The organism is Pseudomonas oleovorans subsp. oleovorans, from assembly GCF_002197815.1.
GTDB classification, from domain to species: Bacteria; Pseudomonadota; Gammaproteobacteria; order Pseudomonadales; family Pseudomonadaceae; genus Aquipseudomonas; species Aquipseudomonas oleovorans.
Window position 1 is genome coordinate 1 of sequence record NZ_NIUB01000020.1, and the last position, 55,822, is coordinate 55,822.

General features: G+C 58.4%; 51 protein-coding genes and 3 pseudogenes (1 of these 54 cut by a window edge). 16 read left to right on the top strand and 38 right to left on the bottom strand.

Features of this window, described 5'->3' with window-relative positions:
• The first annotated feature begins 318 nt into the window (after nucleotides 1-318).
• Complete coding sequence (gene hutC, locus PSOLE_RS13205) at nucleotides 319-1,032, top strand: histidine utilization repressor (RefSeq protein WP_083393716.1); 714 nt, start codon at nucleotides 319-321, stop codon at nucleotides 1,030-1,032.
• Between the two features lie 87 nt (nucleotides 1,033-1,119).
• Here hutC and PSOLE_RS13210 read toward each other — a convergent pair whose 3' ends face one another.
• The 5 genes from PSOLE_RS13210 to PSOLE_RS13230 form a co-directional block, all read right to left on the bottom strand.
• Nucleotides 1,120-1,779 (bottom strand): endonuclease, encoded by a 660-nt coding sequence (locus tag PSOLE_RS13210; RefSeq protein ID WP_074856521.1) that lies wholly within the window; start codon nucleotides 1,777-1,779, stop codon nucleotides 1,120-1,122.
• Between the two features lie 383 nt (nucleotides 1,780-2,162).
• Nucleotides 2,163-3,041: an alpha/beta hydrolase family protein gene (locus PSOLE_RS13215; protein WP_074856518.1), complete on the bottom strand. Its 879-nt coding sequence runs from the start codon at nucleotides 3,039-3,041 to the stop codon at nucleotides 2,163-2,165.
• Nucleotides 3,038-3,619 carry a TetR/AcrR family transcriptional regulator gene (locus PSOLE_RS13220; protein ID WP_074856516.1) on the bottom strand — a complete coding sequence of 194 codons (582 nt, stop codon included), beginning with the start codon at nucleotides 3,617-3,619 and terminating at the stop codon, nucleotides 3,038-3,040. Before PSOLE_RS13220 ends, PSOLE_RS13215 begins: the two co-directional genes overlap by 4 nt.
• 105 nt (nucleotides 3,620-3,724) lie before the next feature.
• Nucleotides 3,725-4,279: an NADPH-dependent FMN reductase gene (locus tag PSOLE_RS13225; protein WP_017675752.1), complete on the bottom strand. Its 555-nt coding sequence runs from the start codon at nucleotides 4,277-4,279 to the stop codon at nucleotides 3,725-3,727.
• 81 nt (nucleotides 4,280-4,360) lie between these two features.
• The gene (locus PSOLE_RS13230; RefSeq protein WP_244597224.1) at nucleotides 4,361-5,062 is read right to left on the bottom strand and encodes a substrate-binding domain-containing protein; all 702 of its coding nucleotides are present in this window, start codon (nucleotides 5,060-5,062) and stop codon (nucleotides 4,361-4,363) included.
• Here PSOLE_RS13230 and PSOLE_RS13235 point away from each other — a divergent pair.
• A pseudogene (locus PSOLE_RS13235) lies at nucleotides 5,039-5,521 on the top strand (extracellular solute-binding protein); the annotation flags it as partial. The gene PSOLE_RS13230 and the pseudogene PSOLE_RS13235 overlap by 24 nt on opposite strands.
• Before the next feature lie 145 nt (nucleotides 5,522-5,666).
• Nucleotides 5,667-6,538 (top strand): annotated as a pseudogene (gene speB, locus PSOLE_RS13240) (agmatinase).
• Between the two features lie 246 nt (nucleotides 6,539-6,784).
• Here the strand turns inward: speB and PSOLE_RS13245 are convergent.
• Nucleotides 6,785-8,260: a sigma-54 interaction domain-containing protein gene (locus tag PSOLE_RS13245; RefSeq protein WP_074856513.1), complete on the bottom strand. Its 1,476-nt coding sequence runs from the start codon at nucleotides 8,258-8,260 to the stop codon at nucleotides 6,785-6,787.
• A gap of 298 nt (nucleotides 8,261-8,558) precedes the next feature.
• Between PSOLE_RS13245 and PSOLE_RS13250 the strand changes: the two genes are divergently transcribed.
• The 4 genes from PSOLE_RS13250 (at nucleotide 8,559) to PSOLE_RS13265 (ending at nucleotide 12,635) form a co-directional block, all read left to right on the top strand.
• Complete coding sequence (locus tag PSOLE_RS13250; protein WP_074856510.1) at nucleotides 8,559-9,560, top strand: DctP family TRAP transporter solute-binding subunit; 1,002 nt, start codon at nucleotides 8,559-8,561, stop codon at nucleotides 9,558-9,560.
• 129 nt (nucleotides 9,561-9,689) lie between these two features.
• A complete protein-coding gene (locus tag PSOLE_RS13255) occupies nucleotides 9,690-10,166 on the top strand; it encodes a TRAP transporter small permease (protein ID WP_074856507.1) in 477 nt (158 codons plus the stop codon).
• Nucleotides 10,156-11,451, top strand: a complete 1,296-nt coding sequence (locus tag PSOLE_RS13260; protein ID WP_074856504.1) for a TRAP transporter large permease — start codon at nucleotides 10,156-10,158, stop codon at nucleotides 11,449-11,451. The genes PSOLE_RS13255 and PSOLE_RS13260 overlap by 11 nt, the downstream gene beginning before the upstream one ends.
• An 83-nt stretch (nucleotides 11,452-11,534) precedes the next feature.
• Nucleotides 11,535-12,635, top strand: coding sequence for a GGDEF domain-containing protein (locus PSOLE_RS13265; protein WP_074856501.1), 1,101 nt, complete (start codon nucleotides 11,535-11,537; stop codon nucleotides 12,633-12,635).
• A gap of 380 nt (nucleotides 12,636-13,015) precedes the next feature.
• On the opposite strand, the gene PSOLE_RS13270 is transcribed toward PSOLE_RS13265, so the two are convergent.
• Both PSOLE_RS13270 and PSOLE_RS13275 read right to left on the bottom strand, forming a co-directional pair.
• Complete coding sequence (locus tag PSOLE_RS13270) at nucleotides 13,016-13,315, bottom strand: lysozyme inhibitor LprI family protein (RefSeq protein ID WP_083393715.1); 300 nt, start codon at nucleotides 13,313-13,315, stop codon at nucleotides 13,016-13,018.
• Between the two features lie 122 nt (nucleotides 13,316-13,437).
• Nucleotides 13,438-14,208: a nuclease-related domain-containing protein gene (locus tag PSOLE_RS13275; protein ID WP_074856495.1), complete on the bottom strand. Its 771-nt coding sequence runs from the start codon at nucleotides 14,206-14,208 to the stop codon at nucleotides 13,438-13,440.
• Nucleotides 14,209-14,397: 189 nt separating this feature from the next.
• Between PSOLE_RS13275 and PSOLE_RS13280 the strand changes: the two genes are divergently transcribed.
• Nucleotides 14,398-15,222 carry a hypothetical protein gene (locus PSOLE_RS13280; protein WP_039965259.1) on the top strand — a complete coding sequence of 275 codons (825 nt, stop codon included), beginning with the start codon at nucleotides 14,398-14,400 and terminating at the stop codon, nucleotides 15,220-15,222.
• Between the two features lie 168 nt (nucleotides 15,223-15,390).
• On the opposite strand, the gene PSOLE_RS13285 is transcribed toward PSOLE_RS13280, so the two are convergent.
• Nucleotides 15,391-16,611, bottom strand: a complete 1,221-nt coding sequence (locus PSOLE_RS13285; RefSeq protein ID WP_003463741.1) for an ATP-binding protein — start codon at nucleotides 16,609-16,611, stop codon at nucleotides 15,391-15,393.
• Between the two features lie 632 nt (nucleotides 16,612-17,243).
• Between PSOLE_RS13285 and PSOLE_RS25155 the strand changes: the two genes are divergently transcribed.
• Nucleotides 17,244-17,522, top strand: a complete 279-nt coding sequence (locus PSOLE_RS25155) for a LexA family protein (RefSeq protein ID WP_221740023.1) — start codon at nucleotides 17,244-17,246, stop codon at nucleotides 17,520-17,522.
• A 151-nt stretch (nucleotides 17,523-17,673) separates the two neighbouring features.
• A pseudogene (locus tag PSOLE_RS13300) lies at nucleotides 17,674-18,564 on the top strand (ISAs1-like element ISPa60 family transposase); the annotation flags it as partial.
• A gap of 517 nt (nucleotides 18,565-19,081) precedes the next feature.
• On the opposite strand, the gene PSOLE_RS13305 reads toward PSOLE_RS13300, so the two are convergent.
• The 3 genes from PSOLE_RS13305 to PSOLE_RS13315 all read right to left on the bottom strand — a co-directional run bounded on the left by PSOLE_RS13305 (nucleotide 19,082) and on the right by PSOLE_RS13315 (nucleotide 23,346).
• Nucleotides 19,082-21,520: a hypothetical protein gene (locus PSOLE_RS13305; RefSeq protein ID WP_074856540.1), complete on the bottom strand. Its 2,439-nt coding sequence runs from the start codon at nucleotides 21,518-21,520 to the stop codon at nucleotides 19,082-19,084.
• A gap of 96 nt (nucleotides 21,521-21,616) precedes the next feature.
• A complete protein-coding gene (locus PSOLE_RS13310; protein WP_074856489.1) occupies nucleotides 21,617-22,537 on the bottom strand; it encodes a restriction endonuclease in 921 nt (306 codons plus the stop codon).
• Nucleotides 22,538-22,575: 38 nt separating this feature from the next.
• The gene (locus PSOLE_RS13315; protein ID WP_074856486.1) at nucleotides 22,576-23,346 is read right to left on the bottom strand and encodes a nuclease-related domain-containing protein; all 771 of its coding nucleotides are present in this window, start codon (nucleotides 23,344-23,346) and stop codon (nucleotides 22,576-22,578) included.
• Nucleotides 23,347-23,573: 227 nt separating this feature from the next.
• On the opposite strand from PSOLE_RS13315, the gene PSOLE_RS13320 reads away from it, so the two are divergent.
• Complete coding sequence (locus PSOLE_RS13320) at nucleotides 23,574-23,825, top strand: helix-turn-helix domain-containing protein (protein WP_074856484.1); 252 nt, start codon at nucleotides 23,574-23,576, stop codon at nucleotides 23,823-23,825.
• Between the two features lie 160 nt (nucleotides 23,826-23,985).
• Here the strand turns inward: PSOLE_RS13320 and PSOLE_RS13325 are convergent, their stop codons facing one another.
• Nucleotides 23,986-24,201: a helix-turn-helix domain-containing protein gene (locus PSOLE_RS13325; protein ID WP_074856481.1), complete on the bottom strand. Its 216-nt coding sequence runs from the start codon at nucleotides 24,199-24,201 to the stop codon at nucleotides 23,986-23,988.
• Between the two features lie 371 nt (nucleotides 24,202-24,572).
• On the opposite strand from PSOLE_RS13325, the gene PSOLE_RS13330 reads away from it, so the two are divergent.
• Nucleotides 24,573-24,824: a hypothetical protein gene (locus tag PSOLE_RS13330; RefSeq protein WP_074856478.1), complete on the top strand. Its 252-nt coding sequence runs from the start codon at nucleotides 24,573-24,575 to the stop codon at nucleotides 24,822-24,824.
• Nucleotides 24,825-24,890: 66 nt separating this feature from the next.
• Here the strand turns inward: PSOLE_RS13330 and PSOLE_RS24690 are convergent, their stop codons facing one another.
• On the bottom strand, nucleotides 24,891-25,343 hold the full coding sequence (locus PSOLE_RS24690; protein ID WP_244597223.1) for a helix-turn-helix transcriptional regulator: 453 nt from the start codon (nucleotides 25,341-25,343) through the stop codon (nucleotides 24,891-24,893).
• Nucleotides 25,344-25,548: 205 nt separating this feature from the next.
• On the opposite strand from PSOLE_RS24690, the gene relB reads away from it, so the two are divergent.
• Both relB and PSOLE_RS13350 read left to right on the top strand, forming a co-directional pair.
• Nucleotides 25,549-25,776, top strand: coding sequence for a type II toxin-antitoxin system RelB family antitoxin (gene relB / locus PSOLE_RS13345; RefSeq protein ID WP_041754822.1), 228 nt, complete (start codon nucleotides 25,549-25,551; stop codon nucleotides 25,774-25,776).
• Entirely contained in the window at nucleotides 25,760-26,026 is a 267-nt protein-coding gene (locus PSOLE_RS13350; RefSeq protein WP_074856475.1) for a type II toxin-antitoxin system RelE family toxin, read from the top strand. Before relB ends, PSOLE_RS13350 begins: the two co-directional genes overlap by 17 nt.
• 66 nt (nucleotides 26,027-26,092) lie before the next feature.
• Here PSOLE_RS13350 and PSOLE_RS13355 read toward each other — a convergent pair whose 3' ends face one another.
• The 11 genes from PSOLE_RS13355 to PSOLE_RS13405 all read right to left on the bottom strand — a co-directional run bounded on the left by PSOLE_RS13355 (nucleotide 26,093) and on the right by PSOLE_RS13405 (nucleotide 39,212).
• Nucleotides 26,093-26,278, bottom strand: coding sequence for a hypothetical protein (locus PSOLE_RS13355; RefSeq protein WP_074856473.1), 186 nt, complete (start codon nucleotides 26,276-26,278; stop codon nucleotides 26,093-26,095).
• A gap of 35 nt (nucleotides 26,279-26,313) precedes the next feature.
• The gene (locus PSOLE_RS23740; protein WP_074856537.1) at nucleotides 26,314-27,831 is read right to left on the bottom strand and encodes a restriction endonuclease subunit S; all 1,518 of its coding nucleotides are present in this window, start codon (nucleotides 27,829-27,831) and stop codon (nucleotides 26,314-26,316) included.
• The gene (locus tag PSOLE_RS13365; RefSeq protein ID WP_074856469.1) at nucleotides 27,824-29,371 is read right to left on the bottom strand and encodes a class I SAM-dependent DNA methyltransferase; all 1,548 of its coding nucleotides are present in this window, start codon (nucleotides 29,369-29,371) and stop codon (nucleotides 27,824-27,826) included. The genes PSOLE_RS23740 and PSOLE_RS13365 overlap by 8 nt, the downstream gene beginning before the upstream one ends.
• 132 nt (nucleotides 29,372-29,503) lie before the next feature.
• The gene (locus tag PSOLE_RS13370; protein ID WP_244597222.1) at nucleotides 29,504-30,037 is read right to left on the bottom strand and encodes a hypothetical protein; all 534 of its coding nucleotides are present in this window, start codon (nucleotides 30,035-30,037) and stop codon (nucleotides 29,504-29,506) included.
• Nucleotides 30,034-31,209: an AAA family ATPase gene (locus PSOLE_RS13375; protein ID WP_244597221.1), complete on the bottom strand. Its 1,176-nt coding sequence runs from the start codon at nucleotides 31,207-31,209 to the stop codon at nucleotides 30,034-30,036. Before PSOLE_RS13375 ends, PSOLE_RS13370 begins: the two co-directional genes overlap by 4 nt.
• A gap of 261 nt (nucleotides 31,210-31,470) precedes the next feature.
• Complete coding sequence (locus PSOLE_RS13380) at nucleotides 31,471-32,130, bottom strand: hypothetical protein (protein ID WP_074856463.1); 660 nt, start codon at nucleotides 32,128-32,130, stop codon at nucleotides 31,471-31,473.
• Between the two features lie 21 nt (nucleotides 32,131-32,151).
• Entirely contained in the window at nucleotides 32,152-35,628 is a 3,477-nt protein-coding gene (gene hsdR / locus PSOLE_RS13385; protein ID WP_074856460.1) for a type I restriction-modification system endonuclease, read from the bottom strand.
• A 164-nt stretch (nucleotides 35,629-35,792) separates the two neighbouring features.
• Nucleotides 35,793-36,131, bottom strand: coding sequence for a hypothetical protein (locus PSOLE_RS13390; protein ID WP_074856457.1), 339 nt, complete (start codon nucleotides 36,129-36,131; stop codon nucleotides 35,793-35,795).
• Nucleotides 36,132-36,701: 570 nt separating this feature from the next.
• Nucleotides 36,702-37,535: a hypothetical protein gene (locus tag PSOLE_RS13395; protein ID WP_074856454.1), complete on the bottom strand. Its 834-nt coding sequence runs from the start codon at nucleotides 37,533-37,535 to the stop codon at nucleotides 36,702-36,704.
• The gene (locus PSOLE_RS13400) at nucleotides 37,532-37,756 is read right to left on the bottom strand and encodes a plasmid-related protein (RefSeq protein ID WP_074436846.1); all 225 of its coding nucleotides are present in this window, start codon (nucleotides 37,754-37,756) and stop codon (nucleotides 37,532-37,534) included. Before PSOLE_RS13400 ends, PSOLE_RS13395 begins: the two co-directional genes overlap by 4 nt.
• Nucleotides 37,757-38,141: 385 nt before the next feature.
• Nucleotides 38,142-39,212 carry a tyrosine-type recombinase/integrase gene (locus PSOLE_RS13405; RefSeq protein ID WP_074856451.1) on the bottom strand — a complete coding sequence of 357 codons (1,071 nt, stop codon included), beginning with the start codon at nucleotides 39,210-39,212 and terminating at the stop codon, nucleotides 38,142-38,144.
• 446 nt (nucleotides 39,213-39,658) lie between these two features.
• Here PSOLE_RS13405 and PSOLE_RS13410 point away from each other — a divergent pair, with 446 nt between their 5' ends.
• Nucleotides 39,659-41,005: a site-specific integrase gene (locus PSOLE_RS13410; protein ID WP_169713324.1), complete on the top strand. Its 1,347-nt coding sequence runs from the start codon at nucleotides 39,659-39,661 to the stop codon at nucleotides 41,003-41,005.
• 242 nt (nucleotides 41,006-41,247) lie between these two features.
• Nucleotides 41,248-41,430, top strand: a complete 183-nt coding sequence (locus PSOLE_RS13415) for a helix-turn-helix transcriptional regulator (protein WP_074856447.1) — start codon at nucleotides 41,248-41,250, stop codon at nucleotides 41,428-41,430.
• Between the two features lie 56 nt (nucleotides 41,431-41,486).
• Here PSOLE_RS13415 and PSOLE_RS13420 read toward each other — a convergent pair whose 3' ends face one another.
• The 13 genes from PSOLE_RS13420 to gabT form a co-directional block, all read right to left on the bottom strand.
• A complete protein-coding gene (locus PSOLE_RS13420) occupies nucleotides 41,487-42,224 on the bottom strand; it encodes a TorF family putative porin (protein ID WP_074856443.1) in 738 nt (245 codons plus the stop codon).
• Nucleotides 42,225-42,297: 73 nt separating this feature from the next.
• Entirely contained in the window at nucleotides 42,298-43,500 is a 1,203-nt protein-coding gene (locus tag PSOLE_RS13425) for an MFS transporter (protein WP_074856440.1), read from the bottom strand.
• 78 nt (nucleotides 43,501-43,578) lie between these two features.
• Nucleotides 43,579-44,637, bottom strand: a complete 1,059-nt coding sequence (locus tag PSOLE_RS13430; protein WP_074856437.1) for a heme-dependent oxidative N-demethylase family protein — start codon at nucleotides 44,635-44,637, stop codon at nucleotides 43,579-43,581.
• A gap of 15 nt (nucleotides 44,638-44,652) precedes the next feature.
• A complete protein-coding gene (locus PSOLE_RS13435) occupies nucleotides 44,653-45,618 on the bottom strand; it encodes a PDR/VanB family oxidoreductase (protein ID WP_074856433.1) in 966 nt (321 codons plus the stop codon).
• Entirely contained in the window at nucleotides 45,615-46,220 is a 606-nt protein-coding gene (locus PSOLE_RS13440) for a dimethylamine monooxygenase subunit DmmA family protein (protein WP_074856430.1), read from the bottom strand. Before PSOLE_RS13440 ends, PSOLE_RS13435 begins: the two co-directional genes overlap by 4 nt.
• 216 nt (nucleotides 46,221-46,436) lie before the next feature.
• The gene (locus tag PSOLE_RS13445) at nucleotides 46,437-47,861 is read right to left on the bottom strand and encodes a gamma-aminobutyraldehyde dehydrogenase (RefSeq protein ID WP_074856427.1); all 1,425 of its coding nucleotides are present in this window, start codon (nucleotides 47,859-47,861) and stop codon (nucleotides 46,437-46,439) included.
• Between the two features lie 41 nt (nucleotides 47,862-47,902).
• Nucleotides 47,903-48,709 carry an ABC transporter permease gene (locus PSOLE_RS13450; protein WP_074856422.1) on the bottom strand — a complete coding sequence of 269 codons (807 nt, stop codon included), beginning with the start codon at nucleotides 48,707-48,709 and terminating at the stop codon, nucleotides 47,903-47,905.
• Nucleotides 48,699-49,649: an ABC transporter permease gene (locus PSOLE_RS13455; RefSeq protein WP_074856419.1), complete on the bottom strand. Its 951-nt coding sequence runs from the start codon at nucleotides 49,647-49,649 to the stop codon at nucleotides 48,699-48,701. The genes PSOLE_RS13450 and PSOLE_RS13455 overlap by 11 nt, the downstream gene beginning before the upstream one ends.
• Nucleotide 49,650: 1 nt before the next feature.
• Nucleotides 49,651-50,679, bottom strand: coding sequence for an ABC transporter ATP-binding protein (locus PSOLE_RS13460; protein ID WP_074856416.1), 1,029 nt, complete (start codon nucleotides 50,677-50,679; stop codon nucleotides 49,651-49,653).
• Nucleotides 50,680-50,840: 161 nt separating this feature from the next.
• Nucleotides 50,841-51,992, bottom strand: coding sequence for a putative ABC transporter substrate-binding protein YdcS (gene ydcS, locus PSOLE_RS13465; protein ID WP_074856414.1), 1,152 nt, complete (start codon nucleotides 51,990-51,992; stop codon nucleotides 50,841-50,843).
• Nucleotides 51,993-52,071: 79 nt separating this feature from the next.
• The gene (locus PSOLE_RS13470; protein WP_074856411.1) at nucleotides 52,072-53,529 is read right to left on the bottom strand and encodes a gamma-aminobutyraldehyde dehydrogenase; all 1,458 of its coding nucleotides are present in this window, start codon (nucleotides 53,527-53,529) and stop codon (nucleotides 52,072-52,074) included.
• A 140-nt stretch (nucleotides 53,530-53,669) separates the two neighbouring features.
• Nucleotides 53,670-54,581, bottom strand: coding sequence for a LysR family transcriptional regulator (locus tag PSOLE_RS13475; protein WP_074856408.1), 912 nt, complete (start codon nucleotides 54,579-54,581; stop codon nucleotides 53,670-53,672).
• Nucleotides 54,582-54,834: 253 nt separating this feature from the next.
• Nucleotides 54,835-55,822 carry the 3' portion of a 4-aminobutyrate--2-oxoglutarate transaminase gene (gene gabT / locus PSOLE_RS13480; RefSeq protein WP_074856406.1) on the bottom strand. The gene runs 293 nt beyond the window's last position, so only the last 988 of its 1,281 coding nucleotides appear in the window; its start codon lies off the right edge, out of view; its stop codon occupies nucleotides 54,835-54,837.

A 55,822-nucleotide genomic window follows, 5' to 3' on the forward strand; every position in this document is an offset into this window, starting at 1 on the left:
TTCATCATGGCTCAAGGCTAACGCCTTATCAGAAGTCGAATATACGGAAGCAGTCGTACCTAGGTTCAGAGGCAGATTATTTCACTGGCAAAACGGGAGGAGTCCATATACGGATGCAATCCGGGGCTTTGATATGAGGCCCCGGATTTCATCCGGGCTACGGTCTTTGTGTAGGAGCCGCGCCCCGCGGCGAATGCTGGTTACGCCGCAGGTCTTGCGCAGTGGCCGCGACCGCTTTCGCCCCGACGCGGGGCTCCTACGAGATCACTCGTATGGCTGATGTATTATCCGCGCACCGGGCATTTCCAAGGAGCAGCCGTGACCAGTCCCACCCCGCGCTACAAGGCCATCGAGGATTTTCTCCTCGAGCGCATTCACGGCGGCGCCTATCCGGTCAATCATCAGATTCCACCCGAGGAACAGCTGGCGCGCGACTTCGGCGTCAGCCGCATGACCGCCAACAAGGCGATCCAGAATCTGGTGCAGAAGGGTTATCTGGTGCGTCAGGCCGGGCTCGGCACCTTCGTCACTGACCGCAAGGCCGAGTCGCCTCTGCACGAGGTGATGAACATCGCCAGCGAAGTGCGCGGCCGCGGCCATGCCTACAGCAACGCAGTGGTGCGCTGCGAGGCCATCGCCGCCGATGACGAAGTGGCCCTGCGTCTGGGGCTGCGCCTGGGCGCCGAGGTGTTTCACAGCATCCTCGTGCACCTGCAGGACGGTCTGCCGATCCAGCTCGAGGACCGCTTCGTCAACCCGCGCTGGGTGCCGCATTACCTGCAGAGCGACTTCACCCAGGTCACCCCCAACGAGGTGCTGGTCGCCAGTTGCCCGATCTCGGATGTCGAGCATGTGGTTGAAGCGATGCTGGTGGATGCGCGCACGGCCGAGCTGCTGCAGATCGACCCGGCCATGCCCTGCCTGAGCGTGATCCGTCGCACCTGGTCGGACGATCACCTGATCAGCTATGCACGGCTGATCCATCCCGGTGACCGCTACAAACTGCGCTCGCTGCACAAACGCAGAGGCTAGGCTTTCCGCACATCCGTAGGAGCCGGCTTGCCGGCGATCCAGGGCCGTCTCCCGTCGCGGCTAAAGCCCCTGCCACTGCGTTCGGGGTCAGTCGCTGATCAGCTGATCCACTAGCGCAGGATCGTCGATAAAGCGATTGCGCGTGCCCTGCAGTACCTCGATCTTGTCGTTGCGTGCCTTTTCTTCGGCATCCGGCGGGTCCATGCGGTGCCAGGCCTTGTACATTGGCACCAGGCCGACGATGGGCAAACCGTATTCGATGTGCATGTAGAAGATTGCCCGGGCGATATTGCCCTTGGCTTCGTCACGCGGCTCTACCAGCTGGAAGCTGGTTTTCAGGTCGCAGCCGATATCGGCGAACTTGCTCGGTACATCATCGGCCAGTTCGGCGAACTGGGCATTGCGTCGCGCTAGCTCCACGCGGGTCAGCGCCGGGTAGTAGTTGTGCAGGTCGGCGGCGATGTACGGATAGCGCGGGTTCATGATGGTGCATTGGCGGTCGGTGACGCAGCGCATCGCGCTCTTGAGCTGCTTGCTGCTGTAGATAGGGCTGGCAGTGAGGGTGCCGCTTTCACGGGCGAAGGTCTGGCCGCAATAGAGAGTCGTGCCGCCATTACCGTAAAGAGCCTGCCAGAACGCCTGATCGATGGCCTGTTTGACGTCGCCCAGTTGGGTCTGGCCATTGGCCAGGGAGAAGCTGCTGATGCAGGTTGCCAGGCAACCAAGAAGCAAGGTGACTGCGCGCATACTCTAGCCCCAGTGACTGCCGTTGTCGGAGTCTGTTGTTTTTGTAGGACAAGATGCAGTCTAGCAAGACGTACGTCACAAAAAACATGGCCAAATGCTTTCTCCCAACCTGGAGTGGCCCGGGCAAAGTCAGACGGCTGACAGAGGGAGAACTCGTGTAAGCCATGGCTTACACGATGTCACGATTTTCGCCACTGTCGGTCGATCAGGTACGGGCGTACTCTGCTGCACATGGATTCAGCGCAGGAAGCGCCTAGACGAACAGGGACACGCTGGACAGCCGCCAGGATGGTGAGCAGATCAAGGATGTCAGGACAACAGTCTGCAAGGCCCCGCAATCGCGGGGTTTTCTTTTTTCTGGTCTAGAGATTTCAGCGGCCTGCTCAAGCTGCTCGTTGTTCGATGCGCAATTGCTCGAACCAATCCAGCGTCTCGTCCCACAGACGCTGCGCCGCAGGGCGGAAATACCCCATATGACCGATAGCGCCCAGGCCCTCTGCCTGCGAGTCGAGCGTGCGCGCCTGATAGGGCGCATTCACATAGGCGGCCATGAAGGCATCGCGCGAGGCCGGCGGTGCCCAAAGATCGTCCAGACTGTTGAGCGCCACCATCGGCGTGTTCACCTGGGCGAAGCGCTCGGCCAGCCCCGGCATCTGCGGATCGTCGAAGAAGTAACGCGGGAAGCGGCACCAGCGTTTCCACTGACGGTACACACCCAGCGGCAGATCCTCGCCCATGCCCAGTTTGCTCCAGGCCAGGTAGCCCTTGTAGCGCGTCATCAGCGGGCCGATCAGGCGCCACATGGCTAGTACGCGCACCTGCTCGGCCCTGGGCATCCAGCCGTGCCAACCGGCACCGGTACCGAAGGTGTAGAAGCCGGCGACCTGATCATGGTTGGGCAGCAGGCCAAAGGCGTGACCGCCGAACGAATGGCCGATCATGAACAGTGGGCGCTCGGCGTGCCGGTGTTGATCCACCGCGGCGGCCAGGTCGAGATGGGCCCAGTCCAGATACTCCATCTCGAATCCACGCAGGCTGTCTGGCTTGGATTGTCCGATGCCGCGGTAGTCCAGGGTCATGGTGTTGAAACCACGGCTGGCGGCGTGTTCGGCAAAACGGCGATAGAAACCTTGCGGCACCCCGGTGGCGCCGGCGATCAGCAACTGCGCCTGGGGGCGCTCGGCGTGATAGTGCGTGGCGGTCAGTTGATAATCGTCGAGGGCGAGCAGGGGCAGGGTTTCGCGGCGGATGGCTGTGTTCATGCTGGCGGGGACTCCGTGCGGTGCTGGCGGGTCAGGTGGAGCAGGGTGGCGACGGCCTGTTTCAGCGGCTCGCTGCTGCCGGCGACACGTGCTTGCAGCAGACCGCCTTCGTAGAGCGCGACGAACAGGGCAGCGAGCCCTTCTGGCTGTGGGTAACCGTGACGTTGCAACTGCTGCTGCAGTGCCTGGCGAATGGCGGCGAAGGCATTGGCCAGGGCTGCACGAATTTCATGATCTTGCGGAGCGCTTTCCAGGGCCACGGTGGCCAGCGGGCAGCCGCGCTCGAAGGCGCTTTCCTGCAACTGGCCAAGCGCGCCCTGTAGCCAGATAGTCAGCGCATCGAGTGGATCGGACTGACGCTCGAAGAGCGCAGCGAACGCCTGCTCGGCGCGCTGGCCGACACGCTCGATGGCGGCCACGGCCAGTTCGGTCTTGCCGTTCGGGAAGTGGTGATAAAGGCTGCCCTTGGGCGCATCGGCGGCAGCCAGCAGTTCGTTCAAACCAACGCCATGCAGACCCTTGCGTTGCAGGGCATCGATCATGGTGTCGATCAGTTTGTCGCGAGTGGTCTTGGTCATGGCGTGGATTATGTAGACCGGTCGGTCTAGCCGCCAGTGTCATTCAGGCCGCAGATGAGGGCATATCGGCATAGTGGAGCGCCGCCCAGCGGGCGGCGTGAGGTATCAGGCCTGCTTGGCTACCCAGGCGGCATAGGCGTCGATGAACTTCTGCAGGAACGGCTTGATGCCGTCGCTGAGTACGCCGTTCTCGTCGAAGAAGTTGCCGGCGCCACCGAGATAAGCCTCCGGCTGCTGCAGCACATGCACGTCGAGGAACACCAGGCACTGGCGCAGGTGATGGTTGGCACCAAAGCCACCAACGGCACCCGGCGAGGCGCTGAGCACGGCGCCTGGTTTACCGCTGAAGCCGCTCTGGCCATACGGACGCGAGCCGACATCGATGGCGTTCTTCATCGGCGCCGGGATCGAGCGGTTGTATTCGGGGGTAATGAACAGCACCGCATCGGCCGCCTTGAGCTTGCTGCGAAACGGCGCATAGGAGGCCGGAGCGGTATCGCCGTCGGCGTCTTCGTTGTACAGCGGCAGGTCGCCGATCTCGAGGATTTCCAGATTCAGCGAGGCCGGCGCCAGGTCGGCCAGCGCCAGGGCCAGTTTGCGATTGATGGAGGCTTTGCGCAGGCTGCCGACCAGTACGGCGACGTTGTAAGTCTTGCTCATGTGTACTCCAGAGGGTGTGGTGAGGAAGGAACAACCACTATAGACCCTGGATGTTTCAGCAGGTGCAGGGCACGCGCCTCGTCACTCGCCGAACGCGTCCAGCAGATCGTCGGCGAAGGCCTTCTGCGCCTCGCTGGCGGGATGGCCGCGATGGTTGGCCAGACGAAACTGCACGGTGAAATCCCACTTGCCGGGCAGCGCGCGCAAGCCGCCACGCTCTACCCAGGGCTGGGCGATGTGCTCGGGCAGATAGCCCAGGTGAGCACCGGAGAGGATGAACGCCAGGCTACCTTCGACCTGTTCGCAGCGCGCGCTGCTGCTGCCGCCTTGCCAGGGTTCGTCGGCTGCGATGAAGCGATAGGGATGCACCACGCGGTCGCAGGCCTGCAGGTCAGCGGCGCTCGGCGTCTCCCGGTCGAACAGCGGGTGCTGGCGGCCGCAGTACAGGCGCTGGCGCTCGTCGAACAGCGGCTGGTAGTCCAGCGCCGTCTGGCTGCCGGAAAAATAGCCGATGGCCAGTTGTAGCTGGTCCTGCAGCAGGCGCCGTTCCAGCTCGGCGGGCATGGCGCTGAGCAACTCGATCTGCACCGCCTGGTTGCGCCGGCGAAAACGCCCGATGGCCTCGCCGATGCGCTGCAGCACCTCGTCCGACAATGCTTCGGACAGGCCGATGCGCAGTTCGCCGAGTAGCTTGTCGGCCATGCCCTGGGCCTCGCCCTTGAAGGTCTCGATGGCGGCAAACAGCTTGCGCGTGGCGGCCAGCACCTGCTCGCGGTGCTGCAACCGAACCTGCGCTACATCGGCAATGCCCGGCAGATCGACGACCTGGCCAAGGGCGAGACCTGCCTGGCGCTGACCTACACCGGTGACGCCGGCATGGCCGCTGCGCGCGCTGCCGAGGCCGAGCAGCCGTTCGAGGTGCTCTACCGCATTCCGCGCGAAGGCACGCTGATCTGGTTCGACATCATGGCCATTCCCGCCGACGCGCCGCATCCGGGCAACGCCCGTGCGTTCATCGACTTCATGCTGCAGCCCGAGGCCATCGCCGAGCTGACCAACGAGCTGTTCTTCGCCAACGCCAACCGCGCCGCCACGCCCCTGCTGGACGAGGCGGTGAGCGGTGACCCGGATATCTACCCGCCCGAAGCCGTGCGTGCGCGCCTGTTCGCCGAAGAAGTGCTGAGCCTGCGCGAGCAGCGTCAGCGCACGCGCCTGTGGACAGACTTCCGCAGCCAGTACTGAGTCTGTAGGAGCGAGCTCTGCTCGCGAACATCACCGAAATGAGTATTCGACCATGGACCAAGCCTTCGACAACGACCAGGCCATCACCCGCGCCAGCCTCTACGGAACCGCCGCCGAGCCCACCTACGCCGGCATCACCAGCTTCATGCGCCGGCGCTACAGTCGTGACCTGACCGGCGTGGACCTGGCCATCAGCGGCGTGCCCTTCGACACCGCCACCAGCAACCGGCCCGGCAGCCGCTTCGGCCCACGGGCGATCCGCGCCGCGTCGACCCAGTCGGCCTGGGCGCGGCATTTTCCCTGGGAGTTCGATCCCTTCGACCTGCTCGCCTGCGTCGACTACGGCGACTGCCATTTCGACCACGGCACGCCGCAGGACACCCCGGCGCTGATCGAGGCGCACGCCACGCGCATTCTCGAAGCCGGCAGCGCGCTGCTGACCCTGGGCGGCGACCACTTCATCAGCTATCCGCTGCTCAAGGCGCATGCGAAAAGCACGGCACGCTGGCGCTGATCCACTTTGACGCGCACAGCGACACCTGGCCGGACGAGGAGGGCAAACGCATCGATCACGGCACCATGTTCTACCACGCCGCGCGTGGAGGCCTGGTTGACCCGGCGCGCTCGGTGCAGGTCGGCTTGCGCACCACCAACGACGACGTAATGGGCTTTCAGGTGCTCGATGCCCGCGAGGTGCACCGCAGCATCCCGGAGCAGATCGCCGAGCGCATCCGCGCGCGGGTGGGCGAGCATCCGGTGTACCTGACCTTCGACATCGACTGCCTCGACCCGGCCTTCGCCCCCGGCACCGGCACACCGGTGTGCGGCGGCCTTTGCAGCCATCAGGCGCTGGAGATACTGCGCGGTTTGCGCGGGATCAACCTGGTCGGCATGGACGTGGTCGAAGTAGCGCCGCCCTACGACAACGCCGAGGTCACCGCCCTGGCCGGCGCCACCCTGGCGATGGAGATGATCTGCCTGTATGCCGCGCGGCATAGGCTGGGTGAACGGACCTAGGGTGGAAATCGCTGTTTATTTCCACCTGGGGTATTCGCGCCAGCTACCCATGGTGGACCGGTGAGGCGTGGTCCACCCTACGCTCTAACCGGCGTAGCCCAATGTAATCCGGGGCGCGCCTATGCGAACTTCCCGGATTTCATTGGGCTACGTAATTGCGGCTTGCCACGCTTTTTGTGGGAGGGGCTTTAGCCGCGACTGTTGTGGGGAAGTGTTGCGGGTGGCGCATCGCTGGCAAGCCGGCTCTTACAGGGTGAGGTGCTCACCCCTGCGTCCCAGCCCATGCTGCGCCAGCTTGGCGTAGAACCCGGCGCGGGAAATGCCCAGGCGCTCGGCGGCCAATTGGCGATTGCGATCGGTTGCCGCCAGTGCCGCCTGCAACGCCAGGCGCTCGGCCTGCACCAACTGTTCGGCCAGGGTCTGCGTCGAGCTCATCATCACTGGCGCGGCGGGTATCGGCGCACTCGGAGCAACCGGATCGACCAGCAAACCACGTAAAACTTCGCCATCCAGTCGCCCATCGGCCGCCAACTGCGCCCGCTCCAGCAGGTTACGCAGCTCACGCACGTTGCCCTTCCACGGCTGCGCGCAGAGCAGGGCGAGGGCATCGTCCGTCAGCTCCATGGGCGCCAGGCCAGAGCGGTTGGCCAGGTCATCGAGCAGGTGTTCGATCAGCGCGGGAATGTCGCTGGCACGTTCGCGCAGTGGCGGCACGCGCAGGGCCAGCACGTTGAGGCGGTAGTAGAGATCATCGCGGAACTGCCCGGCGGCCACCTTGGCTTCCAGGTCGATATGGGTCGCCGCGATCACCCGCACGTTGAGCGGCTTGACCTGGTTGGAGCCGAGCGGCTCCACCTCCTGTTCCTGCAACACGCGCAGCAGCTTGGCCTGCAACGGCAGCGGCAGGTCGCCGATTTCATCGAGAAACAGCGTGCCGCCGTTGGCCACTTCGAACTTGCCGATGCGCGCCTTGCGGTCGGCGCCGGTAAAGGCGCCGGGTGCCGTGCCGAACAGCTCGGCCTCCACCAGGGTTTCCGGAATCGCCGCGACGTTGACCGCGACGAATGGCCCGTTGGCGCGCGCCGACAGGTTGTGGATGCCTTGCGCCAGCAGCTCCTTGCCGGTGCCGGTCTCGCCGCGGATCAGCACCGTCGCATCGAACTGCGCAGCACGGCGGGCCTGGCGCTTTACCTCACTGGCCGCGCTGCTGGCGCCGATGAATCCGGCGACGGTGTAGCGCGCACGGCGCGCCTTGGCCAGCTCGTGCTGGGTGGCGAGCAGTTGCGTCTGCAGGCTGGCGTACTTGGCCATCAGCGGCTTGAGATGGCGGGCGCGGTCGAACAGCACGAAGCCCAGCGCGCCGACCAGGGTGCCGTCCTCGTCGCGCAGCGGTATGTGGGTCACCACGAAGTGCTCGCTGCCGAAGGCCATCAGGTCGAGCATGCTCGGCTGGCCGCTTTCCACCACCTCGCGCAGGCGGCTGGCCGCCAGCACCTCCTCGATTTCCTTGCCCAGCGCCGTGCGCGCATCGGCGATGCCGACCTTCTGCGCGTACTTGTCGTTGATCCAGACGATGCGCGCCTGGCGGTTGACCGCGATGGTGCCCTCGCACTGCGCATCGAGGTGATCGAACAGCAGCGGCATGGCCACCGCGCGAAAGCGTTCGGGCGACACGCCGATGATCAGGCCGTGCTGGTCGAGGTCGTCGCGGGAAATGGCCATGGGGAGTGTCCGAAAATGAGATGCCGGTGATTATGGGCAGCGCCGATCAGGCCGGGCAACGTCAACAGTCATCAGACAATGGCATTCGCTGCGCGCTTCTGGAATAGTTGGGCGGCCGCGCGTAACCCGCCGGCACCTGCCGATCGCCCACAAGGCCTGCCCGGCAGCCGTGACACCTGCCGTGTCCCTTTCGCGTGCCGACCAGGCGCGCCAGGCGAGCCATCCGCTCGCCGCTGGATCCGCACCGCTTTGCCGGTGCCACAACGACAATGACCAAGATCCATACAAGGACGCCCCGATGAAACTCAAGCGACTCTTCTCCGCGCTCGCCGCCGGCGCTGCGCTGACCGCCCTGTGCGCCACCGCGCAGGCGCGTGAATACTCCGTTTCCACCGTACTGTCGGACGCCTTCCCCTGGGGCCAGGCCGCGCAGAAGTGGGCCGACCTGGTCAACGAGCGCTCCGAGGGGCGCATCACCCTGCGCGTCTACCCCAACGCGCAACTGGTCGCCGGCGACCAGACCAAGGAATTCTCCGCCATGCGCTCGGGCCTGATCGACATGGCCGTGGGTTCGACCATCAACTGGTCGCCGCAGGTGCCGGAGCTCAACCTGTTCTCCCTGCCGTTTCTGATGAAGAACGACGCCGACCTCGACGCCATCACCCATGGTGAAGCCGGCAAGCTGGCCTTCGCCGCCATCGAGCAGCGCGGCATCGTGCCGCTGGCCTGGGGCGAGAACGGTTTTCGCCAGCTGTCCAACTCGGCCAAGCCGGTGCGCAGCCCTGCCGATCTGGCGGGCCTGAAGATACGCGTGGTCGGTTCGCCGCTGTTCCAGGACACCTTCACCGCCCTCGGCGCCAACCCCACGCAAATGAGCTGGGCCGACGCCAAGCCGGCACTGACCACCGGCGCGGTGGACGGCCAGGAAAACCCGCTGTCGGTCTTCGACGTGGCGCGTGTCGACCAAGTGGGCCAGAAGTACCTGACCCTGTGGGACTACATGGCCGATCCGCTGGTGTTCGCCGTCAACCAGCGCGTATGGAAATCCCTGCCCGAGGAAGATCGCGAGCTGCTCAGCCAGGCTGCCATCGACGCCGGCAAGTGGGAGATCGAGCTGTCGCGTGGTGCTCAGGCCCAACGCCTGGCCGACGTGCGTGAGCGCGGCGTGGAAGTGATCGAACTGAGCGACGCCGAGCGCGCGGCCTTCGTCGAAGCCACCGCCAGCGTGCATGAGAAGTGGGCACCGCGTATCGGCGATGCGCTGATGGGCGCCGCGCGCAAGGCCGTGGCCCAGCCCTGATTCGTTTTATCTGACCGGAAGCTCCCTTAGTCTGCTCTGCTCCCCTCTCCCGCTTGCGGGAGAGGGGCCGGGGGAGAGGGCAGGGGGCGCCACTTCACGAGCGCATTGCTCCGGTCATTCGAGGTTCTTATGAGCAAGCCAATCGACGCGCCGCTGGAGCGCGTGCTCGCCACCCTGGCCCTGGTGATCATCAGCCTGATCAGCCTGGCCAACGTCGTGGTGCGTTATTTCACCGATGCATCCTTTGCCTTCACCGAGGAAATCTCGGTGTTCCTGCTGGTCATCCTCACCTTCGCCGGTGCTTCGGTGGCCATGCGCAGTAACCGACACATTCGTATCGGCCTGCTCGAGCGCCTGTTCCCGCGCCTGCGCACGCCGCTGATCCTGTTGCAGTGGCTGGCCAGCGTGCTGGTGCTGGGGCTGGTGTGCTGGTTCGGTGGTCAGTTCGCCTGGGAGGAATTCCAGTGGGATTCCGAGTCGCCCGGCCTCGGGCTGCCCAACTGGTGGTACGTGATCTGGCTGCCGATCCTGGCGCTGCTGCTGTTCGTGCGCCTGACCCAGATGACCGTCGATCGCCTGCGCGGGAGAATCAGTGATGAGCCCTGATCTCTGGCTGATCCTCAGTTTCGCCGTGCTGCTGGCACTCGGTGTGCCGGTGGCCTTCGCCCTCGGCCTGTCCGGCGCCATCGGTATCATCGCCGGGCTGTCGCCGGACATGCTCGCCACCCTCGGCACCAACACCTACAACGGCGTGGCCAAGTACCCGCTGATCGCCATTCCGCTGTTCATCCTCACCGGCCTGGTGTTCGAGAAAGCCGGTGTGGCGCTGCGGCTGGTGCGCTTCGCCCAGGCGGTGATCGGCCCGCGTCATGGCGGCCTGGCCATGGTCGCGGTGCTGGTGTGCCTGATCATGGGTGGCATGAGCGGTTCCGGCCCGGCCGATGCCGCCGCCGTGGCCATGGTGATGCTGCCGAGCATGACCAAGGCGGGTTATCCCAAGCCGTTCTCGGCCACGCTGATCGCCGCCTCGGCCTCGACCGCCATCCTGATTCCGCCGTCGATCGCGCTGATTCTCTACTCCATCGTGGTGCCGGGCGTGGACCTGCGCGCGCTGTTCGCCGCCGGCCTGTTCCCCGGCATTCTCGCCGGCCTGGTATTGCTGCTGCCGGCCTGGTTGCTGTCGCGCCACTACGGCTGGGAGTCGCCGGAGCAGGGCGAGCGTCCGCCGCTGGGCGAGAGCTTCAAGCAGGCGCTGCCGGCGCTGTTTGCCCCGGTGCTGATTCTCGGCGGCCTGCGCAGCGGCCTGTTCACGCCCACTGAAGCCGCCGTGGTCGGCGTGACCTACGGCGTGCTGATCGGCCTGTTCGTTACCCGCGAGCTGGACTGGCGCAGCCTCTGGCGCCTGTGTGGCGAGGCCGGGGTGATCTCCGGCGTGGTCATGCTGATCATCGCCCTGGCCGGCATCTTCGCCTGGGCCGGCACCATGCTCGGCACCTTCCGCCACCTGGCCGAATGGCTGATCTCGCTGTCGGACAACGGCTGGGTGTTGCTGGCGCTGGTGATGCTCGCGGTGCTGCTGGCTGGTATGTTGCTCGACGCCATCTCGATCTACCTGATCCTGATGCCGATCCTGATTCCGGTGATGCAGCACTTCGGCTGGAACCCGGTGTGGTTCGGCATCCTGCTGGCGATGAACATCGCCATCGGCCAGTTCACCCCACCGGTGGCGATCAACCTGATGGTCACGGCCGAGGTCGCCAAGATACGCCTGGAACAAACCGTCGGCTGGGCCGCGTTGTTCGTTGTGGTGATGTCCAGTGCCCTGCTGCTGGTGGCGATCTTCCCGGAAATCGCCCTGTGGCTGCCGCGTGTGCTGGGTTATGCTGTGTAAAACAGGCAAGGCCGTCTATAGTTGCCTGATGGTGCGCGGCGGGGAGCTGCGTACCGCTGAGGGCGGCGGCGCTGGGCAATAAAATGGGCGACGGCAACTATAACGATCACAGGGATGTAGGCGCAGGGCACTGCGAAGGGCTGCGCGAGTCGGGCAAGCGCAAGCTGATGCGCACCATCCTGCTCGCCACCGGCCTTACCCTGGGCGGCTTTGCCGTGCTGCAGGCCCTGGCCGGCAACTACCTCTTCGCCATCCTCGAAGTGCTGTGCACCGCCTTGCTGCTGTTCGGCGCCTGGCGCATCGAACGCGCTCGCCATCTGCACCTGTGGATCTACCTGTACCTGATCCCGACCTTCTGCTTCATCCTCTACATCATCGTCATGCCGGACGCCTCAGCGGCGGCGTTCGTCTGGCTGTACATGATCCCGCTGCTGGCCTACCTGCTGCTGGGCAAGCAGCGCGCCTTCCTGCTCACCGCGCTGTTCATGTGCGCCGGGCTTTTGCTGTACTTCACCGACAATCACCTGACCCTGGACGCACACGGCCTGATCGACCTGGGCAACGCCGCCCTGTGTGGCGTGCTGATCCTGGTGTTCGTGCATATCTACGATGGCTTGCGCATGCAGGCCTACGAGGAGCTGGAGCGTCTGGCGCAGACCGATTCACTGACCGGCGTGGCCAGCCGTGGCAGCTTCCAGCACGCCCTGCAACGCAGCATCCAGGATGCCGAACGCAGCAACGGGCATCTGGTACTGGTGCTGCTCGACGTCGATCACTTCAAGCAGGTCAATGATCAGTGGGGGCACGAGGCGGGCGATATGGCGCTGCAGCATATCTGTCAGATCCTCCAGCAGCGCCTGCGCGTGACCGACTTTCTCGGTCGTCTGGGTGGGGAGGAGTTCGGCCTGCTGCTACGTCATATCGACAGCACTGGCGCCGACCCGCTGGTGGACAAACTGCGTAAGCAGATCGCCGAACAGCCGCTTGAGTACGACGGTGAGCAGATCGCGCTGTCCGCCACCTTCGGCCTGGCCACCTGGCCCGTGGACGGCCGCAGCGCCGCCGAGCTCTACCGCGCCGCTGACCGTCGCCTGTACAGCGGCAAGCGGCGCGGACGCAACCAACTGGTCAGCGCCGACCTGCCAGCCGAGCTGTTGCTGGATAAGTTCGATGTGCGGCTGTGACTGCGCGCGGTGCTGCGCTTGCTGATATCAATTTCAGATACGAAAAGCCGCGCAGTGCGCGGCTTTTAAGGTGGTGGGCCCACACGGACTCGAACCGTGGACCCAAGGATTATGAGTTGCCTAGAAACGCTGCAAACCCAGTGAAATCGGGCGTAGCTTAGCGCAGGTACAGTTAGCTGAAAGCTTCGCCGTAGAGCGGTTTAAGCGTAATTGGGCGAAATCTGTAAAAGCTGGGCACTGTACCGCCAGTGTACTGATTTCTGTACCGCGAAACGGTCAGGTTTTGCTTTTTAATCGGACGATCACTACGCAGGCTCTCTTGATCGTGTTGCGGATCAGGCGTTGACGGACATCGTTGCTCCAAGTGCTGAGTGATGCTGCTATTGACCTTGCTCGGCGAGCCAGGCGAGGTCATCTGCACGTTTCTTGGTCATATCAAGAAAGCACGAAGCGCTGTTGACGCTGTCGATGGTGCCTCCAGTCAAGCTACCGAGTAGGGCGCAATCGGCATCGCGGAATTTGATCCATAGCCGCTGCGCGTCCCGCAGTAGTGTTTGCTGTGCAGGTGTTAGCGCTTGTATGGCGGCTTTGTAATTTTGGTTGAGGCGGGCGTCTTGCTGTTCTGTCTCACTGCCCATGCAATTGAGCATATTCACCGTCACGCCGCCGGACTCATCCATGCAGGCGGTATAGGTTTCGCTGTAGCCATCGTCTGCTGCGTGTGTTCCAGCGCTGAGCGCGGTGACGGCAATCGCCAGCAGTTGATTGCATGATGTGCATCCAGCGTATCAATTGATGGTTGTTAAAGGCTTTGCATGGTTCGGCACTTGGGGAAAGCCGAGCATCCCCAAAACTGCTGTCCCGCTTTCGGCCCTGACTTCACGGTGCGGATCAGCAGCGCACTCCCACATTTCGGACACTGCCGCTCGGCTGTCGGATCGCTACGGCGTTTGAGGTTTTGTACATGCTCGCGGTGGGTGGCGAGGGTTGGCGCGCGGCGGCCGGTTTGCAGGGCATGCAACATGGCGTCAACTTCAGGCTCGCTGAATAGCGGCTGCTGGAATGACTTGATATAGCGGATAAAGCCGATGCCCTGGGTGACGTTGGCCGGCACTTCGGTTTTGAAGGTGCTGCCGCCGACAAAGGTGATGACCGAGTGCAGGTGCTCGGGGTTTACGCCAAGGATGGCTTCCAGTGCTTTGAGGTGTTTGTAGTTCTGCCGCAGCGGGTTCTGGAATTTGAACGTTCGCTTGTAGAGCTTCTGTGTCCACTGTGGCTGCTTCTCACTGCCGAAGATCCAGCCGCTCATGTTCTTCGTTTCCAGCACGAAGATGCCGTAAGGCGAGAGGAATACGTGGTCGATCTGCGTGGTGCCGTCGGGCGTGTTCAGCGTGACATTGTGCAGGCGGCGGTAGGTCTGCTTGTCCAGCTGCCAATGGGCGAACAGCCGCACCAGGATTTCGCCAATATGACCCTTTGCCCATGGGGACTTGAGCAGGCCGATCAGCAGTGCGGCTGGGATAAACCAGGCCAGCATGCCCCAGACCTGAGCGATGATGGGGGAGAAGTCCATTTCCTGTCCTTGGTAATCCTGAGTTAACCGGATAGTACCGAAAGTCAGCGTAAATGGACGAACGTATTCGAAGGCGACAATCGGCTCATTGCGTGAGCCGAATATTCCGGCTATTCGGCTCACTCGGCTCTAAGCACCCGCTCAGGCTTTAGCTTCAGGCGCTGCGTTGATTTTTGCTGAGGTCGGTTCATGGCTGATGAAGGTCTCGCACGTCCTGATGCCACTGAGAAATTGCGCTTCGAGGCCAGTGCGCTGCTGACAGGTTGCGGCACGGCCTCCGAGCAAGACATGGAGCCCAAGGCTTGGGTGCCAGCCATCGCGACCCTGCGCCGAGCTCTGCACCTGGCCCAACCTGGCACCCAGGTGCCTCGCTTACAGCTCGGCTATCAACCGGGTGGAGGTAGAGGCAATGTCAGCCTCTACTGGCTGGAGCTGGCTTCAGAAGATTCGTCAGTAAAAGACTATGAGTCTGAGAGTGAGCCATCGACTACTGTGCTTTATCGACGATCTGGCAATGGGGCCATCCGCCCCTCGCTCGCCGCCCGGCTGTTTCTACGGAACGGAGAGATGCGCAACCTCAGCGTTCGTGGCATCAGCTTTCTGAGCTCGATATTGCTGGGCAGCGCATTATGGCTAGTCCTGCTCAGCATCATGCTGCTCAGCCTAAGCCAACGCGGAGGCCCTCTTACTATGGGCAGCCTGATTACCCTGGCCCTGACAGTGCTGGGCTTTGTGTTTATCTGGCGCGAGGTGTATGCCCCTTGGTTCCGCGTCATTGACGACTGTGTAGTTAAAGCCCCCCACTGGGTTTCTACCGTCAAAGAGGCTAGCTGCGAGTTGGAGATGTTTCGGCATGAAAGTTATCGCTGGACGCGCTTGGTTCGATTTTCGGCAGACTGCCCATTTGTGGCAGCAACATCGAGCTCAAGCCCGGAGAACCAGATCAAAAGCTCCCTCTGGTGGGTCGCTGCGTCGAAAGCCCGCACGCCCATGTCTATAGCTTTGACCGCATGACGCTGCGCGGTGCCTACCTAGGCCCACCGATGCCAACATCCAAGGCGCCGTGAGAGATGGCTGTCTTCTGAGGCTGTTATGCCCAGATGGGCAACTAGGCAACACAGGCCGATACAACGAGAACTACCAAACTAGCCGGCAGCACAGACAGATAACCGCGAGTGTCGCTCAAACTGACCAAAACAGTGCGAGCGGCACGGCCACCAGTTGTTCATCGAAAGGCACGACCTGATCGCCCGAGTAGAACACCACGCCACGCTTGAACTGCTGCGGCGTAATCTCGCGTAGATGACGAAGCCCGTTGAAGTCCTTGCCGCTGATAGTGGCCGCTGCCTTGACCTCGATGCCAACCAGATCGCCACGACGGTTCTCCAGCACGAAGTCCACCTCTACTCCGGTGGAGGTACGGTAATGCATCAGCCGCGTGCGCAAATCTGACCAGCTCTGATGCTTGACCAGCTCGGCATGCACGAAGTCCTCCACCAAGTCCCCCGGTAACCCCAGTCCAGCCGCCATGCCGGCTTCGCTCAAGCCCTGCAAGTGGGCCATCAAGCCGTAGTCGGTCACGAACAGCTTGGGCGATTTCTGTAGTCGTTTGCCGAGATTGGACGACCAGGCTGGAACCTGACGCACGAGAAAAAGGGTCTCCAGCAGAGTCAGATAGCGCTTGAGCGTGGTCTGCGGAATGCCCGTCGAACGCGACAGCTCGGCGGCATTGAGCAGTCCGCCACTGCGGGCGCCCAGCAGCTGCATCAGCCGCGGCATCTCCGTCAGCCCTTCGATCTGGGCCAGGTCGCGAACGTCACGCTGCAAGATCGTATGGAGATAACTCTCGAACCAGGCTTCCCGCCGCCGCTCGCCGGAACGACTCAGCGCCTCCGGATAGCCTCCACGACTCAGCCTCGCGATGAAGTCCTGCCGCTCGAAATGGCACTTATCCGGCATCTGGCCGCTGAACAGTCGATCAATCATGCTAAGGGGCTGACGCTCGATTTCGCTTTGCGCCAGAGGCCACAGGTTCAGCACCTCCATACGTCCAGCTAGAGAGTCGGCAATCTGCGGCAGCAACAGCACATTGGCCGAGCCGGTCAGCAGGAAACGCCCAGGGGTACGGTCGCGATCCACCGCCGCCTTGATCGCTAGGAACACCCCAGGAGCACGCTGCACCTCATCGAGACAGACCGCCCCCTTGAGTGCGTTGATGAAACCGAAGGGATCAACCTGCGCGGCTGCCAGCACAGCCGGGTCGTCGAAGGTGTAGTAAGTCGCCTCGCGGCCGAGGTTTTGGATCAGCGTACTCTTGCCGGTCTGGCGGGCGCCGTTGACCAGCACGACCGGCGAATCATCCAGGGCTGCGAGTAGGTTTTGACGAATTATGCGCGCGTACATGGTGTAAATTCATCCATTAAGTGGTGGAAATTACACCACAAATATATAGCGCATCATAGCGCTCAGCCGCCCTTTGAGCCTCAGGTTAGTCATGAGTACCGGAATCTGTAGTCGTGAATACCGGAATCTGTAGTCGTCACCCCTCTGGAGGCCACGTGGCACTAGGCGTCCAGCCAGCTAAAAACAAGATAACAACAAGAAAAAAACAAGGGAAAAGCTTTTAAAAAGCGATCAGAGTGATGGCTGCGGTCGGCGCAGGTGAGGGTGGCGGCGCCACCACGCCTCTGCCACATCGGCCGGCACCGTAGCGTGGTGGCCCAGGTCTTCAACGGTGAGAGCGCGCCGGAATCTCTTATCCTGCCAAGACTGGCTGGGGACATTGCGGGGAGAGCCGGCAGGAAGGAGCCAATTAAGCGCTTGCTGCGCGTTTTGGAAGATTCTTGAGCCGGTATACCCCAGAGGGAGCGAAATCGTCACAGAGGCGATTCTGAGCCGTTCCCGGGGCTGAAGGGACTGCAACAGAGTGATAAGAGGGCTGGAAGGGGGATTAACGACCGGCAGCACATCAAGCGGACTGCAATTCTTGCGACTTCCCGTCTCCCGCCGCTGATTACCAGCAGCCCGATCTATCTCTGGATCAGCTCGCCGGCATCACGCCTACATCCTCTGTTTTCCTATTCCGCACCTCTGGCAACTCTATGACAGGAGCCGGCATCTTCGACGGCTATATCCTGGTGGTGGACAAGGCAAAGCGCCCCCAGCCAGGGGATGTGGTGCTGGCGATTGTCGGTGCTGAGTTCCTGGTCAAGCGGTTGCAGTTCGACTGCGAGGGGCGGGCGATGTTGATGGCGAGGAGCTGGAGGTGTGGGGTGTGTGCGTGTGGGTACTGCAAGCGCTGTAGGTTGGCCTGAGAATCGGGGGATTATGCGCAATTATGCGAAATAAAATAATTATTCGCCGGTTAGCCCCTTGGGACAGGGCAATCGCATGAACGCCTGCCGATTTGAATGAGTCCTTTCCCTGCGGGCATCCTGAGCGCCTCTCTACTCAGGATGCCCTGCAATGTCGCATCACATACCAATCTCCGATGTTCTGGTCGCCATCAATGATCCCCGTCAGCAGGGCAAGATTCGTCACGACCTGGTCGAAACACTGGTCGTGGCTATCTGCGGCGTGCTTGCCGGCGCTGACACCTTCATCGAAATCGAACTCTGGGCTGAGCAGCGGCTGGACTGGTTCCGCCGTATTCTGAAACTACCCCACGGCATTCCCTCACACGACACCTTTGGACGGCTATTCAGCCTGATCGATCCAGAGGAGTTCGAGCAGGCCTTCCGCTGTTGGGTTGCGGCGATCCTACCGGCCCTTTCTCCGCAAGTGGTTGCCCTAGACGGCAAGACCAGTCGCCGCTCCGGCAAGAAAAACACGGCCCCGTTGCACCTGGTCAGCGCTTTTGCGGTTGATTCAGGACTGATTCTCGGGCAGAGGGCGACCTCCCAGAAGTCCAACGAGAAGACCGCCATTCCTGAGCTGCTGGCCACACTGGCGCTTGAGGGCTGCACCGTGACGATCGATGCCATGGGTACCCAGCCGGACATTGCACAGGCCATTCTCGATCGCGGGGCGCACTATCTGCTGGCCATCAAGGGAAACCAGCCGAAGCTGGCCGAAGCGATCGATGACTTCGCTGACACCTTTTTGGACGGCGATCCTGCCCGGGTACCCCATGCGCACTTCGAGCATGTCGAGAAGGACCATGGCCGGCTGGAGGTTCGTCGCTGCCATGTTTTCGACCAACTCCAGTGCCTGCCACAGCCAGAACGCTGGCCAGGACTGCGCACTTTCGTGATGCTGGAGTCCGAGCGGACTGTGGGCAACCAGACCAGCCTGGAGCGCCGTTACTACATCAGCAGTCTTGCTCCGGATGCAGAGCGCATCGCACATGCCATCAGGGTGTTGGCGCTCGTCGCGTTCCGTAGCAGCAAAAATGAAGCGGTACGCAAAACGGTACGCAAATTTTTTTATCGAGCCCATAAACGACAAAAGGCCAGCACGATGGCTGACCTAAGTCGTTGTTTCATATGGTGGGCCCACACGGACTCGAACCGTGGACCAAAGGATTATGAGTTGCCTAGAAACGCTGCAAGCCCAGTGAAATCGGGCGTAGCTTAGCGCAGGTACAGTTAGCTGAAAGTAGCGTCGTAGATGGGCTTAAGCGTAATTTGGGGAAATCTGTAAAAGCTGGGCACTGTACCGTCAGTGTACTGATTTCTGTACCGCTAAACTGCCAAATCTTAGGCGCTTCATGCTTTTGGCTGACAATTCTTGGCTCACGGAAGCGTCAGGAAGAATAAATCTTTCTCCTATTACCATTTTTCTCGCGAAGTCGCATGTATGCCATCGCCCCTGCGAGCAGATGGCATACACTTTTTACTGTCTGGATAGGCGAAATTAAAGGGTATTTCTTACGTTATCGACCATTTGTATCGATCGCTTTTTTGACACTTTCAAATGACTTTCTTGCTTCATTAACTGCCTCTATGAAGTCCCAGTAGTTTGGCCTGTTTGAAAGAGCTGTCCATTGTGTGGCGAGGTAGTTTTTGAAAGTTAATGCTCTTTTGTACCGAACATCTATCGCTAATGAATTGACGTCTTCTGTCAGTTGGTCATTAATCTCTTGATCAAGAATCGGGGTGTCGAAAACCATAGCGTCAAGATATGTAAAAGTCCCGATCCAGCGTTTGAGATGATAAGCGCCTATTGTGGTTATTCTGAATGAGTCCGGCATTTCTCCGATTAATGCACCATTTGCGTCTTCTTCGAATGTTATACGTTGCGATGTTTCGATTAGTTTCTTGTTTGTGCATCTTCTTAGCGCGTTGGATATTTGCTCTGCAGTAAATCCATGGTTTTGTAGTTCTTCGGTCAGTGTCGAAGATGAGCAGAACCCGTCGTTGTCCCTATGTCTTCCTTGTGTGTTTAGGAAGGCTATGAGTATGGGGACTAGAAAATGTTCACCAGTATCAGCGCTAGATACGTCGAACATATTCATTGCGATGGATGTGTCTGGGTTATAGTGGGAGTAGTCTCCCAAAAGTGCTGACTTAGTGAATTCGTGAAGTGGGATTCTATATCGTCCTTCTTCTCCCATGATTCTTATGATCTTCTCTGCGTCAATGTTTGGGCTGCCAATAAATCCGGTCACGAACTCAATCGCGCTTCGGATGTTTCCTCCCGTGATGTTAGATAGAAATTCATAAAGCTCAGAGTTTTCAGACAATGAAGACACTAACGCCTTGAGGAACATTGCTAGGTTCCCGGCGTTAATTTTTACATAATTTATAGTCTCTATCGGAATGTTGCCTTCGGCCATTTCTAGGGCAAAAATCAATCTCTTTTGAATGACTGTGTCAATTCTTGGTGGTGAGATGGTAAAAATTTTATGCGGATAGGCGGAAAGTGCTCCGGATCTCTTTGATTTGAAAAAGGTTTGCGGCCTGACTGATATGAATACTGTCGCACTCCAGTCTTTGGCTAATTCTTGGGATATGATGAAGGCGCCTTGTTGGATATCATAATCACGTTGGTCTGCATTATCTAAAGATATAATTATTTGGCGTTGAGTAGATTTTGAATATGCATTTATTGATCGCTTTAAGTGCTGGTCTTTTTGTTTTGTCTCGATTTCCAGCATTTCAAATAGCTTTGTTTCATAGAGGGCTGGGTCGCTCTCTCGCTTGGCACCCCAGAGCCCTGATGAAAAACGATGTATTTCCGAAGCGTAAATGCCTTTTATGAATTTATAGGAATTAACATCTATTTCATAAGCTTTTAATAGCTGGCTTTCTATTTCGTTTAGCACGTACGTTTTTAAGTCGTCAGTCAGTGCTGCTTTTGAACCAAGGTCAATGTATATATAGATTGCATTCTTGAATTCTTCTTGGGCGCTGTTGTACATCAAGTTCTTGACAAACGAAGTTTTCCCAACACCTACATCGCCGAGCAGTACTATCGGTCTTCTAGTGATGGCTTCTGATAGGATGTCAGGTGAGAGATTTAATCCTCTCTTTTCTTTTATTGGTGATATGTGTGGGGTTGGTTCGTCTGTTTTAAATAAAGATGCATATCTGGCTTCGAGTATATTTTTACTTAGTAGTGCATATTTTGATAGTGCTCCGCTCTCGCAGTAGCATTCAGAAAAAAATCTTTTCTCGATTTCGCTGGATTCAATAATGTCTTGTAGGAAAAGCTCGGAGAGTTGGCGTAGTGTAGATTGTAGTTCGCTTGTATATCGGATGGTTGGGTAGGTTGTTAGTTTTGATGAAAGTTTGTTTGGTACTGTGCTTTGTCCTGATGCGAGATATCTGTATATATTTTTTTCTTTAACGCCCGCTGGCGAAAAAATTTGCCAAGCAATGTGAAAATTTTCTTTTAGGTGAGCGAGGCTCGTAAAGACAACGGCTTTCCCATCGAAAATGGAAATGCCATCTTGCCGAGATGCCAAGAAAATTATGTACTGGTGGCCGTTGCTAACTATTGCAAGAGGTACTCCGCGCTGGCTGCAGTACTGATGTGCTTGCTTTATAGCGTCAGATGCTTCGTTGCTTATGCGGATTAATGACTTTAGGTCAGTAACAAGATTCTTGGGGAGTCCTGCTGGTATTTCGAATGTTCTACCCTCTCGTTTGGCTTCGAGAATGGCAACTCTTGGTTTCCCAAGTTCATAGTCACTAAATAAGCCATCTTCTGATTTTTCTACTTCCGATGTATGTCTATCCCAGTTTAAGCAGTCAAATAAAATTTTGTCGATAATATGGAATCTGGTTTGGGCTTCATTCATGTCACTGTCTGTTGTCAAAGAAGAAATTAGCTCGCCTAGAGCTTTTTCTCCCTCACTAAGTGTGATCATTTTTTCGTCCTTAAACATATTATTTATTTCCCCGATAAATTCGATTTCGGGTTCTAGATAAGTTCTGGATGAGGTGAGGGGCTATTGCTCGCAAAGTCACTCCTCATCAAAGTAGTCACTATCAAGCTTCGGCAGCTTTAGCAGGCGCGACGTTACACCGACCTCATGATCCATCATCAGGTTGACCAGGCGACTGCCATCAACCAGCACCATGCCTTCCACGGAGCGGGAAAAGTCGATTGCCTGGGCGGTAAAACCTGATGTGGTGATAAATACTCCGCGCTTGGCTTTCTGCCCGGCGAGAGCCCCATAAAAGGCTTGGAGTTCTGGCCGCCCAACCGTGCCCTGCCAGCGTTTTGCTTGGACGTAGACCTTTTCCAAACCGAGCTTGTCGAGTGAGATCACTCCATCGATACCGCCATCGCCGCTGCCGCCGACGCGCTGTAGATCGTTGCGACTAGCCCCGTAGCCAAGGCTGTGCAGCACATCCAGCACGATAACTTCAAAGCGGTTGGGGCTGACTTGCACAAGGTTATCTAGTAGGTCTGCAGCCGTTGCCTCGCGTAGCTCACGTAGAGCTTGCTCCAGGCGATCGTCAGGGCTAACAGTGGCTGAACTGAGTGCGGGTGCAGACTGCTCTTGCTCATCGAGGGGGATAGCGTCGGTCGGGCTCTTGAGCTTCACGTCCATAAAGCCAATGGCGAGCTGTTCGACCTTATCCGCACTTAGAGGGGCAGGGTGCTGGGCTGCATAGGCAATACCTGCGTCAGTCAGCTTCCAATATCCACGCTTGGCGCTGCTGGAAAGGCCTGCACGCTTGAGCCGGTCGTGTGCCCAGCCTGCACGGTTTTTGTAGGTGGCCTGGCCACTGGCAATCAGCTCCTGGCGCTGAGCTTCTGACAGGTTCAGTGCATTGGCAGCAGCCTCATGGGCGTCACGTGCGGTAGCGCCTTCGGGCGTAGCGGCCAAGTAGCGCAGGATCGGTTCAATGAACTGGTCGTAGGTTGGAACGGACATTGCGACTCCATGCGTAGAATTGAGGTTAGTGCTACGTGCTAAAGGCTCTGCATGGTTCGGCACTTGGGAAACGCTGAGCAACCCCAGAACTGTTGCCCCGCTTTCGGGCCTGATTTCACGGTGCGAATCAGCAGTTCGCTGCCGCATTTCGGGCATTGCCGCTCGGCTGTCGGATCACTGCGGCGCTTGAGGTTTTGCACGTGCTCGCGGTGGGTGGCGAGCGTCGGCGCGCGGCGGTCGGTTTGCAGAACGTGCAGCATGGCGTCGACTTCAGACTCGCTGAATACCTGCTGCTGGAATGACTTGATATAGCGGATAAAGCCAATGCCCTGGGTCACGTTGGCCGGCACCTCGGTTTTGAAGGTGCTGCCGCCGACAAAGGCGATCACCGAGTGCAGGTGCGCGGGATCAACGCCAAGGGTCGCTTCCAAGGCTTTGAGGTGCTTGTAGTTCTGCCGTAGCGGGTTCTGGAATTTGAATGTGCGTTTGTAAAGCTTCTGCGTCCACTGTGGTTGTTTTTCGCTGCCGAAGATCCAACCGCTAATGTTCTTCGTTTCCAGCACGAAGATGCCGTAGGGCGAGAGAAATACGTGGTCGATCTGCGTGGTGCCGTCGGGCGTGTTCAGGGTGACGTTGTGCAGGCGGCGGTAGGTCTGCTTATCCAGCTGCCAATGGGCAAACAGCCGCACCAGGAGTTCGCCTGTTTGGCCTTTGGCCCACGGCGACTTGAGCAGGCCGATCAGCAGTGCGGCCGGGATAAACCAGGCCAACATGCCCCAGACCTGGGCGATGATGGGGGAGAAGTCCATTTCCTATCCTTGGTAATCCTGAGTTAACCGGATAGTACCGAAAGTCAGCGTAAATGGACGAACGTATTCGAAGGCGACAATCGGCTCATTGCGTGAGCCGAATATTCCGGCTATTCGGCTCACTCGGCTCTAAGCACCCGCTCAGGCTTTAGCTTCAGCCGTCGTGTTGATTTTTGCTGAGGTCATGCATACGTTACATCTGCTTAATCTTGTAACGTAAACATGACATGGACTACTCCCTTATCACGCATCGTCTCGGCCAACAGCTTCGGCAGCGTCGCCTCAATCGTGGGCTGACTCAGGCTGCTCTCGCTTCTCTGGCTTGCCTCACCCGGCAAAAGGTTATCGCTATTGAGAAGGGCGACCTCTCGGTGGGGATGATGGCCTATGCACGCGTGCTGGCTGCTCTCGATGCTGAGCTTACTGTCGTGCCCGCAGTTATTCCCACGCTGGACGAAATCCACGGGATATTTGACTGATGGCAGAAATGCTTCCGTCTGGTGTTCGCTAAGTAGTCCGGCTGCGACGTGTTCATCTAGGTACATGGCAGCCTTGGGCCACCTGATTGAACTGCATCCGCTGCGCCTCGACTACCTGGCTGATCGAGGCCACTGTCTGTGTGTCCTTTGGCCGGTATGACTAGGCTTCGGGAGAATCAAGGTCGGCACAGCCGCTGTCGCTGCAGGCTTCGTTTCTCGTCTGATTCATTGCCTTGGCTCGCTCCGCCACTTCCCGTGCACGCGCGATATAGCTGGCATCGCCGGTTTCTTCCGCGTCGGCCAGAAACACCGCTATATCCTCATCATCGGTCAGGTATTTGGCAGGGTCATAGGGTGTCAGCAGCTCGCTGCTCATGGCGATATTCCTCGCTGGTCTAGATTTTCGCGTCGCGAAAATGAGGGCGTGACTTTATGGTCATGATTTTTCGCGTGGCGAAAATCCGCAGCGGGTGATGACCTTTACCTGATTTGGCACTCACCGAGGCTGTGAGCGGTACGTCCACTGTCCATGGACTGAGGACGGCTATCCGTGCGGCTAGTCACGCCAGTATGTCACGGGTACGGAATTTGATTCTTTACTCACAACCGGAAGAACGTGGGTAAAAAATTGGGAAATTTACCCACGTACCGCAGACGGCAGACTGTTCACGTTGCTCAACTGGGGGGACGATAGAGAAAACGGACAAAATCGTACGCTAAAGCCAAAGAAAAACAGGGAGACACACCATGACCGAAGCCGAAAAATGGGCTGCATGCGACTCTGCCAAGCAGTCACTACACATCATTGCAAGCCACTTGTCAGCGTGCATATACGCAGAAAAGAAGGGGGAAGCCCCCGACCAGAAGCAGATCGACGAATGGATTAAAGAGCGGCATGCGATGATCCTTTTGGCCCGCTCGCTCACCGTCGATGACATGGCCACTATCGGCCGTGTCAGAGAAAATTACGACCAGAAAGCAATCGAACTATCGAAATAGGACTAGACCCAGGATGGCTAGCCGTGACCGATGACCTACCCAAGCCACTGCTGTGAAGCCGCACGATCAATGAGAGCCAGGCTCGACCCCGGCTGCGGCGGCTAGCTGGATCACGCCGCGAGCCTTAGCCACGTTACTCAGCGCCAACAGAAAGGCGTCTGGATTAGGGTCTTCTAGGGCAGCGCTCAGGTAAGCCCGAATGGTTTCTGCGTCGATCAGATGTGCCGACACGTCAAACGCTTGAATAGCCATGGCTGTTACTCCTTGCCCTGACCGCTGCTCGTTGAGGATGCCTTCAATCGTGCGTTGGTGTCCTGCCTTAACCAGCTTCAGTTCATAGCCAGCTGCTGCGAGCAGCCGAACCAGCACCGACACGCTCATATCACCTTTGGCCAGTGTTTCCATGCGCGCCACCGTGGTACGCGCGACACCAGCACGGCTGGCCAGCGCTTGCTGGCTAAGCTTCGCGCCTCTGCGAGCCTCTTTCAGCATCTCGGAAACATCGTGGAGAGAAGTCATTTGTAGCCCCTGGGCGTCAGAAACGGGTGAAGTGCCGAAAGATGTAGCTCTTGGGCTACAAGCTAGCTGCGTCGGCCAGGCGATACTTGGGGAGCCCACAGAATTCGGAAAAATCGTACGCTAAGCATCGTGCCTTCCCTTGCTTGAGTGCCAGTGCGTAGATTTGTGATAATGTGAATACACGTATCACATGGGGTTATTAGACATGGCCACTTCCATCAGATTGGCACCCGAAGTTGAGCAGCGCTTAGATTTTCTGGCGGCCAGCACTGGGCGTACCAAGGCGTATTATCTGCGTGAAATCATCGATAACGGCCTGGCTGACCTTGAGGACTACTACCTCGCGGCTGAAGTCCTGGAGCGTGTCCGTAAAAAAACAGAGGCCGTTCACTCTGCTGCGGACGTAAGGAAAGACCTTGGCTTGGACGATTGATTACACCGACACGGCCAAAACACAGTTGCGTAAGCTCGACAAACAGTCAGCGAAGCGCATTCTTGACTTTATGGATGAGCGGGTATCCAGCCGGGATGACCCGAGAACCACTGGCAAGGCGCTTACAGGCCCATTGGGTGGCTTGTGGCGGTATCGTGTAGGAGACTTCCGGGTGATCTGCGACATCCAGGACGGAGCCTTGCGGATACTCGTCGTACAGCTTGGCAACCGCCGAGAGGCTTACCGCTGAAACCAGCTTAGCCGCTTACGTATAATTGAAGTGCATATCAACCGGGCGTCAGGCGGACTACTCGCCTTACGTTGGTTTAGGTTCCACTGTTACCCACGTCCCTGCTTCCCTGATCCTGTTTGTGCCTCGCCTTACCCCATGGGCTTCAAAGGTGGACAGCACGCGTGCTGCCTGCTGGCGTACCGGGTTGCGCCGCTCACTGAGCCAGGCAAACAGGCGCTGCAGCAAATCAATCCAGTCCTTGGGGTTCATGCGGCAGCTCCTGCGTTAGCGGGTGAATCGTGCGTTTATGCCGATGCCTTTCTACCGCGCCTGGCCTTGGGCGCGGCGGCGCGCTGGGTTTTGATGCGTTCCAACAGCACGCTGGCCGGTTCGTCGTTCGGGTCTTGCGGCACCAGTTCGCCACGGAAGGCTTTGGCCAATATGCTTTGGGTCAGGTGGTCGATACGGCTTTTGGCCGAGGCGACCTTGGCCTCCAGTTGATCGGCGAAGGCGAAGAGTTGATCGACGCGGCGGACGATTTCGGTCTGCTCATGTTTTGTCGGTAGCGGTATCGCGTCCTGTCTCAAGTCTGTCAGGTGTATATGTTGTAGACCTGAGCCGACACCAACCATTTGTGCTTGAACTTGAGGGGATTTGAATGCGATTTCTAGGTAATCACTCATGCTCCGTAAGGCAGGCTTTACGAGTGCCACAGAAACGAAGATGCTGAACTCGGTATTGGTTTTAATTTGTCGTACGACACCGAGAGTTCCGTCCTTTGAGATCAAAATATCACCCATCTCTGGGTTGGCTCGCTTGTAGAACTCCTTGTGGTCTTCAATCGACACAAATTTAGTATCTGTGAAAGATATTTCATTGCCAGCGGTTAGGTTTTTAACTGTGATAAATGGAACTCCTGACTCTTTGTAGTCAGGTTTTTTATGTACGCCATCAACCACTTTGCTGGCTAGGGTATCTACGCTAGCCCAAGTCCATGAGGATGGAATTTCAGGGAGTTTTTCGGCTAATGCTGGAGCTGGGGGATTATATTTTTTCCGCCTTCCAACTCGTTCCGCATCCGCCTGGAGTGCCTTCAAGCGCTCTAGCTCAACTTCTTTGAGTAGACTTGTGATTTCACCTTCGTGAATTGGGTTTTTACTTCGCCATTCCTCCGTCAACCGCCCGGAAACGGCGGCGGCGAGGACGGATTGGCGGAAGCGTTTGAGTAGGGCGGGGATGGCGTCGATGCGGGCTTTGAGGGTGTCGACCTGGGCCAGCAGTTCATCGAGTTTTTGGGCGATGCGGGTTTGTTCTGCGAGTGGTGCCAAGCGTACAGGCAGTGCGAAAAAACGCTCTCGCGTCATGTTCATGCCGCTTTCGCTGATCCCGGTTTTGATTTCGTCGATTTTTTCCTTCAGCTCGGCAGTGCGCAGCAGGTGTGTCAGGAATTTTGGCTCAACATGCTCGGCATTAGGTCTAAAACGGTAGATCTTTCCAGAGAAAATCAGCTTTGAGCGAGTTTTAGGAACGTGGCAGATAACTCCGCATCTAGATCGAGGCCCGGCGCAAGTCATCAACAAGTCACCAGCAGTTACTTCTAGCTCTGGTTTCGGACTGAGTGCGGCAGGAAGTTTTTTGTTCTCTTCCTCAAGAAAGTAGCCATCTTGGACTGCGGTAGTTTTAAGTACGCCCCACTCACCCTGAGGGGCGGGAGTGCTTTCACATTGAGGGCTCCAGCCCTGATGTAAGATTTTTCCGTCACTTAATGGACCTAGTAGGTCTTGCAGCGAGCATTCAGCCCAACCAACTGGCAACTCACTCATCCCCATTCCCCTTAACCACCGCCAATCCCATTACCTCCGCCATCAACTGCTTCTGCGCCGCCACTTCATCCCCTGCCCCCAGCGCCTTCATCAGCTCCTCCAGCTCATGCAGGGCCTCGGTCAGTTCGGCCATGGCCTCACCCGCCAGCACTTCTGGTGCGGGCAGCTCGCTGGCATCCAGGCTGTCGGCATCTTTTAGCCAGCTGATATCCAGGGAGTCGCCGCGCTCGCGGATTTGCTCGCGGGTAAAGACGCGGAAGCGGCTGAGTTCGCCGATGCCTTCGACATTCTCGGCGCGCGGGCTGTTGCCGTTGGGGTCGTCACCGTAGGCCTCTTCAAAGGGCTTGAGGTGTTGCGCGCCAAAGGGCGTGCGCTTGCCAAAGCTGGGCATATTGCTGCGCAGGTCATAGACCCATACGCGCTGGGTGCAGCCTTGTTCCTGGCGTGGGTTGGCGGTGCTGCCTTTCTGGAAGAACAGCACATTGGTCTTGACGCCCTGGGCGTAGAAGATGCCGGTGGGCAGGCGCAAGATTGTGTGCAGGTTGCACTTGTCCATCAGGTCGCGGCGTACCTCGGTGCCGACGCCGGCCTCGAACAGTACGTTGTCCGGCAGGACCACGGCGGCGCGGCCGCCGGGCTTGAGGCCGCGATAGATATGCTGCAGGAAGGCTAGCTGCTTGTTGCTGGTTTTGTAGGTGAGGTCGTCACGGGTCGGGCCGCCACCGCCTTTGGCCGTGCCGAAGGGCGGGTTGGAGAGAATCACGTCCACCTTGGGAAGGTTGGCCCCGATTTGGCCAAGGGCGTTGCCCAAGTGCACCACGCCTTCCTCATCGCCTTCCATGCCATGCAGTAGCGTGTTCATCAAAGCCAGACGTCGGGTGCCGGGCACCAGTTCGATGCCGACAAAGGCCCTGTTGCGCTGGAAACTACGGGCTTTCTCATCGAGGTCATAGAGGTCGTCGGTGTGGCGCTTGATATAAGCGTCGGCGGCAATCAAGAAGCCTGCGGTGCCGGCGGCGGGGTCTTGGATTGTCTCACCGGGTTGCGGTTTGAGGCAGTTGATGATGCTGTCGATCAACGGGCGCGGGGTGAAGTACTGGCCAGCGCCGGATTTGGTTTCGCTGGCGTTCTTTTCCAGTAGGCCCTCGTAGAGATCACCGAGGCCATCCTGACGGGCGCTGAACCAGTCGATGCCGTCCAGGCTTTTGATCAACTGTTCCAGGTGGCGCGGCTCTTTCAGGCGCGTTTGCGCATCGGCATAGATGGCTGCAATCAGCGGATCTTCGTTCTTGCCCAGATCCAGCAGCATCTGCCGGTAGTGATCGAGCAGGTTGAGACCGGATTTGTCGGCCAGATCGGGCCAGCGCGCGCCCTCGGGCAGCTTGTGGGCGAAGCTGGCGTTGTTCTGCACCTGCTCGTATTCCATCTTGATAAACAGCAGCAAGACCAGCTCGGTGACGTAGTCGCTGTAGTTGATGCCGTCGTCGCGCAGGACGTCGCAGAGGTTCCAGAGTTTCTGGACGATATCGGAATTGGTCATGGGGCTTCCTACCAGAAATAAAAAACCCGCACGATTTGTGCTTGGCTGCCGGGGCAGTCAGAGGCATGGCGGGTATGTAGTTGCCGAGGGTAGTGGCCAAGGCGGGGCTTTTCAAGGATGGCCATGCGCGCCTTAGTTACCAGCGGGGGGCTGTAATGCTGTGCGTACCTGGGTGACGGCGGTATTTCGCCCGGCATCCAGTATCTGCCGGGTGAAGAGCGTTGCGTAGGCGGAGGCGTCAGTGTGTCTGCCATCCAGGCGAGGATGCAGGCGAGCCTTGAGCTGTTGGCTGCTCTCGTGTTGGCCTACCGCTTCCCCCAGCGTATCGAGCAAGGCACCCTCAAGGCACTGTGGCTGCCAAAGAATGATTTCATAGCCCTCCTTGGCGGCGCGTTTGTAGTCAGCTTCGTCAGGTGGCAGGTCGGCATCCAGCAGGAACAGGCGGCGGTCATAGTCCTTACCCTGGTACTTGCGAATGGCGTGGGTGATGACGTTGCCCGGTGAGCCGCCATCACCCGCTTCAACCTTGATGCTCATGCCGCTGTCGCGCGGGCAGTAGAGCTGTTTCATATGGGTTACGAAGGCTCGGTCATCCGCCCCTTCGCCCACCACTAGCAGGGTGCTGCGCATAAGGTTGCGCTGCGCCTTGCGCACTGCTCGCTTCATAGATCCGGCACTCCACCGAGGGCGCCCGCCATGTACTTGGCATAGAGGTTGTCGTCGGCTCGCAGGCCCTGAACTTCATCCAGGCGCCAGGCTTCGGAGCACTGGTCACGCTTCTCGCAGAGGTAGACCTGATGCTTTTGCAGATGGTTGAGCAACTCCGGTGTGTGACAGGTGAAGATCAATTGGGCTTGATGCGGATTGCTGTGTTCGAAACGGAACCAGTCGAGCATGCGTGGCATCAGGTGCGGGTGCAGGTCGTTGTCGATTTCATCGATAACGGCGATACCGCCAAACTCCAGAGCGTGCAGGACTTTTCCCAGCAGCACGAAAGCGGACTGCGTGCCGCTGGACTCGTCGAAGAAGTTCAGCTCGAACTCGTGGCCAGCGTTGTTGCGGTGCAGTCCGAAGGCTTCGTGTAGCGTACTGGCGCTGCCATCTTCACGGGTAATTACGCGCTGGCGAATGGCAATGTCGCTCAGGCCAAGGTCAAACTCGCGCATGGCTTCCACCATCCGCACCTTGAGCTGGGGTACCTGCTCATAATCCCTCGCTGCGACAAACACCTCGCCATGCTGGAAGTGGCGCCGGCCCATGGCGTTGACGTTGCTGGTCACCCGCTCGAAATACTCGATGAAAGGTTGCGCTTCGCGAATGTCGTAGCTGTGGGCGGCGGCCAGCAGTGACGCATTGGCACGAATGCTTTCGGCCTGGGCCTTGGGGAAGGGAAAGCCTTTTTGCTTGAAGCTGAAGCCTTCGCCATGACGCTCGCGGCGGAACAGGTAACTGAACTGGCTGCTGGTTCGTTGCAGCAGAACTTCTCGGATCACCAGCCCAGACTGAAGGGCGAGCTGGTAGCGATGTTCGACGCCGGCCAGCAGGAAGTCGATTTCTATGAGCGTCTCTTCAGAGGCGTGCAGGCGATGGGGGCGGTAAAAAATCGCGCTATCCGGGTCATTTTCCAGAAACGAATCACAGATGAACCAACTGAGAAACGCCAGTGGCTTGATGAGCTGTGTCTTGCCTGAACCATTGGCCCCAACCACCGCTATGACTTTGTTCAGCCTGCTGCCATCAGCCAGGTCGATATCGAAGCCGGAGGGGGTGGGTTTCTTGCCGAGGGTGAAGTCGACTTCGGTTTCGCCAGCAAAGCTGTAGAAGTTCGAGATACGCATGGACTTAATCATATTCTTCAGCTTCTAACGAAATTTTGTTGATTCTTGGCTTTAATTGATTATTTGGCAAGCGTAAAAGTAGAGAGGCCTTAGCGTGTCGATGCGGGCGGGTTGCGCTTAGTGCTCCCGCAGCGGGGATAGCTGAGCGGCTGGGGTCTGGGTGGGGACATCGACAGGCCGCATAGCTGTGAGCCGATTAGCAGGTTTATTCGGCTCATTGGGTGAGCCAATTGTGTGGGCTAACCGGCTCTGCGTTTCGTTTCAGCAGCCGGGTACCCGCAGTTGCTGGCCGACAGTGACGGCCGTGACCTGAACCGCGTTGAGGGCTTGCCGGGCAACGGGGTCGAACTGGCGGTTGCAGTTGAACTGACCATCCATAACCCAGTCCTCGCCCATGGTCTTGATCATCTGGTTACGCCAGATATCGGCGGCCTCAATGGCAGCGTCCTCAACCTGCACGGCTTCCAGCAGCACTTCCATAAAATCGACAGCGCGCGGGCCTTCCCAGTGGCCGTAAACGGATGGGTCATATGAGTTGCCGCAACCGCTCAGGCAATCTGCGTGGTAGCTCAAGCCGCCGCCGGAGGCTTGTTCGAACGCACCGAAGGTCAGGGGTTGGCCAGGGGTCGGTGCGTAATCGCCAACGAATTGAGTCAGGTCGGCTTGGCACTGGGGGGTTAGTTCCAGGCGCAGTGTATTGACGGTGCCTTCAGTAATGGTGGCGGTGATGTTGCAGCCCTGAACGCGGAACTTGTGCTCGTCGCCAAAGGACTCGCGAGGGATGCCCGCAATGGACTCGAAGTAGCGCTGGTTGGTGCCGAGCATTTCACCGTTGAATACTTCGGCCACGGTGCTTGCTTGGGCCAGGGAGCAGGCGCCGAGCAGCACGCTGCCAATTAGGGTTTGGGGGAGCTTTTGCATGGGGACTTCCTTGCCGTTGGGTTAGCTGGCCTGGGGCCAGAGATGTTGGTTGAGCGTGTCCAGTACTGTATCCAGGTTGCCGCCCAGGTTGCGATCCAGCGCCTTGAGGCCGCCATCGTTACGGAAGGCATCGTTGACCTGCTGCGGGTCGATGACCACCTCATGCACCAGTTGCTTGGCCAGACGATCCAGCCATTTGCGTTGCACGGGCGTCCAGGGCTGCAGGCTGTATATGGTCTGCATGGCCTGGGCCACCCGCTGGTCGAAGGGCAATAGGGCCTCGCCGATGGCGGCCTGGCGGATATAGCCGATGATGCTGGCGGCGATTTCCTGGTTGGTCTGATTGCGCCAGGCGCTTTTCAGGCTGGCTTCGCTGAAACCATGCTGGTCGAGCAGCAGGCGGACTTCGCGCAGTTGCTCGCGGGTCAGGTCGCGGGGGCGGTTGACCACCACGCCAAGGGCGGCGGACTGGTTGAGCTGGGTGCGAATAAAGTCGTTGAAGCTTTCCAGGTAGTCGGCCGGCTTCTGGTTTTGTCCGTAGTTCTGTTCGCGCACCAACAGTTCGTCGCTGTGGGTGGAAATAACCGGGTAGTTCTCCGAGCCGAGCAGGGCGCTGACGGCGGCCAGTTGGTTTAGCAGCTGGCTGTGCTGGCGGACGAAGTTGGCCGCTTGTTGCGGGCCAAGGTTGTGCAGGTGTTTATGTAACTGGGCCGGCTCAACGCCCCACGCTTCTTGCAGCTCATCGAGCTTTTCCTTCAGCGTGGGTTTGTCCTCGGCCTTGTGCTGGGCCTTGCGCAGGATGCGCATGACGCGCTGGCTCAGTTGGTCGAGCACGTCATGGGCGTGGCTGCTGTCGTCCTGGCTGCCGGGCGCGTCATGGCTGGCGCCGCTGGTGAGCTCGCTGACCAGTTGCTCCAGGCTGATGTTGGGGTTCTTCACCAGAGGCTTCATGGTGTCGACCGCTTCCAGGCTGGCGTAAAGATCGACGGGGTCGTAGATGCGGAATACGGTTTTGCCGATGTCGTCGCAGCGGCGCGTGGCACGGCCTTTCATCTGCTCATAGAGGATGCGCGAACGTACGCGACGCATGAACACCAGGTTGCAGATTTTCGGCACGTCGATACCGGTGGTGAGCAGGTCGACGGTGATGGCGATATTGGGGTTGGGCTCGTTCTTGTAGCGGCGAATAAGCTGCTCAACCTTGTCGCTTTGCCCGGTGATGATGCGCACGGCCGCTTCGTTGTATTGCTCGCCGTAGGCCTCTTTGAAGGCATCGTCGAGCAGGTTTTTGACCCGTTCGGCGTGGGCCTGGTTGACGCAGAAGATCATGGTCTTCTCTTCGCCAAAGGGGTCCAGCTCCTTGGCCAGTTCAGCACAGATGACCTTGTCGAAGGCTGGGGTGATCACGCGGCGGTTGAACGACTCGATGTTGAAGCTGAGTTCATCTTCCAGCTCGGCTACGTCGACTTCGCCGGTTTGGGTGTTGATAACGCTGACCGACTCGCCTTTCTCGAAGCGGATGCCGTGCTTGCTGAGCTGGGTTTCGTAGCGGATCGGTGGTTCGTGATCTACCAGCCAATCGTCGGCCACGGCCTCGCGGTAGCTGTAGGTGTACACCGGTTTACCGAATATCTCACTGGTGTGCTTGGCCGGGGTGGCGGTGAGGCCGATACGGCAGGCGTCGAAGTGGTCGAGCACGCGGCGGTATTGCGAGAGGTACTGGCTGTGATCACGCACGGCCAGTTCGCCTTCGGTCATTTCCTGGTCGAGGGTATAACCCCGGTGGGCTTCGTCGACGATGATGCAGTCGAACTCGCCCACGGGCGGCGGGTTATCCGAGCGGAAGATGCGGCTGACCATGGCTTGCACGGTGGCGACCTGGATGCGCGTTTCTGCCTCGGCGGCCATATCGCCCAGCTCTTTGATGTCGTAGATCTGCGCCAGGGTGTGGTTCTGCTCAAGCGTGGTGTCGTTGAACGCGTCGATGGCCTGCTGGCCGAGGGCGCTGCGGTCAACCAGAAAGAGGATGCGCTTGAAGCGTTCGGCCTTCAGAAAACGGTACATCAGGCCAATGATGGTGCGGGTTTTCCCGGTACCGGTGGCCATGGCCAGCAGGCAGTCACGCTGATTGTTGGCCAGGGCCTGCTCCACGGCCTGGATGGCTTTTTCCTGGTAGTCGCGCAGCTTGAGGTAGGCGAAGCCTTCGGCCTTGAGCTTGGCCTCGGCGTCTGCCTGGCTGCGTTTGAGCAGGTCGAGCAGGTCATTCGGGGTGTGGAAATCAGGCAGCGGCCTGCGCGTGTTGGCCGGGCTACGTAGGTCACGGAACCAGGTACCGGACTGTTCGGCGAGCTGCTTGATAAAGGGGCGGCCGTTGCAGGCGAAGGCAAAGGGCACGCGGAAGTGGCCACCCTGGCCATCGTTCCAGGGTTGCGTTTGACCCGCTAGCAGCCAGGGCTGCTGATGCTCTGTCGCCAAGTTGAACTCACGGGCATAGCGCTCGGCCTGGGGAATACGGTCGGCGATATTGATGCGTTTACGCTTGGCTTCAACGATGGCGATTGGCGTAAGACCGGCGAACAGTACGTAGTCGGCGCAGGCTTTGGGGCTGCTGGTGGGCCACTCGGCGATGGCCTTGTTCTTGCCCCTCTCCGGACGTGCACCCTTGCCGTAGGTGAGGTCGAGGGAGTCGGCCTCCCAGCCGGCGTCGATCAACTGCTGGTCGATCAAGATGCGAGTCAGGTCTTCGGATAGGTCGAAGCTGCTGCTGGCCTGCTGAGTCAGCTTGGCGACCTGTTGGCTGGCTTGTGGCTGGGCTGCCAATTGCTGCTGCAGAGCTTTGAGGCTTTGCTCGTGCTCACTGCGCAGCTTTTGCAATGCGGCTTCGTGTTCGGCGGCTAGCTGCTTATGGCTGCGTGATTCGGCATCCATCTGCTCGGCAAGCACGGCGTATTCTTCGGCTTCCTGCTTGAGCAGGTCAGCCAACTTCTGGTTGCTCTCCAGTTGCTGGCTGGACTCGCTGAGCTGCGTCTTGAGCTGTTCGATCTGACTTTGCAGATCGCGCAGCGGAGCGCTGGGATCTTCGGGGGTGACGAAGGGGCCAGGTTTGAACGCATGAGCATTCTTGCCGAACGACTGGTGATACCAGATGGCCAGAGCACGGGCGACCTTCAGCCCATCCATGGCCTCACGGTGCTGGGTGCGGAACTCGTGGGTGGCCTTGTTGCCCTCGACGCGCAGGGTATGGAACAGGCTACGGATGTTCTGATCCAACTGGATCTCGCGGCTGAGCTTGTAGAGCAGGTCGGACTGCGTGGTGGTGGCATCGAACTCGATGCCGGCGCGGCTGGCCAAATCCTGGGCCAAGGCTTCGCCGAGTTGACGCAACTTGATCAGGGTGGTGTTGGGATCGCTGGCGAAGACCTGCTCGGCTGTGCTCGCAAGCTGCAGGAATACAGGATCGTGCTCCTGGAGAAAGGCGAAATTACTGCTGGCTGCCATGGTCGATCCTTCGGTTACGTTCCACTCATTACGCCAAACGGGCTCTATTACGCGTAAGTGGCTGCAGCTTAACGAAGGTGAGCCGAGTTTGGCCATGGCACTGAGTTGCTCAGTATTCAGCTTTGCCCGTGCGCGGCAGGCCACGGGCCTTCCTCAGCCGCGTTTCACTTTGCGCTCCATGCCTCATAGCCCTGACGCGCAATTTCCTTCTGCGCTAGGTCGTTTTTAGCGCCGCCCAGTTGTCGCAAGGTCAGCAACATTTCCAGCAGTACGCTATCCATGCCTTGCAGGCCGTTACTGCCTTGGGGCTCTCCAGGTGCCAGATCTGTCATCCGCTCGACTGCTCGCCTGAGCATCTGCAGCTCATCCATGACGGCATCTTCGCGTTCCAGCCGGTTGCGTAGGTAGGTGCTCAGCGGTAGCTCTGCTGCCATCGCCTGGGCCTCGTACAGCTCTCGTTTTTCCACCGTCAGGCGGAGTGGTATTGCGTCCGCTAGTCTCATATCTCTCCGTAGTCGCCTCCGTTTACAGCTGCCCCCTTGTAGAATGGGGGTTCCAGCTTGGTGTGTAGTCGCCTCGCAATACAGCTTAAATGGCCTATTTTTAGAAAAATCTAATAAAATCAATGCCTTGGGTGCGCCTGCAAGGTGCGTATGGTGTATAGCAAAAAAGCTGTGTTTTAAGGGCAGCCAACATCCCCAAAATACCTCGTTTTTTAAGGGGAACTGCTATCAAGAGGGTCTGTGTAATCCCCAACGGCTTGTCCGTTGGCAGAGGTAGCTCAAAAGTAGCAATCAGGTAGCAGCTAAATAGCAGTTAAGTAGCAGTTAGATAGCAAGAAAGAAGCAGATCACGCATTTATCAGGCAGGGATGATGCAAAAATCATCCAGGAATGATGCAGAAATCACTCAACTTTGATGCAAAGCACTCCGGTCGAAGATGAATGCATTCTGAAGACAGAAAGACAACAGTTAGAGAACACTTAGAAGACAGAAAAGCAACAGTAGGCAACTGAAAGACAACTGGGAGACAACAAGAAAGCAACAGTCTGGTGCTGCGTTGAATACAAAGCCTACCTCCTGCCGCTAACTACCATCGCCTTAAGCTGGCTTCTTGCGAGAGTGGCTGCTGTTTTTGCTCCTTGGGTAGTCGGGACAAAGTCGCCGCTACGATGGCGCTGTAGGAGCCCATGAAAATACTGAATGGGCGACTGCGTTATGTGACCAGGACGCGCCATCGCTTTGGACAGCTCGGCCAGCAGAAATCTTGCTTCCTGATCCGGTGTGTTACGTAGCAAAACGTTAATTTGCTCCCGCTCGCCTGTGGATAACTGCCCAAGTGGCTCGGGCTCCGGTGTAGTAGGGTTAGAGTTATAGTTACTGTTAGTGTTAACCCGCCCCCTATCGATAGGGTATGGATAGGGTATCGATACCCTATCTGTGGAGCCTTCATCTGCTGCCGATGAAGGGCTAAAAGCGTTGGAGACGAGCCCTCGGAGCTCTCCGTTCTCGGGGAGCCGTTGGATCAAGTCATCGGTGTAAAGCGTGCGCCATTGCTCGGGTAGCTCCCGAATCTGGTTGAATGTCTTCTGCCGAAGCGTTGGTCCTAGGGCCATGCGCGGGGAGTTGTGATCCCACCAGATGTGAACCCACACGTAGCTCTGCTCTGGCTCGTATTCGATGAAGCCCGCATCTTGTAGCCGGCGCAAAATCGGCATGAACTGGGATTCGGTATCCCAGCCCATTTCAGACGCAGCAATGCGCGGAACAATCTGGTAAGCGCCAATGATGTTGCTGAATGGGCAGGTCAGCAGATAGGTGAGCGTCGACCTGTCTTCCTGAGTCCTGCCAGCCATTTTGGGCGACCGCCAGAATGCAGAATCATTGATAGTGCGTTGCCTGCTCATGCGCTGGCCTCATCAATCAACCGCGCAATGCCTTGAGTTTTGAAGTAAACACGGCGCCCGATTTTAAGCCGGGTATCCCGCAGTTTTTGGGCGAGCTCAGAGTTGCCAGATAGAGTTATGCGTAATCCATCTTTGCTTCGATGAAGAATATCTGCGACTTGTTCAATTGAAAGTAGAGGTGACCCTTGAAATTTATCAAGTAGTAGTTGTTCAGTGCTCAATTTATATTCTCCTGAAGCATTGTTTAGAATAATTTCGTTATCTAACGATTATGTTCGCTAGATGAAGATGGCTTCAGGTTACTTTGCGCTTTTAGATTTGGTCAAATCAGAAAAGTCAAATAGTATTTACAAGCGTTGACAAAAAGTGTTGTGTTTTTGCGCTTCTCTGTTTAAGTAGTTTTACTAAATTATTGTTTTTATTAATTTTTGTTGTTTTTTGCTTTTTACATATCGTTACGATTTAATTTTTTATTTTCTGCTTTTGGTCGCCTCGCAGTGGGGCTTTGAGGCTAAAGCGTGGTTGTGCACTAGATCGGCCTCCATTTTTTGCGTGGACTTGTCTGCGCAAAAATGGAGGAATGTCTTTGCTTGGGCCTCATGCAGCCTACGGTTTGGTTTGCTCAGCCAGTCTGTCGAGCCTGCCAACAAGATCCTCCGCTCTCAGGTGCGTGTAGCGCTTCAGCATCTGCATTGACTTGTGCCCGCTAATGGCGGACACCTCCTGATCGGATAAGCCGCCCTCGACTAGCCGGCTGACTGCTTCATGGCGCAGATCGTGGAAGCGCAGATCAGGCATGCCGAGCTTGGTTTTCAGCAGCCCCCAAGTCTTGGTGAAGGCGTAGGGGCCGCGCTTGCCGTTTTTGCCTGGCTCGCCAAAGAACACCAGGTCGCAGTCAATCGGGCGTATCGGGTTGTTCAGCGCCGCCTGGAAGGTCTCTGTAGCCCATTTGCTGAGCGGGACAGTGCGCGCGCTGTCGTTCTTGGTGTCTGAGAGGCGCACCACGCGCTTTTTCAGGTCGACCTGATGCCGTCGCAGGGATGTGATCTCTGACGAGCGCATGCCCGTTTCCAGAGCGATGCGGACGATCCAGCCAAGCATTGGGTTGCTGTGATTGTTTACGGCGGTCAGCAGGCGGCGTTCTTCTTCTGCAGACAAGCGTCGGTCGCGACCTTCGCCTGGGCTCGGTTTGCGGATGTTCAACACCGGGTTGAAACTGAGGCCCAGGCCCCATTCCTGAATCGCCACGGTGAAAAGGTGGCTGAGCAGGGCCAGCTCCAGGCGCACGGTGTTGTTGCTGGTTGGCTTGCCGCGATTGGTGATCGAGGCGAGGCGGGTATCTCGGTAGCCGGCGATGATCTCGGCCGAGAGGGCTGCCATGGAGTATTTGCCCAGGTGGCTGATCAGTTGTTGGGCTTTGGTGGCTTCGGCTCGCTGGGTGGTTGGCTTTTTGGTTGGGCTGATTTCGCTCAGGTAGCGCTTTAGTGCCATTTCCAAGGTCATGCGCTCGGAGCCGCTGCGCTGGATGTACACGCCCCTTACCATTTCGTCTTCGGTACGGCGTGCCCAGTCTTCGGCATCGCGCTTGGTGCGGAAGGTCTTGGTATTGGTCGGCCAGCCGGTTTTACGTACCAGGGCCTTCCAAGTGCCTGCATCCGTTTTGACGATGGTGGCCATCTTTCCCTACTCCAAAGGCGCGCCGCTGTACCGGCACTGTACTGAATTTGTACCTTTGGACTATAGGACTGGTCTAGCTGTTTTTCTTACGGACATGAAAAAGCCGCGCAGTGCGCGGCTTTGAAGGTGGTGGGCCCACACGGACTCGAACCGTGGACCAAAGGATTATGAGACAGTAAAAAGCACGTTTCTGGTCGTTTCCCAGCGTCTCCCGAAAAAAGCCGATTTAGCGCGTTATCCTGAAATCAAGGGGTTAGGTGTTTCCCCTTGGTTCTGGGTATGGCCGGTCATGCCCTAAGAAACGGTACGCAAAACGGTACGCAGAAATGGCAGAGACATCGGGCAAGGCGAGTAGTAGGAAATTTCTGACAGATGTGGAGCTGAAGGCGCTTAAGCCTGGTCAGACTGCCACCGATTCACTGCCAGGCCGAGGTAGTGGATCAATCTTGTTCGACTGCCGTGCCTCTGGGGCTGTCGAGGCCTACTACCGCCGCCGCGATGAAGGAGGCCAGCAGAAGATTAAGCTGGGTGTCTTCAAGAAAACACCGAAAAGCCCCGGTCTCTCACTTACTGAGCTTCGCGAGCAAGCGGTACGTTACGCAAAGATCGCGGCAGAGCATGGTGACATTAAGGCTTACCTAGCCAGATGTGCTGCCGAGGAAGAGGTCGAGCAAGCAGAACGCCAGCGCCAGCTGCATGAGCAGCAGCGACTTGCTGCAATAGAGGCTTCAAAAGGCACTTTGTCCGAATTGTTCCGGGATTACATCGAAGACCGTCGCCGTGATGGTGTTTCAGCTGCGCAGATCAAGGAGTTCGAGCGTGTGCTGTCTAAGGATCTGGAAGGCGAGAAAGTTGTAGCTGTGAGCAAGGAAGGCCAAGAGGAACGGCTCGACATCATGCATATGAAGGCCAAGGATGTCAGACCGGAGCATGTGAATCTTCTGCTGAAACCCATCTGGGACAGGGGAGCTAGGCGTCAGGCAGGCAAGGTTCGTTCGTTTCTCGTTGCTGCTTTCAATTTTGGTCTAAAAGCTGAGCATCACATCGACCGAAGTAGTACTAAAAGCTATGGGCTTCAGATGAATCCTGCGGATCCAGTGACTGTCCCGAACACGTCAAAACCTGGCGAGCGCGCTCTGACTGATAAGGAGCTGAGGCAATTTTGGCACACCATTACAAAGGTCGATTCGGTTGGTGCGATTATGGCGCGTGTCTTTCACTTTGCTTTTGCTACTGCAGGGCAGCGTCCCCTCCAGTTTATTCGTGAGCCCTGGACCAGCTACAACTTTCAAAAGAAGTATTTGAAGATCATCGATAGCAAAGGGCGTGGCAGTAAAAAACGTGCACACTTCGTTCCCTTAAGCCGCAGAGCCTTGCAGGTACTCGAACAGGTTCGTGCCCTGCAGCCTCCAGGGGCCGTATACCCCTGGAGTGTTGGTGGACAAAAGCCAATTCACGCGTCCAGTTTGTCTCATGCTGTGAGCGAGTGGCTCGCTACTGACCACGCCAAAATGAACGGCCAGCCCATCCCAAAATTTAGCCCGCGTGATATTCGGCGCACATGCACGCAGTTCATGCAGCGTAACGGCATCAAGGATTTCGATAGTGACGCGTTGCAGTCACACGGACAGACAGGTGTTGTCGTTACGCACTATCGCAATAACCCTGAAGCGAAATTGCCTCAGATGCGCCCGACCATGGAGGCTTTCGATGCCGCGCTTAGCTGCTTGCTCGATAGTCCTGATGAGGATGAGCATCAGGCTGAGCAGCTGGATTTGTTCGAGAATGGATAAGTTTCAGGAAAGTCAAGTATTTTGTTGCGTGGCCTAGATTGCTGTGGAAATATACAGGTGTGAGGTTATCCGGAGCCTCTAGGTTTGCTGCTGTGACGTTGTCTACTTGATGCGCAGCGGAATTGGAAAAGTAGAACTAATGCCTGGAAGGCATGATCCGGCAGAGCAGTCAGCTATGAGGAACGCATTACCACCGCAGTGCCCACATGAATCCACCAGCCTCTCTTTCTGGGAGGTGGGTTATGTCTGAGATGATCCTTCTGGACTTCAATGCGGTTAGCCGCAAAGTCGGATTGAGTCGTAAAACTATCTACTGCCGTATCCGAGAGGGTGACTTCCCGAAACAGGTGAAGATAGGCCGAGCAAGCCGCTGGCTGCAGCATGAGGTCGACGACTGGATAACCAGCGTCGCTGCAGCAAGATAGCGAAGTCACAGTTGCTGGGCTGCCGGTATATGAAGGCAGCCCAGCCGTCTTATCGATCAGAAGCTCTTGCTGACACTGGCCACTACTGTCGCGTCGCAGATGTCATCAAAGCCCAGATAATTGACGCACTCACTGTCGCTCATGTCCGTATCGACATACGCCAGGCCCCAATTTAAGCCCACCATCTCCTTGCTGATTTTCGTTTCCCACTCGTTGTAGCGGGAGCGGGTTTTCCCAGAGTTTGAAACCAATACATCATCCTTATAGTCCACTTGGCCGTAACGCATGCTGATCAAGGCTTCAAAGGGCAGTGCGGTCTCATAGCCTAGGTAGGTCCAGGTGTAGGCGTCTTTTTGATCAGCTCCGAAGTTACTGGAGTATTGATGACCCACCAGAAAACCGTATGCGTTCAGGATGGCGTAGGTTTCTGAGTAGTTGAGTCCGCCGGCGTTCTCGTAGACGTATTTGGCATAGCCAATATCGAGGCTGATAGCGTCATTGATCTGCAAGAAATAGCCGGCGTAGTAGTCGATCTCCTGGCGCGTCTTGATGTCAAAGCCAAAATCGACGTTGGATGTCCACAGGCCGGCATACAAGCCGCTGCTGTGCGATAGGGTGGCGGATGCCTGCAGGGCGGGGTCGCCGAGGGTCTGCGATTGGCCACGGGAGCGATAATCACTGACCAGTTCAGCGCTAAGCGCCAGGTCGAATTGGTCGTTAAGGGTCACGGCCTGAGATGGCAGGGTGAAGAGCAGTGGCAACAGGACGAGGAGGGAGCGGAGTAAATTGTTCATCGAGTGGTTCCTGAATTCGGGCAAAGACGGCCCATCCGACCGCCTGGGGCGGCCGGTGGGGTATCAGTGGGTGTTAGGCGGTGCTGGCGACTGGCTCAGCAGTAGTCTGTTGTTGGCGAATCGCAGCCAGGGGTGCTAGTGCGGTCAGCAGGGTGAGCAAGATGACCCCTGCAATGCCCCATCCGACCAAGGCAAAACCACCACTCTCGGCAAGCAGGCCGGTGAAGGCAGGACCCACAGCAATGCCTAAGGTCAGGAAGGCGCCGGAGGCAGCGGCGATGCGGCCTTCGCGATCCAGTTGTGCTGCCAGTGCGGTGAGGTAGGCCAATGCATAGAAGTAGGTGGTGGAGATCATCATCACCGCAATGGTGTACATCTGCTTAGAACTTTCGCCCAGCACATAGCCCAAGCTGACTGCGCCGCTGGTGAGAATGCCAATGATCACAGGTGTGCTCATGCCGAAGCGCTTGCCAATGATGGCTGCAGCCAATGGGCCGAGCAGGCCGATCACGGACTGTAGAGAGAACAGTTTGCCCAGTTCATCGCCGCTGTAGCCGACATTGATACCGACCTGTTCTACAAAGGCCCAGCCCATGGTGTCGCGCATGGAGAAGAAGAACATCGCAGCCATCATGCACACGGCCGTCACCGAGAACAGGTTCTGATGCTTTGCGCCATGGTGGAAGTGTGGAGCGTTGGCGTGGAATATTGCCTTTTGCGGCATGAATACGATGAGCAGCAGCATCAGCGTATTGGTCGCGGCAATGGCGTAATACAGGCCAGCCAGACCGTTCTTGCCCATCGCGTCGGCGAAGGCAATCATCACAATTGCCATCAAGCCTACGAACAATATGTTCATATGACCAGCAGCTTTATCTGGGTCTTTGGCACTGGATACCGATGCATTGCCGCAAGCCAGGCATAAGCCTGCACCGATGCCGGCGATACAGCGTACTGCCGCCAGCCAGTACACATCGGTAATGGATGCCGATACAAGGTTGGCCGCAATCACGACCAGGGCCCCACCTAAGGCTAGGGTGCGGCGCGGCGCGCGGCCCATAGCGGGAGCGACCACCAGGGACGCAAGCATGGTGAATATAAACTCAGCGGACATCAGGAAGCCTGCCTGGGCAGCATCCAGACCAAGGTCATTCATGATCGCGCTGATCAGAAAGGGCAGTGCAAGTAGGTTGAGGATGCCAACGCCATAGGCGGCAGCAAATGCGGAGAGGACGAGTCCCCAATTATCGGGTAGGAAATGACGCAGGTTCTTCATGATAGTGCTCCAGTTTTTGTTGGCAGTTTTAGGCACAGTGAAAGCCCTGCATGAACCAAACAGGGCGAGGGTTCCGTCTTAGCGGCTAAGTGGTTTTTCTGGGTGTTCTGCGTCCACCGGCAGGCCATCGTCGTATTGCGACAGCCATGCCACCGACGCGTCGCGATAGCGGGTGAAACCCTTGTAGTCGACCAGTTGCTGATCGAGCGTCTTGAGTACCCTGTGCATGCGCTTGGCCCATTGCGGTGCGAATTCGGCCAGTTCCGCCAGGCTCACTAGGTAGGTTCTGATTGGGAACAGAATGGCGTTGCTGCGTGGCAGGCGATGCAGGGGTTGAAGTTCGATGCGGAGATTTACCAGCTCGCCAGCGTTTTGTGCAGTCACGATGGTGCGGTCAGGCGCCCAGTCCGGCAGGGTTTCTGCGGAGGTTTCCAGGCGTGGATGCACGGTCACTGACCAGTTCACCCGGCGTACCGGGTGGCCGGCGCGCAAGCGCAGGAGGAACTTTAGCGCACGATCAAGAACGCCCAGCTCCTGAACCTTGGGTACAGGGCCGTGGAACTCCATGAAGCTCATGCCCAGGTTGAAGCGCAGCGAGTAGTCCGCACGCTGGGTGGCCATGCCGGCGCCAATGTAGAGGGTGTTGTCACGTTCCTCTAGAACCACGAACTCGCCTTGAGCCTGGCGAGTGATGTACTCCAGGGGCTCCAGTGGCAGCGTGCTTGGGTCACCGAAGATAAAGCTCTGATCCAGCCCCAGCAGGCGGTTTACCCAGCGCCACTGGCTGCCGTTTTTCTCCAGGCTGAAGTGTTCCGGGAAGTTCCGTGCGTAGGACTCCATGATCAGTTCCAGCACATCCCACTGTGCTTCCATCATGTGTGGTAGCGAGGCGTAGTGGAATCCCGGATGCTCTTCCAGTGCCTTGGCCCGCTCGGCGCATTCACTGATGTAGTGTTCATCGATATCCAGTGCTGCCTTCATCGCGCCTTCGCCGACGCTGACGTGCGGTTCCAGGTTCATCGAGTACATGTACTCGTCTTCCGGGTAGGGGAAGGGCAGGCGCAGGACGGCTTCACGGCTGTTGCGATAGCTGTAGTCATCGCGATAGGTTTCTTTTGTTTTGAAAGCTGTGTTCATATGTTTTGCCCCAAATTAAAGATCGACGACTAGGCGATTGCCACAGGCCCGTGAGACGCACGGCATGATTTTCTTGTTGGCCTGTTTGTCCTCATCGGACAGCCAGTCGTCGCGGTGCTGAATCTCGCCATCGAGTTCAAGAACGGTGGTTTCGCAGTGACCGCAAGCGCCACCCCGGCATAGATAGGGTGGATGGCGTCCTGCCGCTTCGAGAGCTTCGAGCATGGATTGATCCGGCGACACTTCCACAGTGATGCCGGCACGTGCCAGGGTGACGCTGAAAGCCTCGCCGGTTGAGCCCTGTTCGACAAAGCGCTCGTAGTGGATGTGGCTGTCGGTCCAGCCAAGTTTATGGGCGGCGTCGACGGTATCGTCGATCATTCGTCCTGGACCGCAGACGTATACATGGCTGCCCAGCGGACGATTACTCAGCACGTTGCTGATATTCAGTGTTTCGCCTTCTCCACCGATATAAAGATGAACGGCCTTGCCATAGCGCTTCTGCAGTTCGCGACCGAGGCCGGCATGTTCCGGGCCGCGCACGGCGTAGTGCACCTCGAAGGGCAGATCTTTCACACGGAGTTCTTCAAGTTGTGAGAACACTGGTGTGATACCTACACCACCGGCGATGAAGAGTTGCAGGCGGGCGTGCTTGTCCAGTGGGAACAGGTTGACTGGTGCGCTTATCTGCAGGGCGTCTCCCTCACGTAATGTGTGGACCAAGCGAGAGCCGCCTCGGCCATCTTCGACCCGGCGAACAGCGATTTGGTACGAACTGGAGTCGTAAGGTGATCCCATCAGTGAATAGGCGTTACGGATGGTCTGCTCACCGTTCTTGAGCACCAGCACAATATTGCTGCCACCGGAGAATGGTGGAAGATGGTTGCCGTCTGGAGATACCAGGGTCAGGCGGCGGATTTCAGGGGTGACATCCTCAAGGCGCGCAATACGCACGCTGAGAGTTCCGTTATTGAACATCATGTGTCGAGTTCCTCCGCTTCGGGCAGTTCGCCTGGAACTTCACCATCGGCCTTGACTGCCTGGAAGGCGGCCAGACGGCGCGAGTAGTGATCCCGGACGATTAGATCGACCCCACAGCCGGGGCACTTGAACAGGCGTTGGGTGACATTTTCGGTGTAGGTGTCGCAGTGCACACACCAGATACGCCGTACCAGCGTGCCACTGTTTTCGCGCAGAACTTCATCTCGGTTCAGGTCGAATGTATTGGCCACTTGCATGGCCATGCCGATAAAACTTTCAGAGCCGCATAGATACAGACGGGTACCCATTGTGGCCTGGTTCAATAATGCACTGAGGGCATCGAGCAAAGCCTGATTGCTACTGAACTCACGCAGTTCGCCGACCGAGTAGTCGCGCAGCGAGCCCAGGTGGTTCTGCCCGGAGAAGGATTCGGTGGAATAAAGCAGGGTGGTGGCAAGGCGCTGGGCTTCGGTCATTTCGCCAAGCAGGCGCAGCATGGCCTTACCACCGCTGCCCTGTGCAACGAGCACGTGGCGCAGGCCACCGGCCATGGGCCGCAATTGGTCGTAGACCGGCCGGCTTTTGATTCCTGTAATTAGCATTTCACTAAGACCTCTCATGTATCGACGGGGGAGCATGCCGCTACTCGGGGCGAGTGTTTGCCCTAGCCTGTGAAACAAAGCAGGAGTCATGCCATTCAACATATGGTTTCATATGTATTAATTTTCAGGCACTTCCACCTTGCCGTGTTTCTCAAGATGCTCCGCTATGGGGCATTTCTACTCATTAGTGCTTCGTTTGGTAGCGCTACCTTCGTATCAGTGTTTCACCATGACGTGGCGAACCACCGTGTAGTCTTCCAGACCATACATGGACATGTCCTTGCCATAGCCTGACATCTTCATGCCGCCATGGGGCATTTCGCTGACTAGCATGAAATGGGTGTTGACCCACGTGCAGCCATATTGCAGGCGGGCTGCCAGGCGATGGGCGCGGCCCACGTCACCAGTCCATACCGAACTGGCCAGGCCGTAGTCGGAATCATTAGCCCAGGCCAGAACTTGCTCCTCGGTGTCGAACTCAGTGACCGATACCACCGGTCCGAATACTTCGCGCCGCACGATTTCATCGTCCTGGCGAGCGCCGGCCAGTACTGTCGGTTCGACGAAGAAGCCCGCGCGATCGGCTGCCTTGCCACCGGTTATCACACGAATATGGGGAACGGTCTTGGCACGTTCGAGGAAACCGAGCACGCGGTCACGGTGGGCGGCGGTGATCAGGGGACCGAGTTCTACGCCATCTTCATCTTGGGTGCCCAGTTTGATTGTGCCGACCGCTTCACCGAGTTTGGCCACGAATTTTTCGTAGATACCTTTCTGGGCATAGATACGGCAAGCGGCTGTGCAGTCCTGACCGGCGTTGTAGAAGCCAAAGGTGCGAATGCCTTCAACGGCGGCGTCTATATCGGCGTCGTCAAAGATGATCACAGGCGCCTTGCCACCCAGTTCCATGTGAGTACGTTTCATGGTTTCTGCGGTACTGGATACGATGTTGATGCCGGTGGGAACGGAACCGGTCAGTGACACCATACTCACCTTCGGGTGTGTGGTCAGGGGCTGACCAACGCTCGGGCCGCGGCCGAAGACCACGTTGATGACGCCGGCAGGGAATACCGGTGCGATAAGTTCGGCCAGTTTCAACGCCGTCAGCGGTGTCTGCTCAGACGGCTTGAGTACTACGGTGTTACCAGCGGCCAGTGCTGGCGCCAGTTTCCAGGCAACCATCATCAGCGGGTAGTTCCAAGGCGCTATGGAGGCTATCACGCCGATCGGATCGCGGCGGATCATTGAGGTATGACCCGGCAGGTATTCTCCGGCAGCAGAGCCCTGCATGCAGCGCACGGCGCCAGCAAAGAAGCGAAACACGTCGGCAATCGCCGGCAGTTCGTCACCGAGGGCATTGGTATACGGCTTGCCGCAGTTCTGCGATTCCAAGCGTGCCAGCCCTTCGGCATTACTCTCAATCAGATCGGCAACCTGTAAAAGCAAGGCAGAGCGTTGCGCCGGCGAGGTCTGTGACCAATCGGCGAAGGCGGCGTCAGCGGCCAGAACCGCTGCATCGACCTGATCTGCACTGGCTTCGGCTATCTCTACCAAAACAGTGCCCAGTGAAGGGTTGAAAATCGGTTGAACGGCGCCTTGACCGGGGACCAGTTCGCCATTGATAAGCAGCTGAGTTTGCATTGTTGATTGCTCGCTGAGTTGGGGTTTAAGAGAGGGCAGGCTTACTTGCTGCTGCCTGCCACGTCGGTGTTGTTACGCGTCAAGAAGTAAGCGGCCAGGATTGGCAGCATGGTCACGATCATCACCAGCATGGCAACCACGTTGGTGATTGGCACGTCGCGCGGTCGTGCTAGTTGGTTGAGCAGCCAGATAGGCAGTGTGCGTTCGTGGCCAGCCGTGAAGGTGGTGACGATGATCTCGTCGAATGACAACGCAAAGGCCAGCATGCTGCCGGCTAAAAGGGCCGACGACAGATTGGGCAGGATGATGTACCGGAATGTCTGCCAGCCATCCGCACCAAGATCCATGGACGCTTCGATCAGGTTGTGACTGGTACGGCGAAAGCGAGCGATGACGTTGTTGTAGACGATCACAACGCAGAAGGTGGCATGGCCGATGACGATGGTCAGGATGCCGGGCTCTATCCCCAGTGACTTGAAGGCCGAGAGCAGGGCCAGGCCTGTGATGATGCCTGGCAGGGCGATCGGCAGGATTAGCATCATCGAGATGCTTTCCTTGCCAAAGAAGTCGCGCCGGTAAAGTGCTGCGGCAGCCAGTGTGCCCAGAAGCATCGCAATCAGTGTGGCAAGGGCCGCCACCTGAAGCGACAGCTTGATTGCGTCCAATACGTCAGCCCGAGCAAAGGCTATGCCGAACCACTTGAGGGTGAAGCCCTGGGGCGGAAAGCTGAAGCCCGAGCTTTCGGTGTTAAATGCATACAGGAAGATGATCAGGATAGGGAAGTGCAGGAACAGCAACCCTCCCCAGGCGGCCAGCTTCAATCCCCAGGATGCTTTCTCAGAGTGCATTGAAGGCCCCCAGACGTTTGACAATGGACAGATAGACGGCGATCAGCACGATCGGTACTAGGGTAAAGGCCGCCGCCATGGGCAGATTGCCAATCGCGCCTTGCTGGGCGTAGACCATGCTGCCGATGAAATAGCCGGGTGGGCCGATCAGTTGCGGAACAATGAAGTCGCCGAGGGTCAGGCTGAAGGTGAAAATTGAGCCGGCGGCGATGCCCGGGATGGACAGCGGCAGTATCACCTGCCAGAAGGTTTGGGCCGGGCGGGCACCGAGATCAGCCGAAGCCTGCAACAGGGATTGGGGTAGGCGTTCCAGTGCAGCCTGGATGGGCAGGATCATGAACGGCAGCCAGATGTAGATGAACAGCAGGAAACGCCCCAGATGTGAGGTTGAAAGGGTGTTGCCACCGACCCCAGGAATACCGAGCAAGAACTCCAGCAGCGGCTCAAGATGCAGCGCCTGGATGAACCACATGGCCACGCCGCCCTTGGCCAGCAGTAATGTCCAGGCATAGGCCTTGACGATGTAGCTGGCCCACATTGGCAGCATCACGGCTATGTAGAAGAACGCCTTGGTCTTGCCGGAGGTGTAGCGTGCCATGTAGTAGGCAATCGGGAAGGCCAGCGCGGCGCTGGCGATGGTCACCGCAACTGCCATGCCCAGGGTGCGCAGGATGATGTCGAAGTTGGCCGGCTTCAGAAGCGCTGCGAAGTTGGACAGGGTCAGCGTCGGCTGAACCGTCATGGTGAAGTCATCGAAGGTATAGAAACCCTGCCACAGCAGCGTCAGTAGCGAACCCAGGTAGATCGAGCCGAACCACAGCAGCGGTGGTACCAGCAGAAGCGACAGATAGAGATTGGGCTTGCGGTAGAGCAGGGTGGACACCCGGCGCAGCCAATCAGCATTGGGCGGGCTGGCGATGGCCCTCAGGCTGTGGCTCATCTCAGGCTTCCTCGCGCAGACTGACCATGGCTGCCCGTGACCAGCGTGCCGTGATCTGCTGGCCGCCGTGCACGGGCATATCGCCGAGGTCCCACTGGTTGTTGGCCCGGCTGACGCAGAAGCTCTGGCCATTTGCCAGTTGGATCTCGTAGCGGGTGGATGCACCCTGGTACTGGATGTCGTGCAGCAGGCCGCTGATTTCCAACTCGTCGGCTGCCAGCGCCTCGTTGCCCGCCAGCCGGGCATGTTCCGGGCGAATCGAAAAGGCGCCTTGAGTGCCTGTCAGTTGCTTGGCCAAATCGCCACGCACCACATTGCTTGTGCCGACGAACTCGGCGACAAAGGGGGTGGCAGGTTTCATATAGAGGTTGCGTGGAGTATCAACCTGCTCGATTCGGCCTTTGTTGAATACCGCGACGCGGTCGGACATTGACAGCGCTTCACTTTGGTCGTGGGTGACGAAGATGAAGGTGATGCCGAGCTGGCGCTGTAGCTTTTTCAGTTCGCTTTGCATCTGCTCGCGTAGCTTTAGATCCAGCGCCCCCAGTGGTTCATCGAGCAGCAGTACCCGCGGGCGGTTGACCAAGGCGCGGGCCAGGGCAACTCGCTGGCGCTGGCCACCGGACATAGCTGCTGGCTTGCGATCACCGAAGCCTTTCAGAGCGACCATCGCCAATGCCTCATCGGCACGAGCCAGGCGCTCGGCTTTGCCCATGCCCTTGACTTTGAGTCCGTAGGCGACGTTGTCCAGCACATTCATATGGGGGAACAGTGCGTAGTCCTGAAAGACCGTATTTACATCACGCTGGTAGGGCGGCAGACCGGCGGCTTCGATACCGTGGATTCGGATCGAGCCGTTGTCGGGCTGTTCGAAGCCTGCTATCAGGCGCAGACAGGTGGTTTTGCCCGAACCGGAAGGACCGAGCATGGAAAAAAATTCGCCATCCTGAATGTCGATGGAAACCTGATCGACGGCTTTGACTTCGCCAAACACTCGGGATACATCGGTAAATTGAACGGCAACTGTCATAACATCTCCAGACGGATAGCCTAGCGCTGTACCTACGCCACGGGGCATGCAGGCGCATGTCGTTGCGGCAAGGGGAATTGCTTGTAGTTAGGTTCTAGTGGGCCAGGCAGCCCTCATGTATCAGGGCTGAAAAGGCGATTTTGGTTTTGGGTCAGGCAAGTTCAGCGGCCGCCCATGATCGCAATGTAGTCCTGGGTCCAGCGGCTATAGGGTACGTACTTGCCGCCCTCGGCTTGAGGGGTTTTCCAGAAAGCGATTTGCTCGAAGCTATCGAAACCATTGGTCTGGCAGCCTTCGTCGGTAAGCAGGGCATTAGCTTTGCAAGCTGAAGGCACGGCAGGGTTGGAGCCGAACCAGGCAGCCAGATCACCCTGCAACTTGGGCTCAAGTGACCAGTTCATCCAGGCATAGGCGCAGTTCGGGTGCTTGGCCTGGGCGTGCAGCATGGTGGTATCAGCCCAGCCGGTTGCGCCTTCGCTCGGCACTGTGGAGGCAATAGGCTGCTTCTCGGCCTGCAGTGCATTGACCTGATATTTCCAGGCGCTGGAGGCCACCACGCCCTCGTTCTTGAAGTCGTTCATTTGCACGGTTACGTCGTGCCAGTAACGGTGAGTCAGCTTGTGCTGTTGGCGCAGCAGTTCCAAGGCCGCTTCGTACTGCTCCTCATTGAGCAGATAGGGATCGGTGATGCCAAGTTCAGGTTTGGTGGACCTCAGGTAGAGCGCTGCATCTGCAATGTAGATGGGGCCGTCATAGGCCTGTACTCGGCCCTGGTTGCTCTTGCCATCTGGGAGCGTCTGCTCTTCGAAGACCACTTTCCAGCTCTGCGGTGCCTTATCGAATACCTCGGTGTTGTACATCAGCACATTCGGACCCCACTGATAGGGGGTTCCATAGTGCTGACCGTTGACTACATGCCAGGGTGCATTCTTCAGGCGTTCGTCGAGGTTTTTCCAGTTAGGGATCAGCGCGATGTTGATCGGCTGCACGCGCTTGCCATGGATCAGACGCAGCGAGGCGTCGCCGGAAGCGGTGACCAGGTCGTAACCGCCCTTGGCCATGAGGCTGACCATCTCGTCGGATGTGGCAGCCGTCTTGACATTGACCTTACAGCCGCTGGCCTGCTCGAAGCCGGTCACCCAGTCATAGTTCTTGTCGGTGTCGCCGCGCTCGATGTAGCCGGGCCAGGCGATTATGTCGAGGCGGCCTTCCCGTTCACCCAGGCTCTGCATGGGTTCGACAGCACTGGCCGCGTAAGAGGCCAGCAGCGAAATGGCAAGGGCGGTGAGGCTTGCGGTGTTGATGGCGGTCATCTGAATCCCTCTTTACTAGGTTTGTTATCGGGGGCAGTGGTGGAGCTGGGGCGGCATAGTGCCGGCTATTTATTGTTGGTCAGACCAGTTGCAGGCCGTGCCGCGCCATGATGTGTCGTGTCACGCTGTAGTCCGCTAGAGAGTCGCTCGACAGGTCCTTGCCATACCCCGAGCGCTTGAGGCCGCCATGCGGCATCTCGCTGGTCAGGGTGAAGTGGGTATTGATCCAGGTGCAGCCGTACTGCAGGCGATTGGCGAGCTGGAATGCCTTGTCCAGGTCGCGCGTCCAAACTGAACTGGCCAGGCCGTATTCGGAGTCGTTGGCCCAGTCCAAAGCTTGCTGCAGCTCGTCGAAGCGGGTCACGGTGACTACCGGGCCGAATACCTCGCGCTGGACGATCTCGTCAGTCTGGCGACAGCCGGCCAGAAGGGTTGGCTGGTAGTAGAAACCCGCACCAGAATGCACCGCAGCGCCAGTCACTCGTTCAATGTGCGGTTGGCCCAGTGCGCGCTCGACGAAGCTGGCAACCCGGTCGCGCTGGCGGGCACTGATTAGTGGACCGATCTCGTTGTCGGCGTCCTGCTTGCGGGCGAAGCGCAGGCTGGCTACGGCTTCGCCCAGTTGCGCCACTAGGCGGTCATGGATGGACGCCTGAGCGTAGATGCGGCAGGCAGCCGTGCAATCCTGTCCCGCGTTGTAGTAGCCATAGGCACGAATACCCTGGACTACGGCATCGAGATCGGCATCGTCGCAGACGATCACCGGGGCCTTGCCCCCCAGCTCTAAATGGGTGCGCTTAAGGGTACGGGCGGCCGCCTGGAGGATCTTCTGACCGGTGACGATGTCACCGGTCAGTGACACCATGCGCACCCGGGCATGTCCTACCAATTGACTGCCGACGCTTTCACCGCCGCCGCAGAGAATATTCAGTACACCGCGCGGCAGAATGTTCGCCAGTAGTGGTGCCAGAGCAAGGATTGATAGGGGCGTGTGCTCGGAGGGCTTGAAGACCACGCAATTACCTGCGGCCAGGGCCGGCGCGATCTTCCAGGCCGCCATCATCAGCGGATAGTTCCAGGGGGCGATTGAGGCCACCACGCCGAGTGGGTCGCGGCGCAGCAGCGAGGTATGTCCCGGTACGTATTCGCCTGCCAGCTGACCTTGCTGGCATCGTACGGCTCCAGCGAAAAAGCGAAACACGTCGGCACAGGCGGGGATGTCATCGGCACTGGCTAGATGAAGCGGCTTGCCGCAGTTTAGGGATTCAAGCCTGGCCAGTTGCCCTGCATTGTTCTCTATGGCATCGGCGATAGCCAGGAGTAGCCCAGCACGTTGTGCGGGTGTGGTGCGCGACCAGGCCGGGAAGGCCTGCTGTGCGCTTTGAACAGCTGCCTCTACCTGCTCCGCCGATGCCTCGGCAATACCTAGGAGAGACTCGCCGGTGGCTGGGTTGAGGATGACCTCGGTCGCGCCAGCGCCTGACACCAATTGGCCATCGATCAGCAGCTTGCTGTGCAAGGTGGGTAGTGCATTCATCGGCGTCGGGCTTCTTTTGTTTTTTTCGGGCGATGCGTCTGTCATGGAGACTCCACAATGTTCCGGCTCGCCTCCTGAAGCAGGAGACTAGAGTCCGTGGTTGTGATCTACAAATTCGAAATACTGAAAGTAGCATTCGACTAAATAGAAACCCTGCGGTTGTGCGGCTGCTCGCGGGCCAAGGTCAAAAAGGGGTCTACCAGTGGGGGGCGTGCCGTGCCCCTTCGCCAGGCAAGGCCGACGTCCAGGGGCTCACCGAGATCAATTAGTGGGCGTGCTTCGATAATGTCGCCCTCTAGCGACCAGGGGCGATAGGTCATGTCTGGCTGGATGGAGAGACCAAGGCCTGCAGCAACCAGACTACGTACGGCCTCTACTGAGGCCGTACGTAGTGTGACCTTGGGTGTCAGCCCCGCACGGCTCCAGATGCGTTGGGTGTGCAGTCCCATTTCGTCAGCATTGAGCTGGATCAGCGGTTCGCGGGTTATATCAGCCAGGCTGATGCTGTCGTGATCAAGCAGCGGGTGGCGCGCCGGCAGCCAGAGACGGTGTGGCGAGTGGGTAAGAACCTCGGTGTGCAGGGCGTGGCGATCCTCCAGATTGGAGAGTATCAGCACACCCACGTCGATCTCGCCGGCGACCAGCAGGTGTTCGATATAGGGGCGTTCGTCCTCTACTACACGGGTGCTGACATTGGGGTAGGCGCGCTGGAAGCGGGTGATCAGATCGGCCAGGTAATAGCCTGCCACCAGGCTGGTCACACCTATGGTCAATTGCCCGGCTATCTGCTCGGTGCTCTGTTGCAGGCTGCGTTTGGCATTCTCTAAGGTCGCCAGGATCAGGTGGGCCTGGCGCAGGAACTGGTGTCCTTGGTGGGTCAGACTCATGCCTTTAGCGTGGCGGTTGAATAGGCTGACGCCGATCTCCTCCTCCAGTTGCTGGATCGCCAGGGTAAGGGTGGACTGGGAGATGAACACCGCTTGGGCGGCGGCGGAGATCGAGCCGGTCTCGGCCACAGCGATGAAGTGGCGGATCTGCCGGAGGGTCATCATTACTGCTTACCTTTCGTAAAAATAGAATGAGGCGCTACATGTTTTCCTATTTCGATGGGTGATAAGTCAATGCCTGATAGTGTTATGCGCTGGCATGCGGCGTCGTTTCCGCAATACGAGTTAAACCAAGACCCGTGGGTACGGGTCTTGTTAAGGCAACTCCTGGGGTGAGTGGCACTTATTCATCCGCTGTTGTGATGCAGTGGATATTCCGCCCCACCTGACTGGAACTCACTGGGGGGTAGGGGGCGATTCAGGCCATTTCGTCGAAGCACTCGGCGATAATGGCCAGGCCCTGATCCAACTGGGCGTCCGGCGCGGTCAGCGGCACCAGAATGCGCAGCACGTTGCCGTAGGTACCGCAGGACAGCAGGATCAGGCCTTTTTCACGGGCCTTGGCGACGATCTGGCCGGTCAGGGCGGCGTTGGGCTTGTGCAGGTCGCCGTTCTCGAACAGCTCCACCGCGATCATGGCGCCCAGGGCACGCACGTCACCGATGCTCTTGTGCTTGGCCTGGATGGCCTTGAGGCCTGTGACCAGGCGCTCGCCTACGGCCTTGCAGCGGTCAAGCAGTTTCTCTTCCTCGAATACCTCCATCACCGCCAGGGCCGCGGCGCAGGCAATCGGGCTGCCGGCATAGGTGCCGCCCAGACCGCCCGGAGCGATAGCGTCCATATATTCGGCCTTGCCGCACACGCCGGCCACCGGGAAGCCGCCGGCGATGGATTTGGCGAAGGTGGTCAGGTCGGCGGCGACGCCCATCTGCTCCATGGCGAAGAAGGTGCCGGTACGACCGGCGCCGGTCTGCACTTCGTCGGCGATAAGCAGGATGCCGTGCTGGTCGCACAGGGCGCGCAGGCGCTGCATAAATTCTTTCGGCGCCACATAGAAACCGCCCTCGCCTTGCACCGGCTCGATGATGATGGCGGCGATATCGCGGGGCTCGGCGTCGTTCTTGAACACGCGCTCGATGCTGGCGATGGAATCGTCGACGCTCACGCCGTGCAGTTCACAGGGGTATTGGGCGCGGTACACGCCGCCGGGCATCAGGCCCATGCCAGCCGAGTACGGCACAACCTTACCGGTCAGGCTCAGGGTCATCATGGTGCGGCCGTGGTAGCCGCCGGTAAAGGCGATCACCCCGGCGCGGCCGGTGGCGGCGCGGGCGATCTTCACCGCGTTTTCCACCGCTTCGGAGCCAGTGGTGACCAGCAGGGTCTTCTTGGCGAAGTCACCCGGC

What these genes read in the sequence shown, in the direction of transcription:
- PSOLE_RS13365 (WP_074856469.1), bottom strand. Translation starts at nt 29,371, where the DNA reads ATGACCAATTCCGATATCGTCCAGAAACTCTGGAACCTCTGCGACGTC.
- PSOLE_RS13475 (WP_074856408.1), bottom strand. Translation starts at nt 54,581, where the DNA reads ATGATGACCCTCCGGCAGATCCGCCACTTCATCGCTGTGGCCGAGACC.
- PSOLE_RS13460 (WP_074856416.1), bottom strand. Translation starts at nt 50,679, where the DNA reads ATGACAGTTGCCGTTCAATTTACCGATGTATCCCGAGTGTTTGGCGAA.
- PSOLE_RS13210 (WP_074856521.1), bottom strand. Translation starts at nt 1,779, where the DNA reads ATGCGCGCAGTCACCTTGCTTCTTGGTTGCCTGGCAACCTGCATCAGC.
- PSOLE_RS13440 (WP_074856430.1), bottom strand. Translation starts at nt 46,220, where the DNA reads ATGCTAATTACAGGAATCAAAAGCCGGCCGGTCTACGACCAATTGCGG.
- ydcS (WP_074856414.1), bottom strand. Translation starts at nt 51,992, where the DNA reads ATGACCGCCATCAACACCGCAAGCCTCACCGCCCTTGCCATTTCGCTG.
- PSOLE_RS13255 (WP_074856507.1), top strand. Translation starts at nt 9,690, where the DNA reads ATGAGCAAGCCAATCGACGCGCCGCTGGAGCGCGTGCTCGCCACCCTG.
- PSOLE_RS13420 (WP_074856443.1), bottom strand. Translation starts at nt 42,224, where the DNA reads ATGAACAATTTACTCCGCTCCCTCCTCGTCCTGTTGCCACTGCTCTTC.
- PSOLE_RS13380 (WP_074856463.1), bottom strand. Translation starts at nt 32,130, where the DNA reads ATGCAAAAGCTCCCCCAAACCCTAATTGGCAGCGTGCTGCTCGGCGCC.
- PSOLE_RS13430 (WP_074856437.1), bottom strand. Translation starts at nt 44,637, where the DNA reads ATGAACACAGCTTTCAAAACAAAAGAAACCTATCGCGATGACTACAGC.
- PSOLE_RS13390 (WP_074856457.1), bottom strand. Translation starts at nt 36,131, where the DNA reads ATGAGACTAGCGGACGCAATACCACTCCGCCTGACGGTGGAAAAACGA.
- PSOLE_RS13275 (WP_074856495.1), bottom strand. Translation starts at nt 14,208, where the DNA reads ATGGACTTCTCCCCCATCATCGCTCAGGTCTGGGGCATGCTGGCCTGG.
- PSOLE_RS13285 (WP_003463741.1), bottom strand. Translation starts at nt 16,611, where the DNA reads ATGTACGCGCGCATAATTCGTCAAAACCTACTCGCAGCCCTGGATGAT.
- PSOLE_RS13470 (WP_074856411.1), bottom strand. Translation starts at nt 53,529, where the DNA reads ATGAATGCACTACCCACCTTGCACAGCAAGCTGCTGATCGATGGCCAA.
- PSOLE_RS13220 (WP_074856516.1), bottom strand. Translation starts at nt 3,619, where the DNA reads ATGACCAAGACCACTCGCGACAAACTGATCGACACCATGATCGATGCC.
- PSOLE_RS13445 (WP_074856427.1), bottom strand. Translation starts at nt 47,861, where the DNA reads ATGCAAACTCAGCTGCTTATCAATGGCGAACTGGTCCCCGGTCAAGGC.
- hsdR (WP_074856460.1), bottom strand. Translation starts at nt 35,628, where the DNA reads ATGGCAGCCAGCAGTAATTTCGCCTTTCTCCAGGAGCACGATCCTGTA.
- PSOLE_RS13370 (WP_244597222.1), bottom strand. Translation starts at nt 30,037, where the DNA reads ATGAAGCGAGCAGTGCGCAAGGCGCAGCGCAACCTTATGCGCAGCACC.
- PSOLE_RS13260 (WP_074856504.1), top strand. Translation starts at nt 10,156, where the DNA reads ATGAGCCCTGATCTCTGGCTGATCCTCAGTTTCGCCGTGCTGCTGGCA.
- PSOLE_RS13330 (WP_074856478.1), top strand. Translation starts at nt 24,573, where the DNA reads ATGACCGAAGCCGAAAAATGGGCTGCATGCGACTCTGCCAAGCAGTCA.
- PSOLE_RS13305 (WP_074856540.1), bottom strand. Translation starts at nt 21,520, where the DNA reads ATGATCACACTTAGTGAGGGAGAAAAAGCTCTAGGCGAGCTAATTTCT.
- PSOLE_RS13250 (WP_074856510.1), top strand. Translation starts at nt 8,559, where the DNA reads ATGAAACTCAAGCGACTCTTCTCCGCGCTCGCCGCCGGCGCTGCGCTG.
- PSOLE_RS23740 (WP_074856537.1), bottom strand. Translation starts at nt 27,831, where the DNA reads ATGAGTGAGTTGCCAGTTGGTTGGGCTGAATGCTCGCTGCAAGACCTA.
- PSOLE_RS13320 (WP_074856484.1), top strand. Translation starts at nt 23,574, where the DNA reads ATGGACTACTCCCTTATCACGCATCGTCTCGGCCAACAGCTTCGGCAG.
- PSOLE_RS13265 (WP_074856501.1), top strand. Translation starts at nt 11,535, where the DNA reads ATGGGCGACGGCAACTATAACGATCACAGGGATGTAGGCGCAGGGCAC.
- PSOLE_RS13245 (WP_074856513.1), bottom strand. Translation starts at nt 8,260, where the DNA reads ATGGCCATTTCCCGCGACGACCTCGACCAGCACGGCCTGATCATCGGC.
- PSOLE_RS13355 (WP_074856473.1), bottom strand. Translation starts at nt 26,278, where the DNA reads ATGAACCCCAAGGACTGGATTGATTTGCTGCAGCGCCTGTTTGCCTGG.
- PSOLE_RS13395 (WP_074856454.1), bottom strand. Translation starts at nt 37,535, where the DNA reads ATGAGCAGGCAACGCACTATCAATGATTCTGCATTCTGGCGGTCGCCC.
- PSOLE_RS13405 (WP_074856451.1), bottom strand. Translation starts at nt 39,212, where the DNA reads ATGGCCACCATCGTCAAAACGGATGCAGGCACTTGGAAGGCCCTGGTA.
- PSOLE_RS13215 (WP_074856518.1), bottom strand. Translation starts at nt 3,041, where the DNA reads ATGAACACAGCCATCCGCCGCGAAACCCTGCCCCTGCTCGCCCTCGAC.
- PSOLE_RS13455 (WP_074856419.1), bottom strand. Translation starts at nt 49,649, where the DNA reads ATGAGCCACAGCCTGAGGGCCATCGCCAGCCCGCCCAATGCTGATTGG.
- PSOLE_RS13450 (WP_074856422.1), bottom strand. Translation starts at nt 48,709, where the DNA reads ATGCACTCTGAGAAAGCATCCTGGGGATTGAAGCTGGCCGCCTGGGGA.
- PSOLE_RS13315 (WP_074856486.1), bottom strand. Translation starts at nt 23,346, where the DNA reads ATGGACTTCTCCCCCATCATCGCCCAGGTCTGGGGCATGTTGGCCTGG.
- PSOLE_RS13280 (WP_039965259.1), top strand. Translation starts at nt 14,398, where the DNA reads ATGGCTGATGAAGGTCTCGCACGTCCTGATGCCACTGAGAAATTGCGC.
- PSOLE_RS13415 (WP_074856447.1), top strand. Translation starts at nt 41,248, where the DNA reads ATGTCTGAGATGATCCTTCTGGACTTCAATGCGGTTAGCCGCAAAGTC.
- PSOLE_RS24690 (WP_244597223.1), bottom strand. Translation starts at nt 25,343, where the DNA reads ATGACTTCTCTCCACGATGTTTCCGAGATGCTGAAAGAGGCTCGCAGA.
- PSOLE_RS13425 (WP_074856440.1), bottom strand. Translation starts at nt 43,500, where the DNA reads ATGAAGAACCTGCGTCATTTCCTACCCGATAATTGGGGACTCGTCCTC.
- PSOLE_RS13310 (WP_074856489.1), bottom strand. Translation starts at nt 22,537, where the DNA reads ATGTCCGTTCCAACCTACGACCAGTTCATTGAACCGATCCTGCGCTAC.
- relB (WP_041754822.1), top strand. Translation starts at nt 25,549, where the DNA reads ATGGCCACTTCCATCAGATTGGCACCCGAAGTTGAGCAGCGCTTAGAT.
- PSOLE_RS13270 (WP_083393715.1), bottom strand. Translation starts at nt 13,315, where the DNA reads ATGGATGAGTCCGGCGGCGTGACGGTGAATATGCTCAATTGCATGGGC.
- PSOLE_RS13375 (WP_244597221.1), bottom strand. Translation starts at nt 31,209, where the DNA reads ATGCGTATCTCGAACTTCTACAGCTTTGCTGGCGAAACCGAAGTCGAC.
- PSOLE_RS13325 (WP_074856481.1), bottom strand. Translation starts at nt 24,201, where the DNA reads ATGAGCAGCGAGCTGCTGACACCCTATGACCCTGCCAAATACCTGACC.
- PSOLE_RS13225 (WP_017675752.1), bottom strand. Translation starts at nt 4,279, where the DNA reads ATGAGCAAGACTTACAACGTCGCCGTACTGGTCGGCAGCCTGCGCAAA.
- PSOLE_RS13435 (WP_074856433.1), bottom strand. Translation starts at nt 45,618, where the DNA reads ATGATGTTCAATAACGGAACTCTCAGCGTGCGTATTGCGCGCCTTGAG.